This window comes from Bacillus sp. CH_70 (genome assembly GCF_038007045.1).
Lineage (GTDB): Bacteria > Bacillota > Bacilli > Bacillales > Bacillaceae_G > Bacillus_A > Bacillus_A cereus.
This window is the reverse complement of the sequence record NZ_JBBOWL010000001.1, coordinates 1,843,257-1,900,927: the sequence shown is the minus strand read 5'-3', so window position 1 is coordinate 1,900,927 and position 57,671 is coordinate 1,843,257. Positions and strand designations below refer to the sequence as shown.

Here is a 57,671-nt window from a genome sequence, read left to right as displayed (position 1 = left end):
TAAATCCTAACTTTTCAGCCATTTGTAAATCTTCTTTTTCGACCTTTCGAATCCCTCTTACTTGCACATCATCTAATGAAACATTCATCGAAAAACCTAAGTTTGCAAGAATTGCTACCTTTCTCGCCGCATCTAGTCCATCTACATCTGCTGTCGGATCCGATTCTGCAAAACCTAATTTTTGTGCTTCCTGTAAAGCCTCTTCATAAGACCACCCATTTTGACTCATTTTTGTTAACATATAATTTGTTGTACCATTTACAATTCCCATTATTTTTTCAATTTGATCTGATGCTAGCCCGTCAGTTAGTCCTCTTAACACTGGAATACCGCCTGCTACGCTCGCTTCATAACATAAATCACAATCATTATCGTTTGCCAGTTGAAGAAGCTCTGCACCATATACAGCCATTAAATCTTTATTTGCTGTTACGACATGTTTTTTATTTTCTAAAGCCTTAACAATATGCTGTTTTGCTTCTTCAATTCCGCCCATTACCTCTACTACAATATCAATATTTGAATCATTTAGAACTTCATCTGCATGACTTGTGACTGCAATTCCGTCAATACAAACATCGCGTTCTTTTTCCAAATCACGTACAACGACTGTTTTCACTTTCACTTCGTATCCTGTATCAAGAGCGATTTTTTTATAATGTTCTTTCAAAATATGAACAACACCACTTCCGACCGTGCCTAAACCTAATACCCCAACATTTATAACGTTATTCATCTTCTAATCTCCTCCTAAAAGTTTAATTGTTACACCTATAAATCACCTTACTCTGCTTTTTTGTCATGCAGGTGGTGGTTATTTCCGTACTTATAAATAGTTTCATGTTACCGCACCTCCCTTCAAAGTAATAAAAAAAACACACCCCTCCCTAGGAAAGGGACGAATGTGTTTTCGTGGTTCCACCCTTGTTCCAATCTAGACGTATTTCTCCCTAGATTGCTCAAGTTCAGATAACGGCTGATACCGTCAATAATTACTAGATTACTCGTTCACTATTGAAGTTCAAAGGTGGTAAAATCATTTCTCGTGTTAGGAAGCTCACACCCTTGGCTTCCCTCTCTGTAAACCGTAAAAATGATTTCTTGTCCTTATCGTTACTTTTTCGTTCATGTTTATTTGTTAACTCATTATACTCGCATAAAAAACAAAATCAATACTATTTTTTAATTATTTTAAATTTTCAATCTCTAAAACCGTAAAAAAACACACTCATCCCTAGGAAAGGGACGAATGTGTTTTCGTGGTTCCACCCTTGTTCCAACCTAGACGTATTTCTTCCTAGATTGCTCAAGTTCAGATAACGGCTGATACCGTCAATAATTACTAGATTACTCGTTCACTATTGAAGTTCAAAGGTGGTAAAACCATTTCTCGTGTTAGGAAGCTCACACCCTAGACTTCCCTCTCTGTAAACCGTAAAAATGATTTCTTGTCCTTATCGTTACTTTTTCGTTCATGTCTATTTGTTAACTTATTATAGTTATCAACTTTTTAAAAAGCAAGCCTATTTTTACTAACTATTTTCAAGAATTTTTTTATAATATTTTACAATAGCATTATGCAACCGCCACTCAATTTACCTATTTTGTTATTTCTCCAGTTTATAAATCAACGGTTCATATATAAATTCCCCATTCTAAAACCCGTACATATCCGCTCTACAAAACTATATTAATAAAATTTCTAATACAATCTTTTTGTATAACTTTCTTCTAAAGAACGTGCAACATCTTCTTCTGAAGTATTCACTTTCGCATGCTCCAGCAACATTTTTGCTGCTGAAGGTAACTCTTTTTTATTTAACCAAGATTCTGGATCCCACATCTTAGAACGAATAAAAGCTTTTGCACAATGAATATAACACTCTTCTATTTCAACAACAATTCCAAGCAACGGATTGCGTCCATTCGCCTGCATTTCTTTCAAAATTTCTTCGTCGTTTGTAATATACGCTCGGCCATTTATTCTGAGTGTCTCCCCAAGACCTGGAATAAAAAAGATTAGTCCTACACGTGGATTTGAAATAATATTCAAAATGGAGTCTATACGACGATTTCCTGGTCTTTCTGGAATGATAATTTTATTATTATTGAGTACGTATACAAATCCAGGTGCATCTCCTCGCGGCGAGGCGTCACACTCCCCCAACTTATTTCCAGTGGATAATACTAGAAAAGGAGATTTAGAAAGAAAATCTACGCAATGGTGGTCTAATGATGAAATGACTTTTTTCAACGCTCGCTCACTTGGTTGCCCCAATATTTTCCGTAACTCTTCCTCTGTTGAAATAATCGATTTTATTTCCGTACGCTCTATCCCCACTTATAACCACTCCTTTTTCTTTATTTTCCCAAAATTCAATACAAATATTGTATAATAAAATTTGAGGAAAGGGGAATTAAAATGACAGAGTGGTTAACAATATTTGATCCTGAAAGAAATACACTTGGGAAGAAATTACGTGATGAAGTGCATCGTGACGGCGATTGGCACGAAACATTTCATTGCTGGTTTGTAGAAAAAGATAATGAAGATATGTTTTTATATTTCCAATTACGCTCTAAAAATAAAAAAGAAGCTCCATGTATATGGGATATTACTTCAGCTGGACATATTATGCATGATGAAGATGTACAAATTGGTGGTCTTCGTGAAATTGAGGAAGAATTAGGGCTTTCCTTTCAAACTAATGATTTAACATACAAGGGAATCTTTAAAATAGATTATGAAATTTCAAATCTTACTGATCGCGAGTTTTGTCATATGTATTTTCACAACGTCATCAATCCACTTCCATTCGCACCAGGTGAAGAAGTAGACGATGTGATGAAAGTACATGCAACTTCTTTTCTACAACTATTAAAAGGAGAGATTTCATCTTTAACGACTATTTCAGTCTTAAACAATACACCGATTACGATAACATTTGAAGATATTTATCCGTATGATCTTGCATACTATGAATTTGTTATAGAGCAAGGAAAAGAATTATTAAAAAATAATAGTTTATAAATAAAATAGGACTCCTAGCAAAATATTGCGTAGCGTCCTATTTTTTTATTATTGTTCAAGTATATTTAATCTACTCTCTACTTGTATAAATAAACGAATGATTAATAACAGCATAACCACTATAATCGCTATTATTGTATGTGGATATCTAAACAGTATACTAATAACACTTCCAATTAACATCATGATAAATCCGTTTTGCTTCATCACTTCTGCACTATACCTGTTACCCGCATCCCATAATTCCTTATTTTTCATAGATCGTTTCGTACGATAACCATATGCCGCATTAATATCGGTCGGTGAATTTTTTTGAAGAATAATTGCCGCAAGTATAAAAATAATACCAATCAATATGCTTATTCCTATGTTTACTAGTGCATCAATCAATTATATCCCCCCTAACTTACACTTTCATTATACGACACAACCCTTATTTTTCCAATTTATAACACATTCACTTTCTTTCTTTCGATGTCTGGAACATACTTGGAAGTGTTACAAAACGTGCCCCTTTCGTTTTTAACTGCGGAATGATTTTGTCTAGTGCATCAACAGATCCTTGTAAATGCCCACCTGGAGTAGAATGCTGCAGTATGACACTACCTGGAAATGAATTCCCTAACACATTATTTGTAATCGTATCGGCACTTACACCTTTCCAATCAACTGTATCAACACTCCACTGTACAATCATAAAATTTTGCTCAGTTGCCCAATTCAATTGATTTTCAAGTATTTCACCATACGGTGGACGTATAAATTTAGGAGCATAGCCGGCTAAACGTTTTAATATTTCTTCCGTTTTTATAATTTGATTACGGTACTCAGCGTCATTTACTTTCGCTAAATTCGGATGACTGTACGTATGATTACCAATTACATGCCCTTCATTTGCAATACGCTTTACTACGTTCGGAAATTTTTCTGCGTTTTCACCAAGTAAGAAAAAAGTAGCTTTTACATTATGTTGTTTTAACTTATCTAATATTTTTGGCGTGAATTCTGAATCTGGTCCATCATCAAATGTAAGAGCTACTTCCGCTTTATTATACGGTCCTGAAAATGCGTACGCATATTTTTCAACCCATGTAAATGGTGTCCACGATCCACGATCATCTGCTTTCATTTGTACTTCATAGCTTTGAGGGATATATGCGTATGGCAATGCGCTTATATAGTCTCCATAATAAAATGAGTTATATGGCATATAAGCATACGAAACATCTCGTTCTAGTCCCCATTGATATGGAGCAAACATTTCTGGCGAATAAAAATAATACATGATAAAAAACCTCCCTAAATTTTCATATGTGATTCATCTGCACTTTGTTAGAGAAATTGTTATTCATAAACAAAAATAAGACTGTCCTTAATTAGGACAGTCTTACTGCTTACTATTGATGTACTATCTTTTGGCAAAGCTTTCACATGTTTTATATAGTTCGTCACTTTATCATCATCATCTTGCGGATATTGATATTCATATTTGTTAGCGATTTCGTTCGCCACTTCCCTAAATAAATCACCCATGACAAAGAATGACTCCCATATGTTTTCATATTCTGCATTAGAAAATGTTCTTTTAAATTGCACCCACATATCTTTTTCAATATATTGCTCGAAATGCTTTCCAAACTTCCCTGCATTAACTGTAAAATCTGTTTTCATACCAATATACCATTCTAGCATTACGATGAACATATCTCGCACTGGTCCCTCCAGCATTCCTTTTGCATAAGAAAGCTCTTCTCTCCATAGCCCTTTTGCCACATTCGTACTACACCACCAAAATTCATTACAACAATCCAAAAACTCTTTTTCTGTAGGCTTTTTTATTAAGTAATCTTTATCGCTTGCTGGCGGGAATCCTTCCATACAATTATCTTTATCGAGAAGTAATTTACTTAAACTATCTTGTCCAACGAACTTTTTTATTAACTCAACTGGAACTAGCGTTAAATCAATCCGATTCCCATCCATGAACTGCATTAAATACGGAAACTTCCCATCTTCATCTGGTTGAACTAACGACATTTCTTCTGGCATTTGTACTATCATTATTTCTCCAAATCTATGAACCCAATTATGATTAGACGTAAAAGATTGTATATCATTTACAACATACATAATATCATAGTCTTGAAAACAATCTCTTTTCACATTTGGATTTACACGCGATCCATTCAGGATAACTGCTCGAATTCTTCCATCCTCTTTTGCTGTATTAATAATTAAGTCTAGCATTTCTTTTTCAGTTCTCATCTACTTATAGCCTCCAATTTTTTGATATATAATATAGCGTTATGTATGTCGGAGGCCCACGAGCTAATCTCGTTATACAAGATACATGTTATAATTTTTCAAACATCTTTTTCATTCTATCTATCTCCTTACCTCATTCTTTTACGATTGCCATTACAAATCCATCGTATCCCTTACTTCCGACAGTTTGAAGCGCTGTAGCACTAACACGTGGCTCAGCAGCTATTAATTCATAGAAACGACGTATCCCTTGTACACGAGGATCGGTACTAGTATTGTCAATAACTTCTCCTTCACGTACTACGTTATCCCCAATAATTACAGTACCCGGTCGTGATAGTTTTAGTGCCCATTCAAAATAAGCAGGGTTATTTTGTTTATCAGCATCTATAAAAATAAAATCAAACGGTTCATACTTCTCGTTTTCTATTTGTTGTAAAGAATCTAACGCTAATCCTGTTCGTATTTCAATTTTATCAGTCAAATTAGCACGCTCAATATTGCTACGTGCAATTTCAGCATGTTTTTCACTTGCTTCCAATGTAACAACTCGGCCTCCAGATGGCAATGCTCTAGCAAGCCATATCGTGCTATACCCGCCTAGCGTGCCAATTTCTAAAACATTACGAGCCCCTTGAATTTGTACTAATAGTTGTAAAAACTTCCCTTGCATTGGTGATACATCATGTGCTGGCAAATTAGCTGAAACATTAGTTTGAAGAACCCCTTCTAATGTAGAATCTTTCGGTATTAATACATCACTCATATATTGATCAACAGCCGTCCATTTCTCAATTGTACTCATGTAAATACCATCCCTTTCAATTTCCCAATGCTTTCTACCATTCACTTTTAATTATACCGAAAATTCTGTCTCGAATACAAAAAATAAAGAAGGTACATCTACCCCTTACAGAATAGATATCCCTTCTTTTAAAGTTAAATTTACTTCCTATGGATTAGTAGACCAAAGCCCAGCAGATTTAATAAATGTACGTTTATTTAATTTCAGCTGCGCTACGATAAATTCTGCAATATCTTCTGCTTGCATTACTTTATCAGGGTTTCCATCAGTTAATCCTAAATCTACAGCCATATCAGTCGCTACTGTACTTGGAGTTAAAGCTGTTACACGAATGTTATGTTTGCGAACTTCCATCGCTAACGATTCTGTTAGGCCAAGGACACCAAATTTAGAAGCACTATATGCACTTGTTACAGGTGCACCTTTTTGTCCTGCTGTAGATGAAATGTTAATGATATCACCAGATTGTTGTTCAATCATGCTCGGTAAAGCAGCACGAGTTGCATAATATACACCCATTAAGTTTACTTGAATGATTTTTTCCCAATCAGCAACATCTAATTCTAAAAACTTACCGAACTTAGAAATACCAGCGTTATTAATTAAAATATCGATAGATCCTAAACCATTTTTTAACGTTTCAATCGCAGTAGTCACTTCTTCGTATGAAGAAACATCAGCAGTTGCAATAACAGCTTTTACACCTTCTGCTTCTACTTCTTTCGCTACAGCTTTTAAGTTTTCTTCTGAACGAGCTAATAGTCCTACATTTACGCCTTCTTTCGCTAATGCGATTGCGACAGCGCGACCAATCCCTCTACCTGCTCCTGTAATTAAAGCATTTTTGCCTTGTAATAATTCTGCCAAGTATAACACTCCTTAATCATCTCAGTTATGTATTATATTAAAATTGTATCTATGTTTATGTAAAAAGGCAATGATGCACTTTCATGTGCGTAGGTTACTTGTAGGTAACTATAGAAAGTTTTTATTTATAAGTTTCATTTTTTTACCATTATTCATGTAAAATAAAAACAAATCCAGCATAGGGGAGTGTATGTGTATGAAAAGAAAAAAATGGGTCTTGTTACTAGTTGCAGTCGGACTATTTATCATATTGTTTGCCCTGTACTTTATATTTGGTAATCCACTAAATTATAAAGTAATAGAAAAAGATACTAGCCATTATCTCCATACTAAAAAAGGTTATAAGCAAGAAGAAATACAAAACATAACCGGAAAATATACTCCCCTTTATAATATTGGCTATTATGCAACAGTAGTATATAAAGACGAACCATATTTTACATACTCTTATACATACGATGATAATAAAAAAATAATACAAGACAACGGTATTTTAGGAAGACATACTGAGTCATTTGAACATCTTAATTTAAACTGGTCGTTGTTTGACCAGTTAGTAGATGGTATTCATACAAACTTGCAGGGAAGAGGTTTAAAAGAAAAGAAAGATTATTCTATACGAAACGTTCAATTCATTGATATAGATGACGATAAAAACGGTGCAGAAGCATACGTTGACTTTAAGAACGATAAAGAATCTGATTACTCATACCGTATGAATAGCGAAGGAAAAGCTTATCAATATAATTGCAGTAACGGTAAATGCATTTTTAAAGAAAAATAGTGTTAGAAGGCTCTCCTTCTAACACTATTTTTCTTCATAATTAGGAATACACACAATAAATTCTGTTCCATTTCCTTCTTCACTCTCTACTTTTATCTCTCCTTGATGAAGGTCGAGTACTTTTTTTACAATAGCTAAACCTAGGCCACTTCCTCCATAGGCACGATTTCGTGAAGAATCCGCTTTATAAAAACGCTCAAAAATATGTTGTTTCTGTTCTTCTGATATACCGATTCCCGAATCACGGATGCGCACTTCCACTACTGTTTCATGTTCCTTTAACTGAATAGTAATCGTGCCACCGCTTGGAGTAAATTTAATACTATTATGAATTAAATTAATCCACACTTGACTCATACTTTCTTGGTCAGCAATAACATGTACTTTTTCTAAATCTAGTTCTAACTCGATTTCTTTTTCAGCCCAGAGTGGTTCACTATTTAACACAATTTGCTTTAACTGCTGATCTAATCGATAACTCACTCTTTCTGGTATATACTCTTCTGATTCTAAAAGAGTTAGCTTCAATAAGTTTTGACTTAGTTTAGATAATCTCGTTGTTTCAGTTTCAATAATGGTAAGATAATGTTTTCTTTTTTCCTCAGAAAGATTATCGTCTTGTAGTGCTCTAGCAAACCCTTTTATAGAAGTTAATGGTGACTGTATTTCATGAGAAACATTCGATACAAATTCTTGTCTCATTTTCTCCATCGTATTCAGTTCATCTGTCATATCATTTATACTTTTTACGAGCACACCAATTTCTCCATCATACTTTTCTTCATTTCGTATTTTTACGGAGAAGTCTCCTTTTGCAATTTTTTGTATCGGTTCAATAATAGTCCAAATCATTGCCTCTCGTTTTGGCCTCATTAATATTCCAATTAATGTCCAAATAAGAATAATAAATACAAAACCGACCATATCACTAATTAGAAAGGCAACAAATGGCGATACGTTTACGTCAAAAGCATTCAATATACTAGTTGCTACATAAAATGCGATAGACCAAATGATAGTAAGAAAAGAAAAGAGCGCTAATACCGCTCCAAATACTTTCAGCATCTTCAACTTACTCATTCGTTTTCTTTTTCTCATTTACTTACCTCTAAGCGATACCCTAATCCTCTTATTGTTTTAATACTAAATTTCGACTGCTCTTCTTGAAACTTCTCACGTAACCGATTAATATGAACGTCTAGTGTACGTTCATTCCCTTCAAAATCATATCCCCATATTTCTTCAATTAATTGCTCTCTCGAACAAGTTCTTCCCGATTTAGACCCTAAAGTAAAGAGCAGCTCAAATTCTTTTAACGGTAACATAACCGTTTGTTCTCCAGATGTAACTTCGAATGTTTTACGATTTAATAATACATTTCCAACTTGAATCGATTGTGAAACTGTAATTTGGTAACGTTTCAATAATGCCTTTACTCTCACTACTAGTTCTATAGGGTCAAATGGCTTTACAAGATAATCATCTGTCCCAAGGTGAAATCCTTTTACTTTTTGTGATGTTTCCCCTTTGGCAGTTAGCATCAGAACCGGGATATCATAGTATTTTCTTAATTCAAAACATACATCAAATCCATCCATATTTGGCATCATGATATCAAGAATAACCATATCGACTTTTACGTCATCCATTTTCCGAAGTGCATCTACTCCATCAATTGCCTCATATGTTTGAAAACCTTCTCGTTCTAAAAATACAGAAACGAGTTCCCTAATGTGTGGATCGTCGTCTACTATTAAAATTTTAGGTATCAAAGGAACCATTTCCTTTCTACTTAGCATCTAATATATTTTTTTAAAATGCACCCTCTTTAATTTTCAATTGTTGCGTTGCAAACTCACGATACATATCATGCGTCTGTAATAATTCATCATGCGTACCACTACCTGTAAGATTCCCTTTTTCAATAAAGATAATTTTATCTGCATCTACAACAGTAGAAAGTCTATGCGCAATCACTAACGTTGTTCTGCCTTTCATTAAGTTATTTAACGCTTTTTGAACGACAGACTCAGATTTACTATCTAAGCTTGAAGTTGCCTCATCGAGCATAAGAATTTGCGGATTTCGAAGTAACGCTCGGGCAATGGCAATTCGCTGTCTTTGTCCACCAGAAAGCTTCACACCGCGTTCTCCAACTTCTGTTGCATAACCGTTTGGTAAGTCATGAATAAATGCATCAACATATGCCATTGCTGCTACTTTTTCAATTTCTTCATCCGTTACTTCACCTTCAACGCCGTAACAAATATTATCACGAATCGTTCCATCGATTAACGGACTATCTTGTGATACGTAACCGATTTGACGTCGCCATGACTGTAATGAATAACTCGTAATTGATTCTTTTCCTAATTTAATGGCACCACTAGTTGGCTCATAAAAACGTTCCAGTAATGAGAATAACGTTGTTTTCCCACTACCACTTGGTCCTACAATCGCTGTCACTTTTCCAGATTCAATTGTGAAATCAATATTTTTCAAAACTTGCTCTTCTTCGTTATACTCAAAATGTACATTTTCAAGAACGATCGGTTGCTTAGCATTTGTCACTTTCACACCAGTTTCATGATCTTCTACTTTATATTCTAAAATCGTACTAATTCTTTCCGTTGCACCAATTGCCTTTTGGAATTGTGTAAAGAACATAGATAATTGACTCATCGGCATTACAATTTGAACTAAATACAAAATAAACGCTACAAGTTCACCAGTTGTTAATGCACCGCTAGAAACTCTCATCCCGCCATATCCTACGATAATAACAAGTAGTGCCATTAAAACAAACGACATAACTGGCGAAATTAATGCTTGCACTTTTCCTTCTTTCAAACCAAATTGTAATAACTTTTGTATGCCTGTATTACCCGTTTCATATTCTCTTTTTTCTGTATTTGAAGATTTCACTAAACGAATTTCTGATAACACTTGCGTTAACACACTTGTAAAAGATGCCGTTTCATCTTGAAGCGCTTTTGAAATCTTATACATTTTTCGTCCAAGTGGAACTAAAATTAATACAGACAACGGAATAACCGTTAAAAGTAAAGCAGTCATTTTCCAATCTAACACAAATAATACAATTAACGATCCAACAATTGAAATACCACCTGTTAATAAGTTTGACAAATGCTCAGAAATTAACGTTTTCACAACACCTGTATCATTCGTCATACGGCTAATGGTATCACCTGTTCTATTTTGATCGTAATAAGATACCGGCAAGATAAGTACCTTTTTCCACAAACGTTCTCTTAGTCCCGCTACAATCTTCTGCCCAATATAATTTAGTAAATATATAGACAACCCTGCCGCAATAGTTTGCATTACAAAGAAAGCAACTAACCCAACAATTTGTCCTGCACTAATTGAAGAAAGCGAAAAATTATCTACTAATCCTTTTGTTAGCATAGGAATAAATAAACTCGCTCCCGTAGAAAGCAAACTCATTAATAACGCAAAAATTAAAATTCCTTTCGGAGGATTTGTATCTTGAATAAGGCGTAAAAACTGCCTCCAGCTCCCTTTTTTCTTCATTTCATTTCTAACTTCCATTCCTGTTCATCTCCTCATGTTAAACCAAACTATTCTTTCTAAAATTAGAATACGATACAAATGTAAACTGAATGTAAACACACTTTTTCTATTTTTACAAAATATACATAAAAACTCATCTTTACAACAGATATAAACATCTGATATTATTACCTGGTACTTAATATTATTCTATGTGAATTATAGATAAATAATTTAAAACACGATATAAATCTCCAGTTAGTGAAAGGAGTATCCTTTTTGCAAACAAATATACATTCTGAAAAGGAAACAATTATTTTTATTCATGGATTAGTTGGCAATCGTCGCGCCTTCAAAAAGGAGCAAAAACGATTTTCTGCCTCCTACAACATTATAACTTATGACTTATTAGGTCACGGTGATGATAAAGGAGAAGCAATCGACTTTTCATTACAGCGTCTCGTAGATCAATTATTAAACTTATATGAACAAGAAGGTATTAAAAAAGCTCATATTTGTGCGCTAAGTTACGGCTGTTACATCTCTACAATTTTTGCACAAATGCATCCAGAAAAAGTATTAAGTATTTGTCATATTGGAGGACATTACAATAACCCTTCTCGCTTATATAGCGTATTCCAAAATTTTTGGGAGAAGCGAGGGGATGAATACTCTAAATGGCTCTCTCAATACGCAAATACTATTTTTCCAAGTGGTATACTAAAAGCAAATCCGTTTGCAGTCATTTCAAGAAATATTTACTACCGTTTCGGATTACAATTACATTCATCCATTATTGCCCAGTCATTACGACATCGGTTAGAATTCGATTTAAAGTCTAAATTAAAATCACTTCCTCACCCTATACTATGGGTAATGGGAGAGCATGATCATCTCTATAAATCTTGTCTATTTGATTTGAAATCTATTTTACCTAACGTTCTATATAAGGAAATACCTTTAGCAGGACATGCAGCGAACTTATTTCGTCCTAACTATTTCCATGACTTATATGATCGATTTTTAAATGGAAATTTAACATAAAAACTATTAAACTTCCAATTTATACAACTATAAAAAGGCTTCCCAAGTTTCCTTGGAAAGCCTTTTCTCTATACGAAAAGTATATAAAACTACTTTTTCTTAGTATGCTTTTGTGTAACCTAATAGGTGCTTGCTCCAGTAAGAGTTACTTACAGAACTAATACGTACACCAGTTGCATCTGTTTCTGCACTAATGAACTGACCGTTTCCTAAGTAAACACCCATGTGAGAAGGACCTGATTTATAAGTATTTTGGAAGTATACTAAATCACCTGGTTGTGGATTGCTAGTTTTTGTTTTAGAGCTCCAGTATCCAGCAACTGTTTGACGAGCGCCTTTATGACCAGTTTGATTTAATACGTAGTGAATGAATCCACTGCAGTCAAAACCAGCAGGTGTTGTACCAGCAGTTCTGTATGGTGAACCATTTAAAGATCTAGCGAATCCAGCGATTGAAGATGTATCTCCACCTGTTGTTGGTTTTTGTACGTCTTTACCTGGTTGTTGAACGTTATTTGTAACGTTATTGTTATTGTTATTGTTATTTGTAACGTTGTTTACTCCGCCTTTTACAAACTTAACGAAGTCTGCACTTACGTAACCCGTGCGGCCGTTATGGTTAATTTTGTACCAGCCATTTTCAGCGCCAGTAACGTTTAGTACTTTACCATTTGTTACTCCACCGATTACAGCGTTGTATGTAGCTGGGCCTGTACGTACTTTTAAAGCACCAGTGTTAACAACATAAGAACCACCAGTTTGAACTGTTGTAGTATTGTTGTTTGTAGTTGGTTGTTGTGTTTGGTTAGATACAGCAGAACCACCTTTTGTTACGAAGTCTTTGCTTACGTATCCAGTTCCACCATTGAAGTTGATTTTAAACCAATCTTGTACTTCACCTACAACTTGTACTGTTTTACCTTTGTTTACAGAACCTAATACTGTATGAGATGTACTTGGGCCTGTACGTACGTTAAGTGAAGAAACGTTTACTGTGTAAGTACCTGTTCCTTGTTGAACAGTCGTTCCTGTTTTGCCACCAGTCGTTACGAAGTCACCACTTACATAACCTGTTTGACCATTTACGTTTACTTTGAACCAACCGTTTTCTTGTCCAACTACTTGTAGCACTTGACCTGATTTCACTTTAGAAATAACGTTATGTCCTGTACCAGCACCTGAACGAACATTTAATACATCAGCAGTTACTGTGTATTTTAATTCAGAAGTTGTTTCTACAGTTTTTGTTTCAGTTACAGTCGTTTGAGTTTGAGTTTGTCCATTAATTTCTTTTAGCGCTTCATTTGAAACTTGTGCATGAGCAGAATCCATTCCTGGAACTGCAACGCCAGCTACAGAAGCTGCTGCTAAACCTGCAATTACTTTTTTCATAAGTTGTCTTTACTTCCTTTCCCTACTATCCTCTTAAAAAAAAACTTAAAACTTTAATACTTTACAATATTATCAAAGTAAAATATTCATCCAGTTCCATTTTTTAGCAAGAGTTTTATTTTTCACACAGAGTTCATTTTAAATGAACAAAGTGAAATCCGTGTGAACTTCATGTGAACTTTATCATTAATTATAGTGTTTTTGCAATGATTTTTTCAAATTTCTTATATATCGCATAAAAATTCGACATTTCATTTAATATCTCAATATAAAACATCCCTTTTCTATCTTCTATAAAAAATTCTATTAACCTAATACAAACCACATTATGTATTTCCTTATAAAGCTCCTTACATGAAGTATACTTTCATCATGACAAAAATCACTCTATTTATCAATAGTATAATATTTTTAGAAAACTAAATTTCTATACTATCTACAATTTTGAAATAATTTGACGAATTGTAAGATTTATTTCACAAAAACCATTTCTCCTTTAAAGAAAACACACACTATACCAACTGTTTTCTTTTCCGATAATGGAATTTATAGGATAATCATAGTATTATATATCATAATAAAACTTTAATTAGTAAAGGTTTTATCCCCCCGCTAATTATTAACCCTCACTACTCGGGCTACCCATTAATGCGGAATTTTATTGGAATAAAAAGAGGAGGCATATTTGTGAGAAATATAATAGATGATCCAATACAAAAAAATATAGAGCCATACTATGCTTTTATTCAATTCGTTTCAATGATAACATTACAAAAAGTATCAGCTATTGAAATACGTAAAAATGAATTAAAAAATCAGATGAAAAATGCTGGACAAAAAAACCCTTATTACGTATAAAAAAGGTGAACAGGTTATATTCCTGTTCACCTTTTATCAAATTATTTTATTTATAAATTTTCACACGGTTTTCTAACGGTTGGAATTCTTTTTCACCAGCATGTACTACCGGTTTACCAAATGGCATTTGCGCAGTGAGCTTCCAATTTGCTGGAACATCCCACTCTTTTCTCACTTCTTCATCAATTAGCGGATTGTAATGCTGCAACGTAGCACCAAACCCTTCAATTTCTAAAGCTGTCCAAATTGCAAATTGTAACATTCCTGATGATTGCTGAGACCAAGTTGGGAAATTATCTTTATATAATGCAAAGTTTGCTTGAAGGCCTTCCACAACTTCACTGTCTTCAAAATATAAAACCGTTCCATAACCACTTTTAAATGCGTTCATTTTTTCTTCAGTAGGTGCAAAGTTATTTTCAGGTACAATTTTTCTTAATGTTTCTTTCGTAATATCCCATAATTTATCATGTTGTTCTCCTAATAAAACAACAACGCGAGCACTTTGAGAATTAAAAGCTGAAGGTGTATGTTTTACAGCATGATAAATCACTTCTTGAATTTTTTCATCAGAAACTACTTGCTCTTTACTAATTGCATAAATAGATCTTCTGTCTTCAATTGCTGAGTAAAAATCTTTTGCCATCATAATTCCCTCCAATTTTCAATTGAGGCTATTTCATATGTATATGTCATATTACGCCCCTCAAACTTATTATTAATAAGCTTATAACTTTATAATATCACAGCAACAAATAAACTCAAATGATAACACTTGTATTTAGAATCTTTTTCCTTTTTAAAGTTAAAATAAAAAGACCGTTTGTTGTTATCTAAAATTAGTAACAACAAACAGTCTTACTTATGTAGCGATCTAGATTCGTATTTTACTTACTTAATTAACTAATCCAAATGCATACGACATTAACTTATTTGTCTCTGTAAAACGTTTTGTTTTACTTGATGTCCCCATGACCACTGTAATAATTCGATTATCACCTTGCTTTGCAGTCCCCGTAAAACAGTATCCTGCGCTATCTGTAAATCCAGTCTTTAGTCCGTCCATTCCTTCTATATATAAACTTTTATTATTTTTATTTAACATGTCGTTTGTGCTTATAACATTAATATTATTAAATGCTAGCTGACTTTGACGTAAGTGAGTCACTTCTAATATTTCCGGATAATCTTTTATAAGATGATACGCCAATTGTGCTACATCACCAGCCGTCATTTTTGTTTCACTTCCATCTGGCTCTTGTAATCCAGAAGCATTTGCAAATTTAGCATGTTCCGACATTTTTAACTGTTTCGCTTTTGCATCCATAAGCTGAACGAAATCTTTCTCCGATTTTGCCATATGTTCTGCTAAAGCCACAGCTGAATTATTAGCTGACTCAATCATTAATGCATGATATAAATCTTTAACAGTTAATGTGTCATTAACTTGTACTGGGATTCTCGCTCCCTCTGTTTGTGCCGCCTTCGCACTCATTTTAACTGGATCTTCCCAGCGAACTTTCCCGTTATGTATACTCTCTAGTAGGAGATACGCTGTCATCATCTTAGACATACTAGCCGGTGCAAAAGCTTCATTTTCATTATATTGATAAATAATATCTCCATCACTCGCATCGATAATCATAGCCGCTTTTGCGTTAATTTCTGGTGGGATGTACTTTGGCGGGACTACTTTTTCAGTAAATCCTGCTTTAGGTAGTTCTGCCACTTGCAAAAGTTGTCCTTCTACATTCGCTACGCTCTTTTGATTTCCTTGGAATAAGAACCAACATATCCCTAAAATAATGACTAATAGGACTGTCATCCTTCCCCATTTTAACCGATTCATTTCAAAACTCCTTTAGCAAACCTTTTATACACTCACATTTAACCTTAACAACAATTCCTTTATACAGTCAAGGTAAAAAGTATATTTATTCATATACAGTAATTATTATTTTAATTTGTTTATGTTACACTAATAATACTGAAATATAAGAATATTCAACAATAAAATCTTGTAAATAAACTATTTAATAGAAGGGATTCATACAAATGCTACTTCCAAAATCATTAAAATATGGAGACACAATTGGGATCTACTCCCCTTCTTCACCAGTAACCTACACTTCCCCAAATAGATTTGAACGAGCAAAATCTTACTTACAACAGAAAGGGTTTCATATATTAGAAGGTTCATTAACAGGTCGATATGATTTTTATCGTTCTGGTAGTATACAGGAGCGTGCTGATGAACTAAATGCCTTGATAAGAAACCCTAATATTTCTTGTATTATGTCAACAATTGGTGGGATGAATTCAAATTCAATATTACCTTATATTGATTATGATGCTTTTCTAAATAACCCTAAAATAATGATTGGATATTCAGATGCAACTGCTTTATTACTAGGAATTTATGCTAAAACAGGAATCCCTACATTTTATGGGCCAGCTCTCGTCCCTTCCTTTGGCGAATTTGAACCTTTTGTTAATTGTACATACAAATATTTTGCAGAAACTTTACTACATCATCAATCTCTTCCTTATCATATAAAACAACCATTATTTTGGTCAGATGAATTTATTAATTGGGAAGAAAAGACTAAGGAGAAAGAACTTCGACCAAACAATTGGATTTCAGTAATTGACGGAAAAGCTACTGGTCGTATTATTGGCGGGAATTTAAACACGATACAAGGAATTTGGGCTAGCCCCTATATGCCACATATTCAAGAAGGCGATATTCTCTTTATTGAGGACAGTTCAAAAGATGCAGCTACTATCGAAAGAAGCTTTTCATTCCTTAAAATTAACGGTGTATTCGATAAAATTTCAGCTATCATTCTTGGAAAACATGAGCAATTTGATGATTGTGGTACAAATCGAAAACCTTTTGAAATACTGTTAGAAGTACTTCAAAATCAAAAAATTCCTTTTCTAGCTGACTTCGATTGTTGTCATACACATCCAATGATTACTATACCTATCGGTGTTCAAGTAGAGTTGGATGCAACAAATAAAACAATACATATTGTAGAACCTTGGAAAAAATGAATGCATGGCTTCTATTGTTTTACAATAAAATCCATGCAGCTAAGTTTCCCATTGCTTCCATCTCATTTTTTGTTGCTTATTTCGGACTAGTTGTACTTTTATTCGGATATGCAATTTTATGGCAACAAGTAATTAAACATTTCGAAATTTCAAAAGCATATTCACATCGCGGGATTATTATACTATGGTCAATGCTTTGGTCAGTATTTCTATTTGGAGATACGATTTAGTGGAATCATTTACTTGGTGCAGCTATTATTATCGTTGGTGTAATCGTTTATTGTATCCAATAATAAAAAGCTCCGTTTATCACAAACGGAGCTTTTTACTATTGACCTAAATTTTGCACCTTATCTTTCAAATCTCGAACTTGATCTACCGTCTGCATAAGCTCTGAGTTTTTAAATTGCTCTACATCCACTTTTCCTTCTTCTATCTTTGTCATCGCCGTATCAATTAACGTATTTAACTTTTCGTTATATCCGACGATTTGTTGATGAAGATCCTTTGCTACATCAGGTGGCGTTAATTCATTGAATGCGGGTATATCTTGTTTAATTTCACTAAGCTTCGTTTCTAATTCTTTTCGAGCCTCGCTATCATTAACGGCCTTTTCTGCTAATGCTGGTGCATCGTTTGCAAATGCACTTATTTCATTTACATAGTCTGTCGCCTTTTGAGCATAATCTATGGAGTTCTTTCCTTCTTCCACTATTGAACATCCCATTAAACCAATTGAAACTATAAATACTAATAAAATTGATTTTATTTTCATTTTAGACTCCCTTCGTCTTTATCATTGTCTGTAATTTTCTCTATACATAACTTCTAGCTAAATTGTTTATAACCTTTTTCAAATAGCTATTTATCCTCTTACATGCCCTATTATCGTTACAACATCTATTTCTATATGTACGCTTATAATATCTTCAATTATATCCATATATCCTTGTCCTATAGCTGTTCCATAGTGTAATGTAAGCCCCTTCTTTTCATACACTGACTTTGGCACTGAAAAAATAAATCTCCTCAAGTTTCTTTCATCAGCTGGTTCCATAATTAAAACAATCCCATCCTCATCAAACATATACGCTCGCCCTCCAACTTTACATTCACTATGGCTCAGTATTGCCTTGGTCAGCAAAATTTAAAACATAATAAGTTAAGATACACTCCGCTCTATCATAAAGTGAAACTTTAATTAGCCCTCACCAGTCGAATCTTTACCAGCAAATAGCGGGATAAAAATAAAAAGCATTCATTCTTTTTTGTTAAGAATGAATGCTTTTTAAAAAATCAATTTCTAACTCTAGCATCTTTTTTTGACGAGGTTTTACTTTCCTTACGGGAACTCCAGCGTAAATATACCAATCATCTAAACTCTCTTTTACCATACTCATCGCGCCGACTGCCGTTCCTTCTCCTACCGTTACATTTGGAAAAATAATAGAATTAGCACCAATAATCACATGTTTTTTTAAAATAACTTTTTCTGCTTTCACATTCCTATATTGATTCGGGACGGTTGGCCCCATTAATGTATTTCCACTGAAATCATCAAGTACTGCATATACGATTGTTTTAGCTGAGATGTTTGCAAAATCATGCATTTCAATCCCAACTTCCCCTCCATATAACGCTGTATACGCTGATATGTGCGAATAACTTCCAATTGTGATTTTACCACTTAAAATGCAAAAATCATCAATTCTTACATGATTGCCAACTGATATAGCACTCGGATTATATATACTTGCTTTTTTACTAACCAATACATTTTTCCCAACAGATAAAAATCCAATTTTCTTTAGTTCTTCTTGACTATAAAAACTATTCATCTACCGACACCACCTTCTGCTCTAAACAGATTACAATTTGCTCTACTAGTTCTTTCGTCATTCCTTCCCATAAAGGTAAACTTACGATTCGTTTTGCTATTTTATTCGTTTTTGTTAAATCTGCAGACTTATAGTTTTTAAAAAGAACTTGTTGGTGGCAAGATGGTGAAAAGTATAATCTAGCTTCTATTTTCTGTTTTTTCAGTTCTTCTATTACTTGTATGTTGCGAACTTCTTCTGGACAGATGATAGGCATAAATTGGTGAATAACTGCTTCTGTCTTTTGGACTTCCCACCCTTTTTTCATTAACCCAGTATTTTGTAACAACTGTTTATACCATTCAGAAATACGGGTGCGTTCTTTTAATTTTTGATCCCACTTTTTTACAGTCGCAATCCCAATAGCTGCTGCGTATTCAGACATTTTACAATTAAACCCCATCATCGTGCATTCACGATTTTTATCAAATCCGAAATTCCCCATTCTTTTAATACGTTGTATATCTTCTTCGTTTTTACTATATATGAGCCCTCCTTCACCAATTCCGAACGGCTTTGTTGCATGAAAGCTATATACGATCATTCCACTAAAATCTTGACCGTAATGCACCCCTCCATTCATTAATCCAAATCCCGGCGCCGCATCTACGACAACCGGAATCCCCTTCTTCTCTAATTCTTCATATTCTTCTAAGTTCATCCATGATCCAAAGGTGGCGTATGGGACAACAATCGCAACCTCTTCTTTTAATTCTTCTATCTTATCCAAAAGTACCGTTTTATCCATATACCAATCATCTATTGAAATATCAATAAAGTAAGGTTCCAATCCACACCAAATAGCGGCTAAGGCAGTCGCAGGGAATGTAAAGCTAGGCATGAGAGCATACTTTCCCTTTCTTCTTTTCTTTAGTTGAATAGCCGCCATTAACCCTAACGTTGCGTTTGCTACTGTTGTAACAGCTCCCCTGTTTTGAAAAAATGACGACATAATTGTTTCCTCAAAACGTTGATTTATAGGTCCATAATTCGTATATATGTGAGATGTATCAATTTCCTTCAATTCGTCCAAATACTCACTTACAGGTACAGTTGAAGCACGTAAAAAAGGAATATTCTCCATATCTATCTATTCCTTCCTATCATTTTCGGACAATATAGAGCATATCTGTTTCAGATAATCCAAATTTCCTAGCACTTTTCATTCCTTGTTTTTCTGCTATGTTATATAATTCTACCTTAAATCCTGCATTCATTAATCGTTGAATAAATCCCGATTGATTATAAATTCTCACATGATCTTCTTGACCAAAAGCTAGTTTCCTCAATTGTGGTGTTACAATTAATTCATTCTCTACAATAAAATCTACATTCATTACGATTGGTACTTGAATAATTCCCCATCCATTTGGCTTTAACACTCTATATAACTCTCGCATTGCTTTGTCATCATCAGGAACGTGTTCTAACACATGACTACATAATATTACATCAAAAGTATTACTATCATATGTAATCCTTGTAACATCAATTTCCTTCATTAATGGATCCTTTGGTTCTAAGTCACCACATACATACGTAATATTTTTATACTCGTTAAACCAATCTCTTAACTTCGCTTCAGGTGCAATATGAAGCATTGTATAGTTTCTATTTAACAAGTCCGTTTCCGTTTCAATGTACGCACGATACAATCTTTCACGATCCATCGAATTACAAACTGGACATATCCCTGTATCTTTATTCCACATCTCAAATTTGTATTTTGGAAAATCATAATGCGCTGGCCAAGGTGAAAATTTTTCAAATTGTTTATTGCAATATTGACAATAACAAGATTCTTTCTCGAACATATGAGCAACTAACTTGTTTAATCCTTTTTTTATCTTTTCATTATAAATTTGATCTAGTTCGCCATTTCTTACTGCATCCTTAACTATAAATCCCGCATTTTCTAAACAATAAGATAAACTCTCTTTATACTCACTTTCGGAGCTTAAAAATCCACTATTATATGCATCTATAATTAATTCAATCCACTCTTCAATTGTCATTAAAATAAAATGCATTTGTTTTTGATTTTGGCCACTATGTTGTCTAAAATAACTAAGAGGTTCTTGTATATAAACTACTTTTCCTTTCCTCATCATATCTAGCCAAGTTGCAATGTCATTAATAGCAGAATAAGCCTTTCCTTTAAAATACCCAAACTTCCCGTCAAACAAATCACGATTAAATAAAACAGTTGTCGGCTCACCAACTACATTTTTTAAGTTTTTTAACATATAATTCCCTAATTCTTTTCCTTCAAAAAGTGTAGTTTCTTTCGCGATTTTCATATTCAATGTTGAAGGTGGTAATATCTCTCCATTCTCATCAATCAGTTCACGATATGACGTCACAAATGAAATATTTTCTAACGTCAAAAAGTATTGCATCATTCTCTCGATCTTTTCATGATGAAATAAATCATCATCTAATAAAAAGTTTATATAGTCCCCATCCGCAAGTTCTACACACTTATTAAAGTTTTCGGCAACTAACGGCGTTTCATTTTTAACATATGTAATACACTCATATTCACGTAAGTACGGTTGAATCATAGCATTGACTTCATTATTTGTACTGTCGTCAGAAATAATAATTTCTATATTTTCATATGTTTGATTCAGAGCACTGTTGAGTGCTAATTCCAAGTAATAAGGTCTATTGTACGCAGGAATAAGTATACTTACTTTCGGTAAAGAAGAATTATTATTTATATGTTGTTTTTTCTTTTCTATGTTTATTTTCTTCTCTCTAATTTTTTGGTAATAATCTAATGTATATAATATGGATGATGGAACTATCCTTCTTGCATAATCTAGAAAATTAGTTATCGCTTTGTCTAACTCTTTTTCGGTGGATAAGAAACCATATTGTTCTCCTGCTATAATACTGTGTGAAAAATCTTCTAACCCATCCATCATTTTATTAGATTCATTTAACTGTTGATCTGGATGTAATCGAAAGTAACTAAGTGTCTCTGCTATATATACTGCTTTTCCTTTACTTAATAAAGATAACCATGAAGCTATATCTACGTTACATAAATACCGCCTCTTATCAAAAATCCCATACGGTTCTTGCAAATCATTTTTACGAAATAAAACTGTTGTCGGTTCTCCAATATAATTTTTTTGCTCCACAATTACCTTATTTCCTAATTCTGTCCCCTCTATAATCGTATCCTCTTCAAATAAACGGACAGTTGAATAAATATGTCGTAGTTCTTTCCCTTTATCATCAATTACTTGACGATGAGATGTTACTAGCTTAATTTCATTATCTAGATCATTGAAAAAGTACTTCATCATCTTTTCAATTTTATTCACATGAAATATATCATCATCCATTAAAAAATTTATATACTCACCATTCGCTTCATGAAATAACATTAACGCATTTTCAAACTGTCCGAGAGTTGATCTGTTTTTTATATAAATAATATTTGAATGATTACATAAATATTTTTGTAACATCTTTTCTGTTTCGTCATTCGTGCTGTCATCTCCAACTATAATTTCTATATTAGGGTACGTTTGTTCTAACACACTACATAAAGCCTTTTCAAAGTAGTGAGGACGATTATACGTAGGAATTAATACACTTACCAATGGAAGTTGCTCTACCACCTCTTCAGTTCTTTCAATACGAGTTCTCATTTTAACTCTCTCACCTCTTCGCATATTATTTATATACGCGACACAAAAATCACATTACTTTAACTGTATGGAGCCTATATACTTTTATGCAAACATGAAACAAAATATCATACTTTTCGTTCCTGAATAAACATATTTAATAAAGCGGACATTTTATTTGCACCTTTTTTATTCATATGATCACTATCATAAAAATCAGCCTCACAAAATAATGGCGAATCAAATAGGTCTATGATTTGAAAAGAATATTGAGTTTGAAACTCATTTATAACTTTATAAAAATCTTCTTTTAATTTCTTACTACTACAATTGAAATAATGTAAAGTAACAGGGAATACAACAATTAATGGCTTTATATCGTTTTTCAACAGTAATTCTAAATATTTCTTAAAAATCATTTTATTTTCAACTAAAGTATGAGGATACACCAATTTAGTATGTGAAGCTGCTCTTATTTTCCCGTGTTCTTCAAAAGGAATATGAAGAGAAGTAGTATTCCATTCAGCATTTATCCAAGGCAGTATCAATGATTCATCTTTTAGTTCGTCTAATAAAATATATTCAAAATGCAAATTAAAAATAGAAAGAAGTGGTTTCGGAGTATTTAGATGTGAGAATCCATCAGTGGGTAGAGGAGAGTGAACTACAGTATGATGACCATCTTGAAACAATGGATAATATACTTTGTGAATTCTATATGATTCAGATGATAACGACATATCAAAGTAAAACGAGAAATAGGCTATTCCTATTAAACAATATTGAAATGAATGATTGTTTGATAAAAGTTGTGACGCTATTAAATAATCATAGTATAGATCTTGCGATGGAAGTGTTAATTTTATTGACTTTTTTGAGAGAAGCTCCGTACTTATGCCACAATGTGGATAAGACAAACCGGTAGCAAACAATTCATACGTCGGATCACTCTTTGCTTTTTTCATAGAAATGTATAAAGACATAAGATCCGGATTTATTTGATAGATAGAAATTAATTTATCCTTCCATTCATACATGTATTTTGTTAAATTAATAATTTTTGAACTTTGCACGCCCCTATTTATCAAGTCATTTGTAAGTTTTTCTGCGTCCACTCTCCAAATGACTATATATTGAAAAGAACTTTCTATACGAACAACATCTGAAACGTCTACAACATGAACTATTGTTTTACATTTATTTTTGTCTAATGTATTTCGAATCCTATCCCCTGATAATTCATCACTTAAAACAATGATTTTATATTGCTCCTTCATGTACATCCCCTCCATTATATGTATAATATGAAATTCATTTTTAATTCGTAACAATCATATACACCTTCAATCTAACAAAAAAATAGCTCCACCATTAGGCGTAGCTATTTTTACAATTATTGCTTATTCAAATCATATTCCTTTATCTAACTCATAAAGTTTACGATACTTTTCATTTTCTTTCAGAAGTTGTTTATGACTACCTTGCATGACAATTTGGCCACGATCAAGGAATATAACTTCGTCTACATGTTCTATTCCTACAAGATGATGCGTAATCCAAATAACCGTCTTTTCTTCCGTTGCAGAAAACATTGTTTCAATTAAAGACAATTCTGTTTTTGGATCTAAACCGATAGTCGGTTCATCAAGTACAATAATTGGTGTTTCTTGCATAAGAGTTCTAGCAAAAGCAACTCTTTGTCTTTCCCCACCAGAAAACCGCTTTCCCATTTCATGCATTTTTGTTTGTAATCCGTCTGGAAGAGAAGTAACATGTGAAGCTAGTTGTGCTTTCTCTAAAGCTTTCCATATCTCTTCATCCGTCGCCTCTGGTTTGCCAATTCGTACATTATTTCCAATTGTCGTATCAAACAAATGCGGCTTTTGATTTAATACAGAAATATATTTAGATAAAAGATTCGTATGAGCTCGTTCACCATTCAATACAACTTGGCCATTTACTGGGCTTAACGCCCCTGTTAACAATTTTAGTAAAGTAGATTTCCCTGTCCCACTTCTCCCTAAAATAGCAATTTTCTTCCCTGCTTTTATTTGTAATGATACATCTTTTAATACAATCTCATTACTATCTGGATAACTATACGATACGTGATTCAGTTCAATATCTACATGTTTTGGTTCAATATAATCTTTCTCTCCATGCAAATCCGTTTCATCATGTAAAACACTATCACTTTCTACGCCATTAAGACGATGGGTAGATTCTACGTACGACGGTATTCGATCGATGGCATCTGCAATAGGAATAAGCGCGTTCGTTACAGATAAAGTCATTAATACGAAAGCTGCGATAACTGTAGGAGCAATTTGTTCACTTGCCGCTCCATTCCCAGTCCATATGATCATCGAAATAACTACAATACCTACTACTAATTGAATGATACTGTCCCGAATATGATACCAGCGTTTCACTCTCTTTTCGATTTTTAACAACTGATCATTTTGTTTTACATACTCATTAATAAATTCATCTTTACGACCACTTGCTTGCCAATCAGATAATCCAAAAACAGCATCTGTCAGTTGTTGATACAAACGGCTTCTGCCTTGCTTTAAAGTAACATGATGTTTCTTCATCAAAAGTAATGATACAAATGGAAGAAGAAACACGATAATAGCTAACATACAACCTAGAATAAGTGCAAACACAAGGTCAAATGCACCGATAACAAGTACGAAGATACTATAAACAACTAGCGCTAATATACTAGGAAATATTGTACGTAAATATAGGTTTTGCAAATGCTCTATATCTTCGGATAACACTCCTAACATATCACCCGTTTGAAATCGAGAACGGAAAAATAACGCCTGTGGTTCTACTATTCTATATAGCTTCGTTCTCATTTTTTCTAATATACGTAGTACGACATCATGTCCGACTAAGCGCTCTATATAATGAAACACAGCTTGCCCTATACTAAACGCTCTTGTTGCAACAATAGGAACATATACAGCCATTACATTTTCTGGTCTAAGGGCAGATTTTGAGATTAAATAACCTGAAATAAAAAGTAACATCGCTCCTGAACTAACTCCAAGAAGACCAAGGAAAATAGTTAAAGTCATTCTACCTTTATTTTGTTTTATATAAGGTTTAACCCAGTTACTCATTTCTCTCCCCTCTCTTCCCTATGGAAATGTAATGTCTCATTCTCTAAAAGTTCTTCATACGTCCCACTTTCTTTCATTTCCCCTTTATTTAAAATAAGGATATGGTCCATTTGTTTCATCCAATGTAGACGGTGAGTTGCTAAAAATACTAACTTTCCATTAAATAGACGTAACATCGCTTGCTTTATTTCAAATTCGGTTTCAATATCAAGATGTGCCGTAGGCTCATCTAATAAAATGATTGGTTTTTTACTTAAAAGCGCACGCGCCATAGCAACACGCTGTTCTTGTCCGCCACTTAGCATACGTCCACCTTCTCCAATTCTTTCGTGTATCCCATTTGGAAGTGATGTAACGAGTGAACGAAGGCCGACTTCATTAATAACTCTTTCAACTTCTTCATCTGTTGCATTTGTTTCATAAAAACGAATATTATCCTTTAATGAAAGCGGAAATATATAGGGTTGCTGCGGAATATAAGCAATATTTTTTTGCCAATCTTCACGAGTAGATCCATCAACTTCTACACCATTTACTAACATCTTTCCACTCGAAGGAGATAAAAAACCTGCTAATACGTCGATTAACGTCGATTTCCCTGCACCACTTTCACCAATAACACCAATAGCACCGTTACCTTCCCAAGTAAAATTAATCCCTTCTAATATAGCCTTTTCAGATTCAGCATTATTAACTTTGATATCTTGTAATTTCAAGCTACTAGAGGCATTCCATACTATATCTTCATTTAAATCTTTCTTTTGTATTCCTTTTTGTTGTTGCAAAATCTCTTCTATTTGCTCCATCGCAATTTGTCCATCTAATGTCGCATGATAATTTGCTCCCACTTGTTTAATCGGCAGAAAATATTCCGGAGCTAAAATCAAAATTGTAAGGGCTGGTAATAGTATAATCGTTCCATCTATTAAACGTATCCCTAATCCAACTGCCACAAACGCGATTGATAAACTCGTAAAGAAATCTAATGCAAAAGAAGAAAGAAAAGCAACTCGCAAAGTACGCATCGTTGCTTTTCTATATCTTTTACTTACTTTTTCAATCTTTCCTTCGTGCTGTTCACTTTTCCCTAAATACTTTAATGTTTCTAAACCTTTTAACGTATCTACAAAATGGTTCGAAAGTACACGATATATCTCATACTGACTATCTGCCATTTTTTGCGCTGCTAATCCGAGAAGAATCATAAATATAATCACGATAGGAATCGTTACAACTAAAATGATTCCAGACTCAATATCTAGCGTAAAAACATATAGTACAATTAGACCTGGAACGATACTACTTCTAATCATTTTAGGAATCGTTAATTCAATATATGTTTTAAATTTCTCAATCCCCTCAATTGATAAGGTAACCAGATGACCCGTTCCAACAGTTTGAACATACCTTGGACCTAATGTGAAATATGCCTCTATCAATTGTTTTCTTAGTAACGACCCTGTTTTTTCGGCAAAACGTTCCACTAATATTTGTGATGTTCGAACTACTATGTTACGCGCTGCAAACGCGATACCAAAATAAACAATTTCACTTAATATTGTTTGTACTGTCTCTCCATGAAATAAAAACGTAATAGCTCGTGCTAAAAAGATTGTTTGCGCAATAATACTAAAAGCTTCTAAAATACTAATAATAGTTAACGCTACATATAAAATACCGCTACCGGGATAAGACGGAAGTCCTCTTTTTCTTTTCATTAGTACTCCAAATCGTTGTCTGACTTAACAGGTTGTCTAAATACATAATAACTCCATATTTGACTTCCGATAACGAAAGGCAAAATAGCAATCGCAAAGTAAGTCATAAGTTTTAATGCATAAGCTCCTGATGCTGCGTTGTAAATTGTCAAATCATTCATTGCTCCTAAAGAGCTAATCATAACACGTGGGAACATACCGATAAATACACTCGCACTTAGTAAAATGATTGTTAAACTCGTCATAAAGAAAGCCCAACCATCTCTTCTTCTTTTATTTAATAACGTGGACACTAATAGTGCTACAAAAGCTCCGATTGGTACCATAATCCATTCTGTTCCATGAGCAGTGAAAATGTCGGTTTTCCATAACCCCACACCAGCAAAAACAAGAAGTGTAATTAATGAAAATGGTGCAATTTTTATTGCAGCAATTCGTGCACGTTCTCTCAATTTACCAGTTGTACGTATCGTAAGAAATTGTAATCCGTGAACAATACATAGTAGGAGAAACATTACTCCCCCAAGTAACGCAAATGGATGAAGTAATTGCAGGAATCCACCTACAACATTTTTACTCTCATCAATAGGTACACCTATCATAAAGTTTGCAATCGCAACTCCCCAAAGGATAGGAGGTAACATACTTCCAATAAACATCCCCCAATCCCACGCACTCTTCCATTTATGATTATCTATTTTCGCACGAAATTTAAAGGAAACACCTCTTAAAATTAAAGCAAGAAGCATAAATACAAACGGAATATAAAAACCACTAAATAAAGTTGCATACCAGTGCGGAAATGCCGCAAACATGGCTCCACCAGCACAAACAAGCCATACTTCATTCGCGTGCCAGAACGGTCCTATTGTATTTAAGTAAACTCGTTTTTCAAAATCATTCTTTCCTAAAAACCTCGAAACCATTCCTACCCCAAAGTCGAAACCTTCCAGTACAAAGAATCCAACAAATAAGATTGCAATAACTAAAAACCATAACTCATTAAGAGATAACATACTCTTCCTCCTTATCAAATGGATCATGGCTTTGATAATCCTTTTTCGTTTTCTTATTCTTGTGGCCCTTAATGGTACGAACAAATAAGTACACACAAATTCCACCCATAATTAAATACATTGATGTGAATGAAATAAGTGAGAATAATACTTCACCGAATGTTACATTTGGTGATACAGCATCTTCTGTTTTCATTACACCAAATACAACCCAAGGTTGACGACCCATTTCAGTCATAATCCACCCTACTGTATTACCGATGAATGGAAGAGAAATTGCATACACCATTAATTTTAAATACCACGTTTTTTCAGCTAAACGATCTTTTCTTGATAAGAACCATCCGTAAGCTCCTAGAAGAAGCATGAATGTTCCACTCATTACCATCGCTCTAAAACTCCAAAACATTGTATGCACTGGAGGAATATAATCTCCAGGTCCATATTTTTCTTCATATTGTTTTTGAATTTGATTCATCCCTTCAACTTGACCGCTAAACTTATCATACGATAATAGACTTAGCATATAAGGGATTTGAATTTCAAACGAATTTTCTTTCTTCTCTGTATCAATTTTCGAAAATACTGTAAATGGCGCTGGATCCTCACTTGTATTCCATAGCGCTTCAGCTGCCGCCATCTTCATTGGATGTGTCTTAATTAATTGTTGCGCTTGTGCATGACCGAAGAATAATACAAGCGCCGTTGTAATTGTTCCAACAATGATAGAAATGCGGAAAGATTTTTTAAATACTACAGTTTCTTGTCCTTTTGTAATTTTCCATGCACTTACACCCGCAATAAAGAATGCACCTGTTGCAATTGCTGCTGTAATTGTATGCGGGAATTGTACCCATAGTTGTGGGTTTTGAATAATGGCTAAGAAATCATTCATTTGTGCACGACCATCAGCTGCCATTTCATACCCGACAGGTGACTGCATAAATGCACTTGCAGTTAAAATCCAGAATGCTGATAACATCGTTCCAATTGAAAGGAGCCAAATACACATTAAGTGAATTCGCTTCGGTAATTTATCCTCACCGAATACCCATAAACCTAGGAATGTAGACTCAATGAAAAATGCGAGTAATCCTTCAATTGCAAGCGAGGGACCAAATACATCACCTACAAAACGTGAATACGTTGACCAGTTCATACCAAACTGAAATTCTTGTAAAATACCTGTTACTACACCTACTGCAAAGTTAATAAGGAATAATTGCGTCCAAAACTTTGCCATCTTCTTATATACTTCTTGCCCTTTTACCACATACAACGTTTGCATGATCGCAATAATAAAAGCTAAACCAATTGACAGCGGAACAAAAAAGTAATGGAAAATCGTTGTTGATGCGAACTGTATTCGTGCCAATTCGAGCGTTTCCATACTAAAATCACTTCCTTCATAGTTTTTATAATAAAAGTTAATTGAGCAATCTTATCAAACTCAATTATTAAGAAATACGAAAAGACAAAAACATTTTGTATGTATTGTCGAAAAATATGAAGTTTCAGTTTTTCAAACTATTGTAATGCTATTTTTTACCTTTTCACTATTTCTGTAGTGTTTTATTCGTTAATCGAATTGTATAATATACCTGCATAGTAAATTCAGGTTATTTTTGACGTATTATTGACATCATTTTGTCTGAAATATGTCTTTTGTCATTTTTTTGAATCAGATTTTTTTCATTAGCAAAATGTGTTTTTTCAATATACGGCTTACTTTTATATCTATAAAACAATCATTTTTTCTTCATACACTTGACTTTCAACCGAAAAAATGTCCTCGAAACTACCCTCGATAAATGCTTATTTTTTGTCAAGAGAAAAATGTATTTTCAAAATTCAAACTCGAAATAATGTTATTCAAAAATAGAAAATAACTTCCCTCTCCCTCGACTAAAAGTTCATTTTTTTGTCATTTTTTCCATAACAAATAAAAAACTGAGAGTCAATTAGACTCCCAGTTTTTTTATTTATTTTGCTGTATGTTTTCTAACGGCTGGTAATATTTCAGTAGCAATTAATTCAATATTTTTCTCAATTTTATCAAATGGTACACCGCCAAAATCAATTTGTGCCATAAAGCGTTGTTGCCCAAACAATTCATATTGGTAAAGCATTTTCTCAATGATTTGTTGTGGGCTACCAATCATTAAAGCATCGCGGTAATCTATTGCATTTGTAAATTGCGGTTTCGGATACCCACCACCGCGCAGTGTAAGCATACCAGCATTAATGTGAGGGTAATATTCACTAAGTGCATCTTGTGAATTTTTTGCCGTATAAAATAAACTCGTTGTCGCAACTGGTAAACTAGCTGGATCAAATCCACTTTGCTGAGCAGCCTCGCGGTAAGCATCTACTGACACTTTAAAGTTAATTGCTGGACCACCAAGTGTTGTTATCATCATTGGCACACCTGCACGTCCTGCTTTAATTGCACTAGCTGGCGGTCCACCAACCGCACGCCAAATTGGCAGGTTATTATTTTTAGCTCTAGGGATAACTGAAGCATGCTCAAGTGGTGCTCTGAACTGCCCATTCCATGTTACATGTTCCTCTTTATTAATTTTTAATAAAAGATCCATCTTCTCTTCAAATAACTCTTCATAATCATTCACATCATAACCAAGTAAACTATATCCTCCAATACGAGATCCACGACCAGCTACGATTTCAGCACGACCATTAGAAATCAAGTCAATGGTAGCGAAATCCTCATATACTCGAACTGGGTCAGATGTACTTAATATCGTTGCGGAACTTGCAATTTTTATATTTTTCGTAGCTTGCGCGACCGCACCTAAAATAACTGTATGAGCTTGCGTTGTAAAATGCGTTTGATGACTTTCGCCTACAGCAAACACATCAAGCCCTGCCTCATCTGCTAACTTAGCTGTTTCAATTAGTTCGTGAATTCTTTTTTCTGGCGTAATTTTCTCCCCATTATGTGGATTTAAAACATGATCGCCAATTGAATATAACCCAAACTCAATTCCTTTTCTTGTATCTATACGGTATTTTTCCATAGTTACTCTCCCCTTTAATAATGTAGTATTAGTTTTTCTTCTAAAAACGTTGGTAAGTCAAGTATATCTCCGTATTACCTACCTCATCACTTGATTAGTCAATTGATAAGGTAAAAAAAATTACTCTTGCGGTAATTCTTTTTTTTCGCTATGCTTATGAACTTTCGTCATCAGCTCGTATAATATTTTCTGCTCTTCTTCATTTAATACATCATCAAAAAACGAAGATTGAAATGCAAGTTGCTCTGGCAATGCTCTCTCTAAAGCAGCTTCTCCTTGCTCTGTAAGACTAATTGTTTTCGTTTTCCAATCTTGTTTTCGTACAATATATCCTTCTTTTTCAAGACGAGTTAACATTCGAGAAATGCCACCTTGTGTAACAGTTACCTTTTCAGCTAACTCCATTTGTGTGAGTGGTTGATACGTACGTATTTGCAAAAGCACATCAAATTGAGCTGTCGTTAAATCAAAACGTTTTAAAAACTCATTTGACATTTGATTACTTTGGTTCGTAAATCGTATTAAACGTAACCATATTAATGATCCTATCGTATTATCACGCATGTTTCATCACTTCCTAGCGTTCATCTTACTATCACTTTACTACGCAAGTGATAAAAAAGCAAGATAAAATGTAATAAATATAGCGATAGAGTATTGCATAAATAATGATAAGTAAGAATTCATATAAACATGAATTCTTACTTATCATTATTCTTAACTTTTCATTTCATGCATTACTATATTTAAAGCTGCCATAGCTTTTGGTCAACCAACGTAAAAAGCCATATGTGTTATTAATGCAACCAATTCATTCTCCATAACCCCATTTTGTTTAGCTAGCTTCAGATGAAATTGTAATTGTTCTGTATTACCGAGACTGATTAGTGCTGACACAGTACACAAACTTCTTTCTCTTAATGTTAAAGTGGCATCCCGCCACACTTCCTCAAATAATATCTTTTCACTATAATGAGCAAATGCAGGTGCCATTTCTCTCATTTTCTTTTTAATCTGTACTTCAATAAGTTCATTCTTCATTTTTTTCTCCCTTTATTTTCACCATTTGTGCTATTCCTTGACCAAATGACCAGTTTTCAGCAGCTGTCTCATCTAGTGTAATAAAAATATCCGAAACTTTAACGTCGGAATATTGCGGGATTTTTAAGGATACAGATTGATACAAATCTTTTTTCTGTTGCACCGTTCTTCCCGGTCCACATGTAATAGAAACATAAATCATATTCTCTGTTCTCTTTTCTCCTCTTTCCAACAAATAATATGGATTATATAAAAATTTGTTTTGTTGGTAAGGTAAGAACATTTGAAAATAATCATTTTCAGGGATGTTAAAATGTTCAATTAATGAAAGATGGATACATTCACCCATTTTTTCCAACTCTTCTTCATTTAATATGTTTTCAGAATAATAAATCTTCACAAAAGGCATAGACTTTCATTCCTTTTCTTATTTTTTTATATGCAACAAAATTTCATCGTGAAATGTGTAAAATCTCATATACTGTAACACCCTTAGTCACTACAATATCAGGCTTCTCTTCATAAAACTCAAACCTACTATATCCCCATTTATCCGGATTATAAACGATTACATTCCCTAAACACTTTTCGTTGTTTTGTACATCTTCATTCATAGTGCTTAATTGAGTCCCAATCAGTGTTTTACTTTGAGAAATACTTCCTGCATATTCAACAACATATCTACTTTTCTTAAATCCATCACTTAGATTAACCACTAATGGAACACCTATATGTATTTGTTGCCATCCAAAAGATTGTAAAATGTTATCGTAATACCCTTCAAAGATAAATTTATTCATCCCTTCATGACCATTCCAAATATATAAAGGTGCATAGCAGTTATAAAAATTCCCGTCTTTCTCCGTTTCCGTAATTAAATAAGCTTTAAAATTTAGTTCTTGGAAACCATCAGTTTTATAGCCATTATCCTTTACCCTTTTCTTAATAATTTCCATGTCATAATCCTTTGGAAGAATGACCTTATATTGCATTCCAATCATGTTTACCACTCGCTTTCAATCTTATATACATTATGATAAATCGATAAGCGGCTAACGTAAAATAGGTATAAATTATGTTTGGTATCATTTATAATGATAGTGCATAAGGGGCTGAGATACATGGAAATAAATGATCTTATTATATTCAAAACTGTGGCCAGTGAGGGTTCTATTAGTAAAGCTGCTAAAGAGTTAGGATATGTTCAACCGAACGTAACTGAGCGAATCAAAAAATTAGAACAAGAATTAGAAACGCCTTTACTACATAGAGATAACAAAGGTGTTTCCTTGTTACCTGCTGGTGACATTTTATTAGATTACACGAATAAAATATTAACTCTATTAGAAGAAGTAAAAGATGAAATTAAAACGAGTGGTTCTTCTTATATAATAGCGACGTCACAATCTATTTTGACAAATTATTTAAGTAAGCGTATTAAAGTAAATTTCAGAAATTATCAAATATATGTAGAAAGTAGTAGTCATTTGCAAAAATTACTGCAGCAACAAAAAGTTGATATGGTCATAACTTATGAGGATTATCCTGACGCATCGTTTAAAAAAGTGTTCACAACCTCAATTTCTGTAGGCTTATTAAAAGCGAAAGAAAAATGTACCATTGATTATTCAAAAGAAATTTTCTTCGTTAGCAATGACAAAAAGTGCCCTTTTAGGAATAAGACAATACAATTTCTAAAAGAAAACAATCTATCTCAGCGACAACTTCAACAGTTGGATTCTTATTCGCTTATGGAAGAGTTTATTGCTGATGGAAAAGGAATAGCTTTTTTACCGATTAAAAATGATACATTAGTAATAATTGAAGATGTTCCCCTTGAGAATTTAGCTGTTCATTTTTTTACGAATCAAACCTTTATAAAGCATATCCCTGATGAACTATTTGATTAATAAAATGACTTTGATTACAAACTTTTTTCAAAATAAAAATCCCTCTTTAACGAATATAAAAGAGGGATTTTTATTTTGTATACAATTGATTTTTCACACGTTTTGCTCCACTTCTGTACTTTTCTCCTTTTTATTCCTTTTAAAACTCTTCAATTTCTTAACCGTCCCAACCAATCCTTTCGGAAAAACGAGTAGCACGATAATATACAATAAACCTAGAATAATCGTCCATCTTTCAAAAATCGGATATTCCGTCGCTAGTTCTGATAAATAATATTTTAGTGATTCAATAATCCCAGACCCAGCAATAGCTCCAATTAATGTTCCCACTCCTCCAATCATTGTCATTAAGAGTGCATTTAGTGTCATTTCAATTGAAAATACAGTCGTATTGACAAAGCGCAATGTAATAACAAATAAACCACCGCTAATTGCAGCTACTATTCCTGCGACTACACTTGCGATTATTTTATAATGGAGGACTTTATATCCAAGTGCTTCAACACGTTGTTCATTTTGTGAAATTGCCTTTAATACTTTCCCAATAGAAGACTTTGTAAAAAGACGTAATAGAATAAAAATGAAGCATAAACATACAAGTGATACATAATAAAAAGTAAAACGATCACGGAATATTTCTGGTACCCCAAATGTAAAACCATCTCCTCCGTGAGTAAGCCCACGCCATTTTTCAGCAAGTACGAAAAACAACTGTGAAATAGCAAGTGTTAACATTGCATAAAAATGACTTTTCAATCGTAAAGAAAGCAAACCAATTATATAACTAACGATTGCTGAAACGATAATTGCAGCTACTATTCCAATTAAAAAGTTCGTTATTGATACGCCTTGTCGATCAAATAAAAGCGCTACCCCATATGCTCCTATCCCAAAGAACATACAATGACCGAACGATACAATTCCTGTATACCCAAGCAATACATCAAAACTCATTGCAAAAATAGCAAAGATGAAGATTTGAGTGAACAAAATTAACAGGCTCCGTGAATCATTTACGAACGGAAATACACTTAAACAAATGAGCATACATACTCCGAAGTATACTTTAATTCGGTCCGATGTGTTGTTCACCATTTCACCCCTTTTCACCAACAAGTCCAGTTGGCTTCACTATTAAGAAAAATAGTAACATTAACATATTAATTGCAAGTGATAAATCTGGTATAAAATACGCTGTAAAAGCACCAGCTAATCCGACAATTAAAGAAGCAATAGCTGAACCTTGTACGCTTCCTAATCCACCGATAATTACTACTATAAATGCTAAAATTGCATACTGCATGCCCATCTCGGCGAAAATAACGCCCGAATACGGTGCTAATAAGAATCCTCCCAAAGCTGCCATCCCTGCTCCTAATAAAAAGACGAAAGAAAATATCGCTTTTACATTAATACCAAGCGCTGGAACCATTTCTTTATCCATTACACCTGCACGAATCATAAGACCTATCTTCGTCTTTTTGAGTAATAGTAGTAGTGCAATGTAAATAATTATCCCAATCAAAATAACAAATAGACGATATTTAATTAATATAATACCTCCGGATGTAAAACTTCCTTGTAACCATAACGGTAATTTTGCACTAATAGGGTTTGGCCCCCAAAATATTTTAATACACTCACTAAGAACGAGCATTCCTCCAAGCGTAACGAGCAGCTGTCGAACATGATTTCCATATACCGGCCTAATAAGAAACCTTTCTAAAATAAATCCTAGGAACATTCCCATGGCTACTGCTCCAACTAAAGCTAATATATAACTTCCTGTCATATTAAATAACCAAACACCTGTAAATGCTCCCCATGCAAATAAACCACCGTGTGCAAAGTTTAAAACGCTCATTAAACCAAAAATAAGTGAAAGACCTGATGCTAACAAAAAAATGAGCATCCCTGTTGAAATCCCATTTACAAATAAATTGATTAACACATCCATCCTTTTCACCTCGGATTCATGTTAAGAGATTCCTAAATATTTATGACACATTTCCTTATCCTTTTTTAATTCATTCATAAAACCGTTATGAACAATTCGTCCGTTATCCATAATGTAAAAATAATCGCCAATTTGACTGGCCATCATAAAATTTTGCTCAACAAGTAAAACTGTTGTTTTCTCTTTCATCTTCAAAATAGCTACCATTAATTTCTCCACCATTATCGGGGATAGCCCTTTGCTCGGTTCATCAATAAGTAATAATCCATCACTATTAATAAACGCTCTTGAAATAGCCAACATTTGCTTTTGCCCTCCGCTCAAGAGCCCACTTTTCTTATTCCAAAACTGCTTTAAATCCGGAAATAGTTCCAGCATCCACTCTATTTTCCCTTCTACTTCCTCACCTTTTCCCCTAGCAAGAGCGAAAGTTTCTTCTACTGTCAAATCATGAAAAATACCTTGATTTTCTGGTACATACCCTATTCCTTTCCTTGAAATTAAATGTGTAGGTAATCCACTCACTTTTGCACTATCATAATAAATTTCACCATCTGCAATGCGGTGAAACCCCATCACTGAACGTAATGTCGTTGTTTTCCCTGCCCCATTTCTACCAAACAGTACAGTAATCGTCCCTTTCTCAACAGCAAGAGATACTCCTTGCAAAATATGAAACTGATCTAAATACGTTTCTATATTATTCACTTGTAATAGTGCCACTATATAATCCCCCTAAATAAGCACTTTGTACACGCTCATCTTTCATAATTTCTTCTGGCAATCCTTCAGCCAATAACTCTCCATGAAATAAAACGATAAGATGATCTGACAAACCTAGTATCATATCCATTTTGTGTTCGATAAGTACAATTGTGCTCTCGGGATGTTTCTTAATATTTTCAATCACTTGTAATATAGCAGGGACTTCCTCAACCGAAATACCTGCCGTCGGCTCATCAAGTAATAACACATCCGTTTTTAAAGCTAATAACATCGCAAGTTCTAGCTTCCTTTTCTCTCCATGTGCCAAATCTTTCGCTAATACGTTCTCTTTTTCATGAAGTAATACTGTTTTTAAGAAACGTCTCGCCTCTCCAACTTGTTGCTTTAATTTTGCTGAACTCGGGAAAAAACTATAGTAATCTTGTACGAATGATTGAACACTTAAACGGACATTTTCAAGTACCGTTAATTCTGGGAATATGTTTGTAAGCTGAAAAGAGCGACCGATTCCTAAGCGTGTTCGATCTGAAATCGATAGTTTTGTAATATCTTGCCCTTTAAAATACACTTCACCTGTTGTGGGTGAAATCTGTCCACTTAGTAAATTAAATAACGTTGTCTTCCCCGCACCATTTGGCCCAATAATAGAAATGAGTTTTCCTTTTTGGACAGTTAAATTTACATCTTTAATAACTTGATGTTCACCAAAAGATACACTAAGATTTTTCGTCTCTAGCAAATGTGTCACGAAATCCCTCCCTTTAAAGCCGTGAGTATGAAAGAAATATGTATAAAGAGGGTCCCCCCTCTTTATACAAAAACAACAGAAAATTCAGTCTATTTATTTTGAACTGGTGGTTCTGTTTCTTTCATCGTTAATTCTCGCTCTAACACTGGCACCGGATAATCAACACCGTCTTGCTTTTTCAATGTGATAGAATACAGTGTCTGCATCGCTTGGTGGTCCTTCTCTCTAAACTTCATCTTTCCTTTCGGTGTATCAAATTCCATTCCTTCCATTTTCTTAATCAAGGTATCTACATCTGTATCACCTTTTGTTTTCTTTAAGGCTTCTACAATAGAAATTGCTGCTGACATTCCTCCTGCTGTAAACAAATCTGGCACTGCACCATTAAAACGTTTTTTATGCTCTTCAACTAGCCAATCATTCACTTTATTTTTTGGAAGTGTGTGATAATATACAGAAAAACCTTGCATACCTACTAATGCATCCATTGTTTTTAATGCTGGTATATCTGGCGCACCTGTAGAAATTTTAATACCTTGCGCTTCCACATTCATATCTTTCAACTGTTTCCAAGGTGAATTTGCCCCTGCCCAAACGATAAATAAATAATCTGGTTTTGAACTAATGATATTTTGAATATTCGCTGTAAAATCTGTTGAATTTGTATCCGCGTATTGCTCATTCACAATGTTCGCACCTAATTTTTTCGCACCCGCTTTAAATGCAGCAATCCCTTCACGACCAAAAGCGTTATCTGGGGCAAATGTCGCAATCTTTACATCTTTTTTCGCAATTGCTGCTGCTCCTGCAATCGCATCTTGTGAGGAACTTCTTCCAGTTCTAAAAATATATTTATTCCAGTTCTTCCCGGTAATACTATCCGCAACTGCCGGTTCTACAACCATAATCTTTTCATATTCCCCGGCCAGTGGTAAAACCGCTAACGTATCACTTGAACTAGACGATCCAACTAAAAAATCAACTTTCTCTTCTTCTAATAACTTCGTAGCTTTTTTAACTGCTACATCCGCTTTCGTTTCTGTATCTTCTACAACAAACTTAATCTTTTTCCCATCTACTTTCCCAGTTCCACCAGTTGCATAATCTAACCCTAATTCAAATCCGTTCACTGTTTGTTTTCCATACGATTCTAGCGGTCCTGTTAAAGAAGCAAGGACTCCTACCTTAATCGTTTTTTCATCCTCTGTACTTGTTTTCTTTCCTGAACAAGCTGCCGTTATTAATAACGAACCTAAAACACAACCAGTAAACATTGTTTTTAGCCACTTACGTTTTTTCATCGACATTGTGATCCTCCCCATACTTTACTTTCTGATAGAATCAAACACGCCAAAATCCCCTGTCCGTAATCATGACTAACTAATTCGATAGATAATGGAAAACTCTTGTAGTACCCTCTACATTCGGCACAAATATATAATCACCTTCCTATGTAATGGAAACGGACATACAATCAATATATATTCTGCAATCCAATTGAAAATACTGTTTCATTTCAGTAATGACCATACAAAAAGACTAACTTATTTTTAAGTTAGTCTTTTCCCCTTAATTAGAGTTAAGTTCTACTTTCTCTAACCCTTCAGCCAATTGTTTCTTATCTAGTCCTTCTCCTATTACTACTAAGTTTGTCGGGAAACCGAAGTCTTGTTCTAATAAAGTTGGTACTCCGAACGAATATTGGAATAGGTGAGGGTATTTATCTCCATGGAATTTCACAAAACCTTTTACTCGATAAATACTATCTGGTAAATTCGAAAGCCATTCATATAATTTGTCTTGATCAATCGGTTTCGTAAATTGATACGTCATTGTTTGTATATGTAAATGCTGTTTGACATGTAGTGTCTCGTGTTCCTCATCATTTGGAAATTCTGCTTCTTCTATATCTTTTAAAGATATATTACAATACTTTGTCTCATACATTTTCGCATGATCATTTATTGCCTTTACTTCTTCAAATACTGTATTCTTATCTTCATCTGTTAGTAAATCTGCTTTATTAACAAGAATGTGACTACCAAATTTCAGTTGCTCATGCAATAGCTGTTGTACATTTGCACTTAATATACTTCGATTTAACCACCTTACTGCATCTAAAACGACTACAATTGATTTCACTTCCAGAAAAGGAGCTAAAATTGGCGAGACACACGCGTCTAACACTTCAATTGGATGCGCAACACCTGTCGTTTCTATATAAATTACATCTGGTCTTTCTTGTTGGTATAACGAATGTAATTGTATTTCAAGCTCTTCTTTTAATGTACAACAAATACATCCTTTAAGAAGTTCTCTTAAAACATTCTCTTTTCCAATAATATCTGTATCTACCGAGTATTCACCAATTTCATTCATTAATACTGCAACTTTTCTATTCTTCTTTTTCTCTGCTAACAATAAATTTTGTAATAATGTTGATTTTCCACTACCTAAAAAACCACCTAATATATGAATCTCCACTTTATTCATTCAACCGACCATCCATTTCTTTACTTCAAATGTATTCAAAGCGTAATAATTACGATTTATATTTATCATTTTATTAAAAGAATGACCATTTGTAAATATAAGAGATTCACTGTTCATTTACTTCATATGCAACTCTAACTCCAGACTCAATTGCCCCTTGCATCCATCCATGTGTTAATGTCGTATGCTCTCCTGCAAAATGTACTTTTCCAGATGGTGGTGTAATATACGGAAATAACTCGAGCTCTTGGCCTGGTTCGAAAGCTGTAAATGCACCGCAAGAATACGGATTTTTACTCCAGCTAAAAGATGTTCCAGTGACAAACTCACTATAGACGATGTCACCGTATATTTCCGCTAAATTTTTTAATGCGTAACGAATACGATCTCTTTGCGGGAGACTATCCCATGTTAACGCCTCATCTGCCCACGTATAACTTGCTATAACGATAGCTGGTCCTGGAGTATGAATGCCATAACTCGGATAGTATGTAAACCGTATCGGTAAATCAGTAATAGATTTACCGCCACACTGTCCCGCTTTCTCCCAAAATCTACTTTTAAACTCTATTGCAATTTTAGTTGCAGCAATATAATTTAATTCACGAATTGCTCTTTTTTTAAAATAAGAGAATAAATAGTATGGCTGAACTTCTACAAATCTTAACGCTGAAAATGGAATTGTAATAATAGCAAAATCACTTGTTATTGTAAATTGCTCTAACGTTTGTTCATGATTTCCTTGTAACATTACTTTATTATCTTCTTGTATGATTTTATCAACCTTATACGGCATTAAAATATGTTCTCTTAATTGTGGTAAGAATGCATTCGATAACTTATCCATTCCACCAGTTATTTCATAATATTTCGTTGTTGAAGTAAAGAAAATCATTTCACGTAATACTTCAATTAAGGACATTCCCATATAAGCTTCCATATCAAGAAGTACCCCAATCATATCTATTGCACCATCTGAATAATACTCCATTAAAAATGAACCAAGCGAATACGTTTTATACTTTTTTTCAACAATAAGCCAGTTTTTATCAGGATCCTTCTTAATATAATTTAGTATTGGTTCTAATACCTCAATCATTAGCTCTTCTGCCGTTTTTCCTTTTTCTTTATCCAAAACCGGATATTCAAGTACACTTGGATCATTTTCAAACACATTCAATCTCGTTTGAATGTTATTCGTATAAATGATATCTGCAAAAGTTTTATTTATAAAAAGGTTTAAAGGTAGTTTAAATTTATGAATATACGCTAAGGTTAACTTATGGGTATCAGGGATTCTCATCGGTCCCGCATTAAAATATAAACCCACACTAAATGGTTCCCGAATCGTATACACCCTGCCACCTATTCTGTTATTTGCTTCTATAATCGTCACTTCGTGCCCAGCCTCTTTTAATAAAGAACCTGCAACTAATCCAGAAATCCCTGCACCTGCAATCGTAATCCGTTTTGGGTTATTCTTTTTAACAAGCCCTGCATGAATAATATGAAGCATTTCTTCCATTGCTAATGGGTTCCCCATGCCATTTCTCCTTTTACAAAGGATTTTACTGAATTATATTCGGTTCACTGAATTCCTATGTTTTGTTCGCGGATTTGCACGGATACATTTTCAAATACTTGAATATCTTTTATAAAATGTAATAAACTAGATATGACTCTATAGAAGTAAGACGTATTATCTTACATAATAAAATCAATGAAATTGCGAGGAATTTTGAAATGAAAAAAGGTATTAACCGTGTTGTATTAGTAGGAACAGGAGCAGTTGGATGTAGTTATGCTTACTGCATGATTAACCAAGCCGTAGCTGAAGAATTTGTTTTAGTCGATGTAAATGAGGCAAAAGCTGAAGGGGAAGCAATGGATTTAAGTCATGCTGTTCCATTCGCACCAGCTCCAACTAGAGTATGGAAAGGCAGCTACGAAGATTGTAAAGATGCTGACCTTGTAGTTATTACAGCTGGATTACCACAAAAGCCAGGCGAAACACGTTTAGATTTAGTTGAGAAAAACGCTAAAATCTTTAAACAAATCGTTCGCAGTATTATGGATAGCGGATTTGATGGCATCTTCTTAATCGCAACAAACCCTGTAGATATTTTAACTTACGTAACTTGGAAAGAATCTGGTTTACCGAAAGAACGTGTAATCGGTTCTGGTACAACGCTTGATTCTGCTCGTTTCCGCTATATGTTAGGTGAGTACTTCGATATTGGTCCACACAACATTCACGCTTATATTATCGGAGAACACGGCGATACTGAACTTCCTGTTTGGAGTCATGTTTCCGTTGGTATCCAAAAACTACAAACACTGCTTGAAAAAGACAACACGTATAATCAAGAAGATTTAGACAAAATTTTCATAAACGTCCGTGATGCAGCTTACCATATTATTGAGCGTAAAGGCGCAACTTATTATGGTATCGGTATGTCACTTCTACGTGTTACAAAAGCAATTTTAAACGACGAAAATAGTGTATTAACTGTATCAGCTTACTTAGAAGGGCAATATGGTCAAAAAGATGTTTATATCGGGGTACCTGCTGTTTTAAATCGTGGCGGTGTTCGTGAAATTTTAGAGGTTGAATTAAGTGAAGAAGAAGAATTAAAATTCGATCACTCTGTTCAAGTATTAAAAGAAACAATGGCTCCGGTTCTTTAATTAAGATAAAAAAGCAATCCAATTTATTTTGGATTGCTTTTTTATCTTAATTATCCCCTATGACCTTTTAATGATTTTCTATCATTTCTTATTTTTTAGTCGCATCCTCATTATTTATATCAAGTACATCTAATAAAAAGATAAAGATTGGTATCCCGATAATAAGCCCCCATATTCCGAGGAAATGCTCTGAGAAGATGAGAATCATAAATGTATAAAAGATTGGTAAATTTGTTTTTGCAGACATAAACTTCGGATTTAAAAAATAACTTTCAAGAGCGTGGATTACTGTTATGAACACGAGTATGTATACTACGTACATAACTCCGCCTACGTTGTAAGCAATGATACAAAGTGGAAACAAAGAAATAATCACACCTGCAACAGGAATCAACCCTAGTAAGAAAACCATAACAGCTAATACAAGTAGCTGTGGAAATCCTAAAACAATTAATGCAATGACAGTAAGAATACAATTTACAACGGCAATTAAAAACTGAGCTTCAATTACTTTTCCGAACGATCTTGCAAATCTTTCACCAAAATATGCAATTTCCTCATAAAAGATTTTTAACTTACTATCTTTAAACTTAGATGTAAATGTAATAATACGCTCTTTTTCTAATAAGAAAAATAAGCTTAAAATTAGAGATAATAATATTTGTAAACTTACCTTCCCTATATTTGCTATTGATTGATATATAACATCTACACCTTGTTCTATATATTTTGATACTTCCATCCCATTAATTGTCGAAAGTACATATTTAACGATTTCATTATCAGGTGGATTTTGAAAAAATAGTTTAAATTGATAAATTAATTGTGAAATTTGTATCGTCAGCACAGGTAAATATTTATATAACGTTGTGCCTATAAAGGAAACTAGTATTATATACAAACATGCAATAACAATTTTCCGGTTTACTTTCAATTTTCTTGAAATAAAACGTTGAAATCGATCCATTAAAAACGTCAGTATAAACGTAATTAATATTAAATTGATCATACTTTTTAATGCGTATAATACAAGCGCTACTATTATTAAAACGAGAAACCGTTGAAACCCTCTACTTCGAAAAAAACTCTTTACTTCATTCATTAAGAATTAACCTCCCCCTTCAATGGATGAAAATTGAATATATTACATTTTATGAACTCCTATAGACAATCTTTCTTACTAATTGAGAAGAATCCTTTTTTTCTTTTCATATTGTTAGATTCGTTTAACTGGAATCCACCAACATAATTTCGGTGGATTCCAGTTATTTTTCATATAATTTTTTATAAACTAGGTGATTTTCTATTTTTAGACTGCTGTTCATACGCATATCCAATATTGAAAAGCTCTTTTTCACCAAACTGTTTCCCCACAAACACTACACCGATTGGTTCTCCATTTTTATCATATCCAGCAGGAACCGCTAATTCCGGATAACCAGCTACAGCTGATAGAAGGACTTCATCGTTATTAATCATAACTAGAGCATCCAAACCTTTTTCTACTAAATACCTATCTAGCTCTTTTCTTGCGTTTTCTCGACTCGTTTGCACTACGTTTTCGAACTCTTCTTTCGTTATAGCAGATTTTTCAGACCCCTCAATTAATGTTTGTCCGTATTTTATTCGTCTTTTACTATCCTTTTTAGTGAACTACTCACCACTTAACGTCCTTACGGGCTGTTTGAAGTGGGAGCTTCTTGGGAAGTAGATACTTTTATTAGCTATCTATATTTACCAAGCTATAAGGGTAGTACCTACCCCTAAAGAAAATACCAATTACGTGGCTAATTTTAGTAAGTTTATACTTGCGTTTACATCTCTATCATGATGGCTATTGCATTCAGGGCAAGTCCACTCTCTAAGGCTTAGATTCTTGACTTCCTTATTTTTATAACCACAGCAAGAACACAATTGACTACTCGCATAATTCTTAGGTGCGACTATCAAATCGCGACCTTTCCATATTGCTTTATAGTCAAGGAGCTCTCTGAATGTAGCCCAAGATACTTCACTGATTGCTTTTGCTAATTTGTAATTCTTTTGCATGTTCTTCACTTTCAAGTCCTCAATCACAATTACTTGGTTTTCGTTTGTGATTTCATTGCTTATCTTGTGAAGAAAATCATTGCGTTGATTCGCAATCTTCTCATGAAGTCTTGCAACTTGTAACCTGGCCTTGTTTCTATTGTTTGAACCTTTCTTTTTACGCGACAAAGAGCGCTGCAGAAGAGCTAATCTTCTTTCGGCTTTTCTCAACCATTTAGGGTTCTCATATTTCTTGCCATTAGACAATATTGCAAAGTCTTTTAGCCCAACATCAATACCAACTTTTGCATCAACTTTAGGAAACAATTGCTCATTTTCTTCTACTAAAATCGATACAAAGTATTTACCAGTAGGTGTTTGAGACACTGTAGTAGACTTAATTAATCCAAAGAATTGTCTGTGCTGTTTAATCTTTACCAAGGTCTTTAGTTTGGGCAGCTTGATATAACCACTCTCAATGTAAACCGTGCCTTTTTGGTTATTTGTTGTATAACTACGGTGGTTATCTTTCTTACTTTTGAATTTCGGGAATCCAATAGATTTATCCCGGAAAAAGTTAGCGTATGCTTTATTCAAATTCATTTGAGCATTCGCTAACGCAAGACTATCAACTTCCTTTAGGAATGGAAATTCAGCCTTATATTGTGCGGGCGTAGGATATGTAACAGATCTATCAAGTGTATCCTGTGATTCTTGATAAGATTTGATTCTATCTGCAAGCATCTTGTTGTATACAAATCGAACACATCCAAATGTTTTTGAGAAAAACATTTGTTGTTCTTTATTTGGATAGATACGATATTTGTATGATTTTAACATTTCCTACACCTCACTTTTCCCTTGATTTTCAATATATTTCTTTACTACATCTATCGGTGGAGCACCCGTAGTAATCAAGCAAAAGCTTCTTGACCAAAACATTTCTTTCCAAAGTTTCTTTCTCACATGGGGAAAGTCTCTCTTGATGAGTCAAGAACTTGCACTTTTATAAGCATTAATGAACTTTGTCATTTCTGTATTCGGATGTGCCTTGAATAAGATATGCACATGGTCTACATCATGATTCCATTCAACTAATGTGATGTTATAGTTTTCAGATAATCGGACAAACATGTCTTTTGCATAGTCTGACATATCATCATCAAATACATTTCTTCTGTATTTCACGACCAATACAAGGTGATAATACAACAAGAACACTGAATGATTATTGCTATCTAACTTCATTGATATACCAACCTTCCCCTCTATAAGACTGATTATATCGGGGGGGGAAAATAAAAGGCAAAGCCTTTTGGCTGCGCAAAACCGAAATTCATCTCCCACATATCGTTGGGCTATGCCCTTCACACGCCCCAGGAAGGAGAATTCTTTCGGGAAATTCGTTAAACGCCATAATCTCTTCTAACGATTTTACCGGTACGTTTTTTGCTGCGAAAGATAATCGTTAACACTCTATTTTTAGAGTATAAGATACACTCAGGTTCTTTGAAAAATAGTTTTTATATACGTGATATCCGCCGGCACACGCTAATAAGACAATGCCTCCAGTGATAGACAGCGTTACCTTTACCCATTTCTTCATGTTGCTTCCTCCACTCTATAAGATGCTTAGCTATACAAAAAAGAGAGTTACCTTTTACTTAACTCTCTCCAATCAAAATGCTAAATAAAAAAATGAAAGATTTCAATCTAATTACTTCTTTTTTTGCATTTGCTTTGCTAATATTTCTTTCACTTGATTATACGTTAATCCTGAATTTTTATTTAAACGCTTTACTTCCTCAACATCAGTACCTACCACTGTATATTTTTTCTCATCATTCATTTTTCTAATTCCCTTCTCACCGTATTATTTCTTATATTTCTTCCCTAAATGCGCATAAATTAACACCACTACAAAAAAGGAAGCTGTTTTTAAACACAGCTTCCTTCTCGTTACATATTGTATTTCTTAATAAAATTTCACTACATCTTCAGTAGGCAAGAACGTTCTTTCTGCTGGTTGTTCGTTTGGTTCACCAAATGGCATTTGACCTACTAAGCTCCACTCTGCCGGAATGTTCCAAGTTTCTTTCACTTCAGCATCTACGATTGGGTTGTAATGTTGTAATGACGCCCCAATTCCTTCAGCAGATAATAGCATCCACACAGTATGTTGTAACATCGCATTTCCTTGATGAGACCAGAATGGGAACTGATCTTTGTATAATGGGGCATTTTCTTGCATTTTTTCTACAGTTGCTTGATCTTCAAAGAATAGAACTGTTCCTACACCTGCATGGAAGCCTTTTAGTCTTTCTACAGTCGCTTCAAAGTTTTCTGTTGGTACGCGTGCTCTTAGTGTTTCTTTAACGATATCCCAAAACTTTTCATGCTCTCCATCCATTAATACAACCATACGACCACTTTGCATATTGAAAGATGTTGGTGCGTGTAAAGCTGTTTTTAACACTTCTTCAATTCTTTCTTTCGTAATTGCATCGTTTTTTGTTACTTTACGAATTGAACGGCGGTTCACGATTGCTTCTTTTAAGTTTGTTGTAGTTGCTGACATTTTAATTCCTCCAAATGTTTGTTTTATAATTTATTTTGTTATTTCATAACAAGCGAATTAGCAATATCCATCGGTATTACATTGCATACCTTCAAATGAATTTGTTTTATCCTTTTCAATTTCTTTATCAATGACCCTTTCTAGTGTTTCTTTACTAGCAAGCCCTTGAATGACTTCATCTCCAATCATGACAGTTGGAACAGCCATAATATTCGCTTCATCATATGCGTGTTGAATTGCTTCTTGATGCTTTTCTTTATATTTACGAGTTACTAAAGCATCTTTAAATTCCGCCTCAGGAAGTCCTACTTCTACCGCTAATTTTGTTAACACATCAATATCTTCAATGTTTTGCTCTTCTTGGAAAAATGCTGTGAATACGCGATGATGATACTCATTACCTAGTCCACGTTCTTTCGCAAATTGACATCCTTCGAAAGCTAAATGTGTATATGGATGTGGTGAAACACGTGGCAAGCGCATATCAATTCCTAACTTCTTCGCTGTCGGAAGAATGAAAGCATCCCATGAACCTAATTTTTCTGGTTCATTCCATGGATCTATTTTTGAATATGGACTTGGACGTAATTCAAATGGCATCCATTCAATCTCTACATCTTTCTCTTTCGCTACCTCATCTAATGGACCTTTTGCTAAAAAACAAAACGGACATATAAAATCTGAGTATACTTTCATTTTTACAGTCATAACTTTTACACCTTACCTTATCGTTGTAATCAAATTAGTTACATTAATGATAAAAAAATATAAATATTATTTAAGCATTCATTTTTTCTTGCAAAGTTTTAAACAACTGCCCCATCGTAATATTTCTCAAAACTTCTTCCATCGCGGATTGTGCTTGAATTAAAATAATTTCTAACACCGCTTGAATATTCGCCCCAATTGGACAATCTGGATTCGGTTGCTCGTGAATATGAAATAGCTTGTCTTCTTCGACTACGTTCACTGCATGATACACATCTAACAATGTGATTTCATGTAAATCCTTTAGTAATCCCGCGCCACCCGGTCCACGATTTACGTAAACAAAGCCAGCTTGTTTCAAGTACGACATGATTTTACGAATGACTACTGGATTTGTATTGACACTCTCAGCCATATAGTCTGAAGTACAAAGTGAAGATGGATTGTTTTTCAAAATAGATAAAATATGAACAGCTATGGAAAAGCGGCTACTAATTTTCATCGTAATCACCACCTCGATGTAATCATTATAGTTACAACCAAAAAATATGTCAATCCTTTTCATAGATTTTTTATAAGTAAATGAAAAAGTGTCCCATTATGATATATGAGACACCTCTTTTTATTCTGCAAATAGCGATTGAAATTCTTCAATAAATAGCTGCACAGCGATTGAAGAATCCTTTAATGAAGGAACAGCTAAAGCAATTTCTCTCCATACTTGTGGTTCCAATTCTCTCGTTTGCACATTTTTTGGTAAATTCGTTAAAGATAATTCAGCTAATATTGCAATGCCTAATCCTTCTTGAATCATATTTAAAGCTGTAGTAACTGTCGAAATTACATACTCAGCCCGAAGTGGTACATTTGCTTGTTTAAACATATCAATAATAGGTGGTTCGTATCCGCCCTTACATAATATGATTGGTTCATTCTCTAAATCACTAATTGTAATAGAGTCCTTCTTACAGAGAGAATGATCCTCTCTTAAGATAGCAACCATTTTCCCCTTCGTTAATGGAACAATCTCCATATCTTTATTAGGCAAAATAACAATTCCTATATCAATAACCCTCGATACTAACCAATCTTCAACTTCTTTAATCGTTCCTTCACAAAGAACTACTTCTAAGTTTGGATACTTCTCCTTAAAAAGGTTTATCATTTTGGGTAAGAAATGTGCAGAAGCACTCGGAAAACTACCAATTCGAATCGTCCCAACTTCGTGTCCTTTCTCCATCGCAACTTCTTGTTCAATCTTCTCTACACCGTTCAAAATCTCTCTAATATGTACAAGAATCCTGTTTCCTACATCCGTAACGAGGAGCCCTTTTCGTTTATCACGTATAAGAATAGTAACGCCTAACTCTGACTCAATACTTGAAATCGCATGACTAACAGCTGGCTGCGTCATATTTAATACCCTGGCGGCCTTCGTAAAACTACCTAACTCAACAGTTTTTATTAATACTTGCAGTTGTGTAATGGTCATAACTAATCACTTATACTCCTTATAAAAAAGATTCATTTTATTTATTACAGTCGATATCATATCATAGTGAAATGAATAACAACAAGGAGGTCTTTCAGTGACACAGCTTTCTCGAACTAAGACGGCCATAATCCTTACCTTTCTCGTTTTCATGTGGGGAATCAATTGGCCTTTATCAAAGTTTGCCCTGCATTATACACCACCTGTTTTATTTGCAGGCGTTCGAACTTTAATTGGAGGATTCATTTTACTCCTGTTCGCATTACCGAAATACAAAGAGTTACATTTAAAAGAAACGTGGCATTTATACGTTATTTCTTCTTTACTTAACATCATTATATTTTACGGATTACAAACTGTCGGCCTTCAATATATGCCTGCTGGGTTATTTTCCGCCATTGTATTTCTACAACCAGTTTTACTCGGTATTTTCTCGTGGATATGGCTTGAAGAATCAATGTACGGCTTGAAAATTTTCGGGCTTGTTCTCGGATTTATTGGTGTAGGCGTTATTAGCTCTAGCAGTTTAACAGGACATATTTCTGTTATTGGAATCCTTCTCGCGTTAGGATGCGCTATTGGCTGGGCACTTGGCACAGTATTCATTAAGAAGACTGGTCACCGTGTTAATGCCATTTGGATGGTAACACTTCAGCTTATTATTGGTGGCCTTTGCTTAATTGGATTTGGTTCAGAGTTTGAAAGCTGGTCTAGTATCGCTTGGAGTATGCCATTTGTTAGCGTACTTCTCTTTATTTCATTCTTTGTTATTGCAATGGGGTGGCTTGCATACTTCACACTTGTTGGAGCTGGTGAAGCAAGTAAAGTTGGGGCTTATACATTCCTCATTCCACTAATAGCTATTATTGTAAGTTCAATTTTCTTACATGAGGCTATTACCATTAGCTTATTCATCGGACTATTATTTATTGTTGTGAGTATTTGTTTTGTAAATATGAAACCGAAAACACTTGCTGTAAGGCAGCAAGTTGAAATGAAATAAACGTAAGAAAGAGCCTACTGTTTGTAGGCTCTTTCTTACGTCTTACTTTTTACGACGTACTACAAGAACACACGCACTTACCGACGATACTATCGCCAAAATAGATAAGACAATTGCTATCAATTGCATATTACTAGTACCTTCATTCTTTTCTACACTAGACACTTCACCATGTTCTCCTGTTAATGACGTACCTTTTGCAATTGTAGTAAGTGAATGCGGTTTTTCAGCTTTTTCATCACCTGTCCATTCAACAATTTCTCCGTCTTTATATTGTTGATATGCGTCCCAAGCTATTTTTTGCTCTTTATCCGGATTTTTAGCGACGAAAGTAAATCGCTGGAACTGGCCGGTTAAAATCCCTTCTCCTGTCGCTTCCCATACTACAGTTTTAACTTTTCCGGCTGTATCTTTTTGCTCCTCAACTTTCCATCCTGGGACTGGTTCATACTGTTGGAACTCTACTCCAGACGGTATTTTCAGTGTAACTTTCGTCGTTGCTTCATTTTTTTCAACTGGTACTTTTATCGTATAAGTCTCCCAAGAACCAATATCAGAAGTTGCTGGTTTTACAGTGACGTGCGCACTAACAGGTAACGAAAAAATTCCCATTGCAATAATTGTTGCGATCATTGTTGTTCCTAATTTTTTTATACGTTTCATTTTCTATTAGCTCCTTTTCATACATAGCTTCTTTTTATCTGCCACCAACAATAAATTTAAAATCTGTATCGAAACTATCAAGAGATTTTGTTAATCCATGAACATGTATATTCCAGTTTCCTGTCATGTTAATATACATACCTTCTGCTTCATATTCTCCCGGTGAAACTACTGAAACTTTAAATGAACCTTTTCCCATGTTCATATCTAATGATTGAGTCGTCAATATCATTTGTTCCATATCAGTAATAGGCTGTCCCTTTTCATCCTTTAGTGTAATATGGAATTTATTTTGTCCTACCTTATTCGGACTTACATTTAGCGTAAGTTCATATCCATTATCTAATTGCTTACTCTCTGTAAAAGGTCCAGTAGGAGGCATCGGTGGTGTTTGTACGTTTGTCATAAAAGCTACGATTACGAAAATGATAATTCCAATGACAAACTCTACTTTCACCGTAGCTCCTAATCCTTGCTGTGCTCGCATTCTCCCTTTCACATAATGAATAATTCCCAATATCCCCATGAAAATGAATAAAAGTATCTTTGTTAATAAAGCCAATCCATACTTCGTATCAAATAACGAGTGGATTGTTGGAATAAAAAATGTACTGTTAAAAAGGCCTGTTATTAAAATCACGATGACAGCACCTGTTGCCCACGGTGAAAAACGCTTAATCATATCCCAATACATATGCCACTTGTTATCCTCATTACGTAAAAGAAGAATAATAGATGATAAACCACCCACCCATAATGAAGCTGCGAATAAATGTAGAAAATCCATAACGACAGCAATGTCTTTAAACTTTAAACCGTATGCGTGACTATTAAAGGCCTTCATAACAAGTAACCCTATAAACAATAGTATTGGAATACTCCATACTTTAAACGACGAAAACTTCTCATGCTTCACCGCAAAATACGTAACAATTATAAGCGTACTAATGAGAACCATTTGAGTAATCCATACATAACCAAAAACAGAAAGCTGTAATGTTTCTTTTAATAGTAAAGGGTTGAATGCTTCTAGCCATGAAACATCAGCATTTATTTTCGCTTGCAGTGGTAGATTGAATAACAAGCTAATCAATATCCCAAATAAAGAGATCCATATTATGTTCTTACTCCTTAATCGAACCGAGGTTGCATTCCCTTTATACATAATAAGATTAAAGAAGAGAACTCCTAAAAATAGCGAGAAACTCGTATATAGAATCCCACGTTCCATAATCATATCGATTTGCGGGACATACCCCATCTCTTCCACTTGTACATCGTCTGTTCCCGCTTCCGCTAATCCAATACGGAATGGAATAACCCCTTGAATTGGATGCCCATCAGCTGAAATAGCTTTCCACTGAATAGAGTAGAGACCATTTTTGAGATTTTCTTTTAATCCGGCTTCTAATAGTTTTTTATTTTTTTTATCAATATGAGCATCTTTTAAATCGACTCTTTTACCTGATGTATCTCTCACATACAATGTATTAAAACGTGAAACTTGTATGTCCTCATCGAATTCAATTTTCACAACAGATGGTGCTCTCTTCAACGTTTCATTTTCCGTAGGGTTTGATTTCACAACATACGCATGAGCAGATGCACTTTTCGGTATCAATATGATAAGCACACACGCAAGTAATAGCCATATCCCTAATCTTCTCATTACTTTCACACTCATTTCACTTCTTTCTTCCTCATCGCTCTATTTTCATTACTTTAACTTCCGAAGTTTGATTCTCCGGCGAAATATTAACCTGATTAAATATAAACTTCTAGAAAGTATAACTCTTTATTTCTCTTCCATCTTTAAACTTCTAATATGATAGTAACTATCACGATAGATACAACTTACATTTTTAAAGTCGATTGTTATTATATCATAAAATATATTTATGTAAGTTATCAAAGAAGAAAAGTTATCGTGAATCATTTGTGAAGAAAATGTGAAATACATAAATAAAAAGGTATTACGTTATTACGTAACACCTTTAAAAAAATATCCCTCTTCTATTTCTCTTCCGGATAATCACAATACTCGATAATCGTTCCTTCAGTATCCGCTGGGTTAAGATAAATTAACCTTCTACCGTGCTTATTAATCCGAAGTGTATGCTCTAATGTCCGAATACCTTGTTCTTTTAACTCTTCTAGAGCCACATCTAAATCATCGACACGATACGCAACGTGATGAACACCTTTACCTTTTTGTTTAATAAAACGGGCAATTGGAGATGTCGTATTATTCGTCGGTGCAAGTAATTCAATTCTATCTCCATCCACTTCAAGAATGGCTACTTCGCTTTCCACACCAGGAGCTTCACTTACGTAACGATCTATTAAAGTTCCTAGTAACACATTTTCATAAAAACGTATCGTACTATCTATATCTCGAACTGCGATGCCGATATGATCAATTGTTTTTTTCATTTTATTTCCCCTACTACTTTATTTTTTCTATCCTTATCAATAGTAACAAAAAAAGTTATAGAAACAAGTTCTATAACTTTTTTATTTAACCTATTTTCTTATTCGCACTAGCTGGTTGAACTTGATTTTTTGCTTTTACAACGCTAATGCCATATCCGATAAATCCACCGATAATCGCTGGGAAGATCCAGCCTAATCCTACTTCCTGCATCGGAAGGAATTTAGTGAACACTTGGCTTACTACTTCAATGTTAACACCAGCTGCACTTAATCCATCGAATAAGCTGATGATAAATGTTACGATTAAGCTCACTTGATAAACTTCAGCTCTTCCTTTGAATAATGAATGGAAGAATGTTAAGAAAATCAATACAATTGCTAGTGGATAAATTGCTGTTAATACTGGAACAGAAACTGCGATTAACTGTGTTAATCCTACGTTTGCAACAATTGCACTAAATACACATAGTGTGATTGCAATTGCTTTGTAAGGAACATTTGGGAATAACTTATGGAAGAATGAAGAACATGCTGATACAAGTCCCACACTAGTTGTTAAACAAGCTACTGTAATCATTAATCCTAATAATACTCCGCCATATGATCCGAAATAGTAGTTAGAAACTTTTGCTAATACTTCTCCGCCGTTCTCTAAATGTCCAAGCTTTGCAACACTTGAAGCACCCATATAAGAAAGAGCTGTATAGATAATTGCTAAAATAGATGCTGCAATTATTGTCGCTTTTGCACAAACGACCATAATTTGTGTTTTCGTTTTCGCACCTTTTTCTTTAATAGCATTGATGATGATAATCCCGAATACGAATGATGCGAGCGTATCCATCGTTAAGTATCCTTCTTGGAATCCTTTAAAGAATGCATGTGATGTATAAGCTTCCACTGGTGCTTGCATATCTCCAATCGGATGTATAAAAGCAACGATTACTAAAATACCGATGAAAGTCAACTTAATTGGCGTTAAAATTTTTCCAACAATATCGACAATTTTCGCGGGATTTAGCGAAAAAAAACAAGTGATGCTAAAGAATATAATTGTGAAAAGAATTAAAGGTGTAGAACCTACTCCCTCTGGCATAAACGGCTTAAGACCAATTTCATAAGATACATTTCCTGTTCTCGGTATTGCAAATAACAGATGATCGCTAAGTATAAAACTGTTGTAAATACAATCCCGAACACTGGGTGAGCACGACTTGCTAATGACTGTAAATCATCTTTACCTGAAAAACCAAATGCTAGTACACCTAGTAATGGTAATCCAACACCAGTTACTAAAAATCCAGCGTTAGCAATCCATACATTCTCTCCTGCTGATTGACCAAGCATCGCTGGGAAAATTAAATTTCCTGCTCCAAAAAATAGTGCAAATAACATTAATCCAATAACTACTATGAACGAAAACGGTAGTTTATTCGCCATAATATAACCCCCATTCAAATTTCCTTATCTCATTTTCCAATTTTAACTAATTGAATTTTCTGAATATTTAATTTAAGTATCAACTATTCTTGAACTCATTATAGTTTGCTATATAATATTTTGCAATACTATTTTCGAACTTTTTTTTATTTTATAAATATACATTTTTTAACATGAAAAATAGACTAAAAAACCAACACGGTCATCCATGTTGGTTTTTCCATTTACTATCATAAATTAAAATTTCGCTGCTACTTTTTTAACGTTTTCTAGACCTTCTTCAACAATTTGTTGTGAACGATCTGGATATTGATTGTGTCCTTCAATTACAACTGTCTCTGGATTTGTAATTCCCCAGAATCCAAGTACAGTTGTTACGTAATTAACTGCCATTTCCATAGGAGCCATTTGCTCTGAAGAGTAATCTGAACCACGAGCACCTAACACAACTACTTTCTTACCACCAACTAAACCTTCTGGGCCATTTGCTGTATATTTAAACGTTTTTCCAGCTTGAGATAAGTATGAAATATATGTGATTAATGGTGCTGGTACTGTAAAGTTCCATAATGGGAATGCAAATACAACCTTATCAGCTTCTAAAAACTGATTTAAATATTGATCTACTGTAGCAACTGCCTTCTCTTCTTCAGCTGTTAACTCCATGCCTTGGCTACGTTTATATCCACCTGAAATCGCGATATTTCCGTAATAAGGAAGATCTAATGCAAATAAATCTAATTCCGTAATTTCTGTATTTGGATTTGCTTCTTTATAAGTACTTACAAATGTTTCATACATTTTTGAACTAACTGCTTGCTCCGCTGGACGATCGTTTGCTTTTACAAATAATACTTTTGACATTTTTTTATTCCCCTCTACATTCGTATTTTCTTCTTTTTTACCAAATAATGAGCTAAATAGTCCCATTTTCTTCACCTAATCTTTCTTTTCATATTCATTATTCATCATCATAAAAATTCTTATTCTAAGAAAAAGTTCCAATAGATACCTTAAGTTAAGCCGCCGAAACTTTTTGTTATTTAATTACCTTATGTAAGTGATTGTAATATAGTCACTTACTTTAGTCAAGTAACTTTTAATAAAAAAATAAAATCTCAATTTAAAAATATTAACTAAAATACAATTGAACACCAAATACATCTTTATTACTTGTATAATAAACTTAGAGAGGAAAATTCATATATAGAAAGGATTTATTCATGAGCACTATAGAAAAGATTCAAACTTTTATTATTCTTTTTGCTGTTACATGCGGCATCGTACTCGGACAATTTAATATGATACATACGTATTCAGACCAGTTTATTGTCCCCTTCTTATTTTTCATGCTATATGGATTATTCCTCAGCATCCCATTAAAAGAAATAAAAAACGGATTTCGTAATTTAAAATTTGCTGGAACAAGTCTTACTATTAACTTCTTATGGACACCTTTACTCGCTTGGGGATTAGGAGCACTATTTCTTTCAGATCATCCAGCACTTTGGGTTGGATTTATAATGTTAATGGTTACTCCATGCACAGATTGGTACTTAATCTTTACTGAAATAGCGAAAGGAAATGTAGCACTTTCTACTGCAATTTTACCTGTAAATTTAATTTTGCAAGTACTACTCCTTCCAATTTATTTATTTTTATTTGCTGGTGTCATGAAAACTGTAGCGGTTTCTGTTTT

Annotated in this window: 55 protein-coding genes, 4 pseudogenes and 2 other annotated features (2 of these 61 cut by a window edge); of the genes and pseudogenes, 10 read left to right on the top strand and 49 right to left on the bottom strand. The window is 34.0% G+C overall.

Going from position 1 to position 57,671, the window contains the following annotated elements; all coding sequences use genetic code 11:
- Nucleotides 1-736, bottom strand: the 5' portion of a protein-coding gene (locus N2V79_RS09770) for a homoserine dehydrogenase (RefSeq protein ID WP_069355438.1). The gene continues 560 nt to the left of window position 1, outside the view; only the first 736 of its 1,296 coding nucleotides appear in the window; it begins with the start codon at nt 734-736; its stop codon lies off the left edge, out of view.
- 155 nt (nt 737-891) lie between these two features.
- Nucleotides 892-1,123 (bottom strand) — a binding site (T-box leader).
- A gap of 115 nt (nt 1,124-1,238) precedes the next feature.
- Nucleotides 1,239-1,470, bottom strand: a binding site (T-box leader).
- 232 nt (nt 1,471-1,702) lie between these two features.
- Complete coding sequence (locus tag N2V79_RS09765; RefSeq protein WP_000510728.1) at nt 1,703-2,341, bottom strand: pyridoxamine 5'-phosphate oxidase family protein; 639 nt, start codon at nt 2,339-2,341, stop codon at nt 1,703-1,705.
- Between the two features lie 81 nt (nt 2,342-2,422).
- On the opposite strand from N2V79_RS09765, the gene N2V79_RS09760 reads away from it, so the two are divergent.
- Nucleotides 2,423-3,031, top strand: coding sequence for an NUDIX hydrolase (locus N2V79_RS09760; protein ID WP_000141352.1), 609 nt, complete (start codon nt 2,423-2,425; stop codon nt 3,029-3,031).
- Between the two features lie 48 nt (nt 3,032-3,079).
- Here N2V79_RS09760 and N2V79_RS09755 read toward each other — a convergent pair whose 3' ends face one another.
- The 5 genes from N2V79_RS09755 to N2V79_RS09735 all read right to left on the bottom strand — a co-directional run bounded on the left by N2V79_RS09755 (nt 3,080) and on the right by N2V79_RS09735 (nt 6,968).
- Nucleotides 3,080-3,418: an SdpI family protein gene (locus N2V79_RS09755; protein WP_340720339.1), complete on the bottom strand. Its 339-nt coding sequence runs from the start codon at nt 3,416-3,418 to the stop codon at nt 3,080-3,082.
- Between the two features lie 70 nt (nt 3,419-3,488).
- Nucleotides 3,489-4,316, bottom strand: a complete 828-nt coding sequence (locus tag N2V79_RS09750; protein WP_000291203.1) for a peptidoglycan-N-acetylglucosamine deacetylase — start codon at nt 4,314-4,316, stop codon at nt 3,489-3,491.
- Nucleotides 4,317-4,375: 59 nt separating this feature from the next.
- On the bottom strand, nt 4,376-5,296 hold the full coding sequence (locus N2V79_RS09745; RefSeq protein ID WP_340719805.1) for an aminoglycoside 6-adenylyltransferase: 921 nt from the start codon (nt 5,294-5,296) through the stop codon (nt 4,376-4,378).
- Nucleotides 5,297-5,429: 133 nt separating this feature from the next.
- Nucleotides 5,430-6,101: an O-methyltransferase gene (locus tag N2V79_RS09740; RefSeq protein ID WP_069355435.1), complete on the bottom strand. Its 672-nt coding sequence runs from the start codon at nt 6,099-6,101 to the stop codon at nt 5,430-5,432.
- A gap of 147 nt (nt 6,102-6,248) precedes the next feature.
- Nucleotides 6,249-6,968, bottom strand: coding sequence for a 3-ketoacyl-ACP reductase (locus N2V79_RS09735; protein WP_000818985.1), 720 nt, complete (start codon nt 6,966-6,968; stop codon nt 6,249-6,251).
- Between the two features lie 196 nt (nt 6,969-7,164).
- On the opposite strand from N2V79_RS09735, the gene N2V79_RS09730 reads away from it, so the two are divergent.
- Nucleotides 7,165-7,752 (top strand): DUF3139 domain-containing protein, encoded by a 588-nt coding sequence (locus tag N2V79_RS09730; protein ID WP_053564723.1) that lies wholly within the window; start codon nt 7,165-7,167, stop codon nt 7,750-7,752.
- Between the two features lie 24 nt (nt 7,753-7,776).
- Here the strand turns inward: N2V79_RS09730 and hitS are convergent, their stop codons facing one another.
- Genes hitS through N2V79_RS09715 form a run of 3 tightly spaced genes read right to left on the bottom strand, consistent with a single transcriptional unit; the run spans nt 7,777 to nt 11,325 of the window.
- The gene (gene hitS, locus N2V79_RS09725; RefSeq protein ID WP_053564724.1) at nt 7,777-8,850 is read right to left on the bottom strand and encodes an envelope stress sensor histidine kinase HitS; all 1,074 of its coding nucleotides are present in this window, start codon (nt 8,848-8,850) and stop codon (nt 7,777-7,779) included.
- Nucleotides 8,847-9,524, bottom strand: a complete 678-nt coding sequence (hitR, locus tag N2V79_RS09720; RefSeq protein ID WP_015055113.1) for an envelope stress response regulator transcription factor HitR — start codon at nt 9,522-9,524, stop codon at nt 8,847-8,849. The genes hitS and hitR overlap by 4 nt, the downstream gene beginning before the upstream one ends.
- A 40-nt stretch (nt 9,525-9,564) precedes the next feature.
- A complete protein-coding gene (locus N2V79_RS09715) occupies nt 9,565-11,325 on the bottom strand; it encodes an ABC transporter ATP-binding protein (RefSeq protein ID WP_053564725.1) in 1,761 nt (586 codons plus the stop codon).
- A 240-nt stretch (nt 11,326-11,565) separates the two neighbouring features.
- Here N2V79_RS09715 and N2V79_RS09710 point away from each other — a divergent pair, with 240 nt between their 5' ends.
- The gene (locus tag N2V79_RS09710) at nt 11,566-12,330 is read left to right on the top strand and encodes an alpha/beta fold hydrolase (RefSeq protein ID WP_340719804.1); all 765 of its coding nucleotides are present in this window, start codon (nt 11,566-11,568) and stop codon (nt 12,328-12,330) included.
- Between the two features lie 99 nt (nt 12,331-12,429).
- Here N2V79_RS09710 and entFM read toward each other — a convergent pair whose 3' ends face one another.
- Nucleotides 12,430-13,722: an enterotoxin EntFM gene (gene entFM, locus N2V79_RS09705; RefSeq protein ID WP_053564727.1), complete on the bottom strand. Its 1,293-nt coding sequence runs from the start codon at nt 13,720-13,722 to the stop codon at nt 12,430-12,432.
- A 687-nt stretch (nt 13,723-14,409) separates the two neighbouring features.
- On the opposite strand from entFM, the gene N2V79_RS09700 reads away from it, so the two are divergent.
- The gene (locus tag N2V79_RS09700) at nt 14,410-14,580 is read left to right on the top strand and encodes a hypothetical protein (protein ID WP_001244281.1); all 171 of its coding nucleotides are present in this window, start codon (nt 14,410-14,412) and stop codon (nt 14,578-14,580) included.
- 46 nt (nt 14,581-14,626) lie between these two features.
- Here N2V79_RS09700 and N2V79_RS09695 read toward each other — a convergent pair whose 3' ends face one another.
- Nucleotides 14,627-15,229 carry a nitroreductase family protein gene (locus N2V79_RS09695; protein ID WP_002093949.1) on the bottom strand — a complete coding sequence of 201 codons (603 nt, stop codon included), beginning with the start codon at nt 15,227-15,229 and terminating at the stop codon, nt 14,627-14,629.
- Nucleotides 15,230-15,475: 246 nt separating this feature from the next.
- Nucleotides 15,476-16,429, bottom strand: coding sequence for a D-alanyl-D-alanine carboxypeptidase family protein (locus N2V79_RS09690; RefSeq protein WP_053564729.1), 954 nt, complete (start codon nt 16,427-16,429; stop codon nt 15,476-15,478).
- Nucleotides 16,430-16,635: 206 nt separating this feature from the next.
- On the opposite strand from N2V79_RS09690, the gene N2V79_RS09685 reads away from it, so the two are divergent.
- Entirely contained in the window at nt 16,636-17,637 is a 1,002-nt protein-coding gene (locus N2V79_RS09685) for a S66 family peptidase (protein WP_069355431.1), read from the top strand.
- Nucleotides 17,634-17,864: pseudogene (locus tag N2V79_RS09680) on the top strand (hypothetical protein); the annotation flags it as partial. The gene N2V79_RS09685 and the pseudogene N2V79_RS09680, both read left to right, overlap by 4 nt.
- 101 nt (nt 17,865-17,965) lie before the next feature.
- Here N2V79_RS09680 and N2V79_RS09675 read toward each other — a convergent pair.
- From N2V79_RS09675 to N2V79_RS09605, 15 genes are all read right to left on the bottom strand, one after another.
- Nucleotides 17,966-18,412 (bottom strand): DUF6376 family protein, encoded by a 447-nt coding sequence (locus N2V79_RS09675; RefSeq protein WP_000695203.1) that lies wholly within the window; start codon nt 18,410-18,412, stop codon nt 17,966-17,968.
- 90 nt (nt 18,413-18,502) lie between these two features.
- A complete protein-coding gene (locus tag N2V79_RS09670; RefSeq protein ID WP_000459099.1) occupies nt 18,503-18,724 on the bottom strand; it encodes a hypothetical protein in 222 nt (73 codons plus the stop codon).
- A gap of 184 nt (nt 18,725-18,908) precedes the next feature.
- The gene (locus N2V79_RS09665) at nt 18,909-19,475 is read right to left on the bottom strand and encodes an acyltransferase (protein WP_001084185.1); all 567 of its coding nucleotides are present in this window, start codon (nt 19,473-19,475) and stop codon (nt 18,909-18,911) included.
- Nucleotides 19,468-20,598 carry an aminotransferase class I/II-fold pyridoxal phosphate-dependent enzyme gene (locus N2V79_RS09660; protein ID WP_340719803.1) on the bottom strand — a complete coding sequence of 377 codons (1,131 nt, stop codon included), beginning with the start codon at nt 20,596-20,598 and terminating at the stop codon, nt 19,468-19,470. The genes N2V79_RS09665 and N2V79_RS09660 overlap by 8 nt, the downstream gene beginning before the upstream one ends.
- 19 nt (nt 20,599-20,617) lie before the next feature.
- Nucleotides 20,618-23,179, bottom strand: a complete 2,562-nt coding sequence (locus N2V79_RS09655; RefSeq protein ID WP_106822323.1) for a glycosyltransferase — start codon at nt 23,177-23,179, stop codon at nt 20,618-20,620.
- 107 nt (nt 23,180-23,286) lie between these two features.
- The gene (locus tag N2V79_RS09650; RefSeq protein ID WP_069355428.1) at nt 23,287-24,435 is read right to left on the bottom strand and encodes a hypothetical protein; all 1,149 of its coding nucleotides are present in this window, start codon (nt 24,433-24,435) and stop codon (nt 23,287-23,289) included.
- A 132-nt stretch (nt 24,436-24,567) separates the two neighbouring features.
- The gene (gene cydC / locus N2V79_RS09645) at nt 24,568-26,292 is read right to left on the bottom strand and encodes a thiol reductant ABC exporter subunit CydC (RefSeq protein WP_340719802.1); all 1,725 of its coding nucleotides are present in this window, start codon (nt 26,290-26,292) and stop codon (nt 24,568-24,570) included.
- Nucleotides 26,289-28,010 carry a thiol reductant ABC exporter subunit CydD gene (gene cydD, locus N2V79_RS09640; protein WP_069355426.1) on the bottom strand — a complete coding sequence of 574 codons (1,722 nt, stop codon included), beginning with the start codon at nt 28,008-28,010 and terminating at the stop codon, nt 26,289-26,291. The genes cydC and cydD overlap by 4 nt, the downstream gene beginning before the upstream one ends.
- On the bottom strand, nt 28,010-29,026 hold the full coding sequence (gene cydB / locus N2V79_RS09635) for a cytochrome d ubiquinol oxidase subunit II (RefSeq protein WP_069355425.1): 1,017 nt from the start codon (nt 29,024-29,026) through the stop codon (nt 28,010-28,012). The genes cydD and cydB overlap by 1 nt, the downstream gene beginning before the upstream one ends.
- On the bottom strand, nt 29,013-30,416 hold the full coding sequence (gene cydA, locus N2V79_RS09630) for a cytochrome ubiquinol oxidase subunit I (protein WP_000448869.1): 1,404 nt from the start codon (nt 30,414-30,416) through the stop codon (nt 29,013-29,015). Before cydA ends, cydB begins: the two co-directional genes overlap by 14 nt.
- A 592-nt stretch (nt 30,417-31,008) precedes the next feature.
- Nucleotides 31,009-32,064, bottom strand: coding sequence for an LLM class flavin-dependent oxidoreductase (locus tag N2V79_RS09625; RefSeq protein WP_069355423.1), 1,056 nt, complete (start codon nt 32,062-32,064; stop codon nt 31,009-31,011).
- A 120-nt stretch (nt 32,065-32,184) separates the two neighbouring features.
- Nucleotides 32,185-32,628 carry a MarR family winged helix-turn-helix transcriptional regulator gene (locus N2V79_RS09620; RefSeq protein ID WP_001205523.1) on the bottom strand — a complete coding sequence of 148 codons (444 nt, stop codon included), beginning with the start codon at nt 32,626-32,628 and terminating at the stop codon, nt 32,185-32,187.
- A 204-nt stretch (nt 32,629-32,832) separates the two neighbouring features.
- Nucleotides 32,833-33,105 (bottom strand): carboxymuconolactone decarboxylase family protein, encoded by a 273-nt coding sequence (locus N2V79_RS09615; RefSeq protein WP_069355422.1) that lies wholly within the window; start codon nt 33,103-33,105, stop codon nt 32,833-32,835.
- Nucleotides 33,095-33,514: a tautomerase family protein gene (locus N2V79_RS09610; RefSeq protein WP_053564739.1), complete on the bottom strand. Its 420-nt coding sequence runs from the start codon at nt 33,512-33,514 to the stop codon at nt 33,095-33,097. Before N2V79_RS09610 ends, N2V79_RS09615 begins: the two co-directional genes overlap by 11 nt.
- 43 nt (nt 33,515-33,557) lie before the next feature.
- Nucleotides 33,558-34,106 carry a DUF4865 family protein gene (locus N2V79_RS09605; RefSeq protein WP_053564740.1) on the bottom strand — a complete coding sequence of 183 codons (549 nt, stop codon included), beginning with the start codon at nt 34,104-34,106 and terminating at the stop codon, nt 33,558-33,560.
- A gap of 120 nt (nt 34,107-34,226) precedes the next feature.
- On the opposite strand from N2V79_RS09605, the gene N2V79_RS09600 reads away from it, so the two are divergent.
- The gene (locus N2V79_RS09600; RefSeq protein ID WP_000404994.1) at nt 34,227-35,015 is read left to right on the top strand and encodes a LysR family transcriptional regulator; all 789 of its coding nucleotides are present in this window, start codon (nt 34,227-34,229) and stop codon (nt 35,013-35,015) included.
- A gap of 93 nt (nt 35,016-35,108) precedes the next feature.
- Here N2V79_RS09600 and N2V79_RS09595 read toward each other — a convergent pair whose 3' ends face one another.
- The 7 genes from N2V79_RS09595 to N2V79_RS09565 form a co-directional block, all read right to left on the bottom strand.
- Nucleotides 35,109-36,062, bottom strand: coding sequence for a branched-chain amino acid ABC transporter permease (locus N2V79_RS09595; RefSeq protein WP_002083259.1), 954 nt, complete (start codon nt 36,060-36,062; stop codon nt 35,109-35,111).
- A 49-nt stretch (nt 36,063-36,111) separates the two neighbouring features.
- Entirely contained in the window at nt 36,112-36,972 is an 861-nt protein-coding gene (locus N2V79_RS09590; RefSeq protein WP_340719801.1) for a branched-chain amino acid ABC transporter permease, read from the bottom strand.
- A 21-nt stretch (nt 36,973-36,993) separates the two neighbouring features.
- Nucleotides 36,994-37,695 carry an ABC transporter ATP-binding protein gene (locus N2V79_RS09585; protein WP_001196696.1) on the bottom strand — a complete coding sequence of 234 codons (702 nt, stop codon included), beginning with the start codon at nt 37,693-37,695 and terminating at the stop codon, nt 36,994-36,996.
- Nucleotides 37,673-38,446 carry an ABC transporter ATP-binding protein gene (locus N2V79_RS09580; protein ID WP_000149338.1) on the bottom strand — a complete coding sequence of 258 codons (774 nt, stop codon included), beginning with the start codon at nt 38,444-38,446 and terminating at the stop codon, nt 37,673-37,675. Before N2V79_RS09580 ends, N2V79_RS09585 begins: the two co-directional genes overlap by 23 nt.
- A gap of 89 nt (nt 38,447-38,535) precedes the next feature.
- Nucleotides 38,536-39,753: a substrate-binding domain-containing protein gene (locus tag N2V79_RS09575; protein WP_000062000.1), complete on the bottom strand. Its 1,218-nt coding sequence runs from the start codon at nt 39,751-39,753 to the stop codon at nt 38,536-38,538.
- A 262-nt stretch (nt 39,754-40,015) separates the two neighbouring features.
- Nucleotides 40,016-40,939: a CobW family GTP-binding protein gene (locus N2V79_RS09570; protein WP_001044939.1), complete on the bottom strand. Its 924-nt coding sequence runs from the start codon at nt 40,937-40,939 to the stop codon at nt 40,016-40,018.
- Nucleotides 40,940-41,045: 106 nt separating this feature from the next.
- Entirely contained in the window at nt 41,046-42,482 is a 1,437-nt protein-coding gene (locus N2V79_RS09565) for a flavin monoamine oxidase family protein (protein WP_069355421.1), read from the bottom strand.
- A 200-nt stretch (nt 42,483-42,682) separates the two neighbouring features.
- Here N2V79_RS09565 and N2V79_RS09560 point away from each other — a divergent pair, with 200 nt between their 5' ends.
- On the top strand, nt 42,683-43,627 hold the full coding sequence (locus tag N2V79_RS09560; protein ID WP_000715322.1) for an L-lactate dehydrogenase: 945 nt from the start codon (nt 42,683-42,685) through the stop codon (nt 43,625-43,627).
- An 88-nt stretch (nt 43,628-43,715) separates the two neighbouring features.
- Here the strand turns inward: N2V79_RS09560 and N2V79_RS09555 are convergent, their stop codons facing one another.
- The 9 genes and pseudogenes from N2V79_RS09555 to N2V79_RS09515 form a co-directional block, all read right to left on the bottom strand.
- A complete protein-coding gene (locus N2V79_RS09555; protein WP_001006602.1) occupies nt 43,716-44,729 on the bottom strand; it encodes an AI-2E family transporter in 1,014 nt (337 codons plus the stop codon).
- Between the two features lie 182 nt (nt 44,730-44,911).
- Nucleotides 44,912-45,280 (bottom strand): annotated as a pseudogene (locus N2V79_RS09550) (amidase family protein); the annotation flags it as partial.
- Between the two features lie 126 nt (nt 45,281-45,406).
- Complete coding sequence (tnpB, locus tag N2V79_RS09545) at nt 45,407-46,495, bottom strand: IS200/IS605 family element RNA-guided endonuclease TnpB (RefSeq protein ID WP_069355419.1); 1,089 nt, start codon at nt 46,493-46,495, stop codon at nt 45,407-45,409.
- 3 nt (nt 46,496-46,498) lie between these two features.
- A pseudogene (tnpA, locus tag N2V79_RS09540) lies at nt 46,499-46,903 on the bottom strand (IS200/IS605 family transposase).
- 469 nt (nt 46,904-47,372) lie between these two features.
- Complete coding sequence (locus tag N2V79_RS09535; RefSeq protein ID WP_069355418.1) at nt 47,373-47,504, bottom strand: hypothetical protein; 132 nt, start codon at nt 47,502-47,504, stop codon at nt 47,373-47,375.
- Between the two features lie 126 nt (nt 47,505-47,630).
- On the bottom strand, nt 47,631-48,233 hold the full coding sequence (locus tag N2V79_RS09530) for a nitroreductase family protein (protein ID WP_340719800.1): 603 nt from the start codon (nt 48,231-48,233) through the stop codon (nt 47,631-47,633).
- Nucleotides 48,234-48,290: 57 nt separating this feature from the next.
- Nucleotides 48,291-48,941 (bottom strand): DsbA family oxidoreductase, encoded by a 651-nt coding sequence (locus N2V79_RS09525; RefSeq protein WP_000216673.1) that lies wholly within the window; start codon nt 48,939-48,941, stop codon nt 48,291-48,293.
- Nucleotides 48,942-49,011: 70 nt separating this feature from the next.
- Complete coding sequence (locus N2V79_RS09520) at nt 49,012-49,443, bottom strand: Rrf2 family transcriptional regulator (protein ID WP_327887220.1); 432 nt, start codon at nt 49,441-49,443, stop codon at nt 49,012-49,014.
- A 120-nt stretch (nt 49,444-49,563) separates the two neighbouring features.
- Nucleotides 49,564-50,433, bottom strand: coding sequence for a LysR family transcriptional regulator (locus tag N2V79_RS09515; protein ID WP_000156774.1), 870 nt, complete (start codon nt 50,431-50,433; stop codon nt 49,564-49,566).
- Between the two features lie 97 nt (nt 50,434-50,530).
- Between N2V79_RS09515 and N2V79_RS09510 the strand changes: the two genes are divergently transcribed.
- Nucleotides 50,531-51,436: a DMT family transporter gene (locus N2V79_RS09510; RefSeq protein ID WP_023521703.1), complete on the top strand. Its 906-nt coding sequence runs from the start codon at nt 50,531-50,533 to the stop codon at nt 51,434-51,436.
- Nucleotides 51,437-51,478: 42 nt separating this feature from the next.
- Here the strand turns inward: N2V79_RS09510 and N2V79_RS09505 are convergent, their stop codons facing one another.
- The 5 genes and pseudogenes from N2V79_RS09505 to N2V79_RS09485 all read right to left on the bottom strand — a co-directional run bounded on the left by N2V79_RS09505 (nt 51,479) and on the right by N2V79_RS09485 (nt 56,902).
- Nucleotides 51,479-52,099 carry a YcnI family copper-binding membrane protein gene (locus N2V79_RS09505; protein WP_065228652.1) on the bottom strand — a complete coding sequence of 207 codons (621 nt, stop codon included), beginning with the start codon at nt 52,097-52,099 and terminating at the stop codon, nt 51,479-51,481.
- A 34-nt stretch (nt 52,100-52,133) separates the two neighbouring features.
- Entirely contained in the window at nt 52,134-53,783 is a 1,650-nt protein-coding gene (locus tag N2V79_RS09500; RefSeq protein ID WP_141544858.1) for a copper resistance CopC/CopD family protein, read from the bottom strand.
- 329 nt (nt 53,784-54,112) lie between these two features.
- Entirely contained in the window at nt 54,113-54,532 is a 420-nt protein-coding gene (locus N2V79_RS09495) for a VOC family protein (protein WP_000750850.1), read from the bottom strand.
- An 85-nt stretch (nt 54,533-54,617) separates the two neighbouring features.
- Nucleotides 54,618-55,972, bottom strand: a pseudogene (gene brnQ, locus N2V79_RS09490) (branched-chain amino acid transport system II carrier protein).
- 237 nt (nt 55,973-56,209) lie between these two features.
- A complete protein-coding gene (locus N2V79_RS09485) occupies nt 56,210-56,902 on the bottom strand; it encodes an FMN-dependent NADH-azoreductase (RefSeq protein WP_000522528.1) in 693 nt (230 codons plus the stop codon).
- Between the two features lie 293 nt (nt 56,903-57,195).
- Here N2V79_RS09485 and N2V79_RS09480 point away from each other — a divergent pair, with 293 nt between their 5' ends.
- Nucleotides 57,196-57,671: the 5' end (the start) of an arsenic resistance protein gene (locus N2V79_RS09480; protein WP_069355415.1), read on the top strand. The gene runs 490 nt beyond the window's last position; the window shows 476 of its 966 coding nt (coding positions 1-476); it begins with the start codon at nt 57,196-57,198; the stop codon falls past the right edge of the window.

What these genes read in the sequence shown, in the direction of transcription:
- N2V79_RS09760 (WP_000141352.1), top strand. Translation starts at nt 2,423, where the DNA reads ATGACAGAGTGGTTAACAATATTTGATCCTGAAAGAAATACACTTGGG.
- N2V79_RS09750 (WP_000291203.1), bottom strand. Translation starts at nt 4,316, where the DNA reads ATGTATTATTTTTATTCGCCAGAAATGTTTGCTCCATATCAATGGGGA.
- N2V79_RS09745 (WP_340719805.1), bottom strand. Translation starts at nt 5,296, where the DNA reads ATGAGAACTGAAAAAGAAATGCTAGACTTAATTATTAATACAGCAAAA.
- N2V79_RS09740 (WP_069355435.1), bottom strand. Translation starts at nt 6,101, where the DNA reads ATGAGTACAATTGAGAAATGGACGGCTGTTGATCAATATATGAGTGAT.
- N2V79_RS09730 (WP_053564723.1), top strand. Translation starts at nt 7,165, where the DNA reads ATGAAAAGAAAAAAATGGGTCTTGTTACTAGTTGCAGTCGGACTATTT.
- hitS (WP_053564724.1), bottom strand. Translation starts at nt 8,850, where the DNA reads ATGAGAAAAAGAAAACGAATGAGTAAGTTGAAGATGCTGAAAGTATTT.
- N2V79_RS09715 (WP_053564725.1), bottom strand. Translation starts at nt 11,325, where the DNA reads ATGGAAGTTAGAAATGAAATGAAGAAAAAAGGGAGCTGGAGGCAGTTT.
- entFM (WP_053564727.1), bottom strand. Translation starts at nt 13,722, where the DNA reads ATGAAAAAAGTAATTGCAGGTTTAGCAGCAGCTTCTGTAGCTGGCGTT.
- N2V79_RS09695 (WP_002093949.1), bottom strand. Translation starts at nt 15,229, where the DNA reads ATGATGGCAAAAGATTTTTACTCAGCAATTGAAGACAGAAGATCTATT.
- N2V79_RS09690 (WP_053564729.1), bottom strand. Translation starts at nt 16,429, where the DNA reads ATGAATCGGTTAAAATGGGGAAGGATGACAGTCCTATTAGTCATTATT.
- N2V79_RS09685 (WP_069355431.1), top strand. Translation starts at nt 16,636, where the DNA reads ATGCTACTTCCAAAATCATTAAAATATGGAGACACAATTGGGATCTAC.
- N2V79_RS09675 (WP_000695203.1), bottom strand. Translation starts at nt 18,412, where the DNA reads ATGAAAATAAAATCAATTTTATTAGTATTTATAGTTTCAATTGGTTTA.
- N2V79_RS09670 (WP_000459099.1), bottom strand. Translation starts at nt 18,724, where the DNA reads ATGTTTGATGAGGATGGGATTGTTTTAATTATGGAACCAGCTGATGAA.
- N2V79_RS09665 (WP_001084185.1), bottom strand. Translation starts at nt 19,475, where the DNA reads ATGAATAGTTTTTATAGTCAAGAAGAACTAAAGAAAATTGGATTTTTA.
- N2V79_RS09660 (WP_340719803.1), bottom strand. Translation starts at nt 20,598, where the DNA reads ATGGAGAATATTCCTTTTTTACGTGCTTCAACTGTACCTGTAAGTGAG.
- N2V79_RS09655 (WP_106822323.1), bottom strand. Translation starts at nt 23,179, where the DNA reads ATGAGAACTCGTATTGAAAGAACTGAAGAGGTGGTAGAGCAACTTCCA.
- N2V79_RS09650 (WP_069355428.1), bottom strand. Translation starts at nt 24,435, where the DNA reads ATGAAGGAGCAATATAAAATCATTGTTTTAAGTGATGAATTATCAGGG.
- cydC (WP_340719802.1), bottom strand. Translation starts at nt 26,292, where the DNA reads ATGAGTAACTGGGTTAAACCTTATATAAAACAAAATAAAGGTAGAATG.
- cydD (WP_069355426.1), bottom strand. Translation starts at nt 28,010, where the DNA reads ATGAAAAGAAAAAGAGGACTTCCGTCTTATCCCGGTAGCGGTATTTTA.
- cydB (WP_069355425.1), bottom strand. Translation starts at nt 29,026, where the DNA reads ATGTTATCTCTTAATGAGTTATGGTTTTTAGTTATTGCAATCTTATTT.
- cydA (WP_000448869.1), bottom strand. Translation starts at nt 30,416, where the DNA reads ATGGAAACGCTCGAATTGGCACGAATACAGTTCGCATCAACAACGATT.
- N2V79_RS09625 (WP_069355423.1), bottom strand. Translation starts at nt 32,064, where the DNA reads ATGGAAAAATACCGTATAGATACAAGAAAAGGAATTGAGTTTGGGTTA.
- N2V79_RS09620 (WP_001205523.1), bottom strand. Translation starts at nt 32,628, where the DNA reads ATGCGTGATAATACGATAGGATCATTAATATGGTTACGTTTAATACGA.
- N2V79_RS09615 (WP_069355422.1), bottom strand. Translation starts at nt 33,105, where the DNA reads ATGAAGAATGAACTTATTGAAGTACAGATTAAAAAGAAAATGAGAGAA.
- N2V79_RS09610 (WP_053564739.1), bottom strand. Translation starts at nt 33,514, where the DNA reads ATGCCTTTTGTGAAGATTTATTATTCTGAAAACATATTAAATGAAGAA.
- N2V79_RS09605 (WP_053564740.1), bottom strand. Translation starts at nt 34,106, where the DNA reads ATGATTGGAATGCAATATAAGGTCATTCTTCCAAAGGATTATGACATG.
- N2V79_RS09600 (WP_000404994.1), top strand. Translation starts at nt 34,227, where the DNA reads ATGGAAATAAATGATCTTATTATATTCAAAACTGTGGCCAGTGAGGGT.
- N2V79_RS09595 (WP_002083259.1), bottom strand. Translation starts at nt 36,062, where the DNA reads ATGCTCATTTGTTTAAGTGTATTTCCGTTCGTAAATGATTCACGGAGC.
- N2V79_RS09590 (WP_340719801.1), bottom strand. Translation starts at nt 36,972, where the DNA reads ATGGATGTGTTAATCAATTTATTTGTAAATGGGATTTCAACAGGGATG.
- N2V79_RS09575 (WP_000062000.1), bottom strand. Translation starts at nt 39,753, where the DNA reads ATGTCGATGAAAAAACGTAAGTGGCTAAAAACAATGTTTACTGGTTGT.
- N2V79_RS09570 (WP_001044939.1), bottom strand. Translation starts at nt 40,939, where the DNA reads ATGAATAAAGTGGAGATTCATATATTAGGTGGTTTTTTAGGTAGTGGA.
- N2V79_RS09565 (WP_069355421.1), bottom strand. Translation starts at nt 42,482, where the DNA reads ATGGGGAACCCATTAGCAATGGAAGAAATGCTTCATATTATTCATGCA.
- N2V79_RS09560 (WP_000715322.1), top strand. Translation starts at nt 42,683, where the DNA reads ATGAAAAAAGGTATTAACCGTGTTGTATTAGTAGGAACAGGAGCAGTT.
- N2V79_RS09555 (WP_001006602.1), bottom strand. Translation starts at nt 44,729, where the DNA reads ATGAATGAAGTAAAGAGTTTTTTTCGAAGTAGAGGGTTTCAACGGTTT.
- tnpB (WP_069355419.1), bottom strand. Translation starts at nt 46,495, where the DNA reads ATGTTAAAATCATACAAATATCGTATCTATCCAAATAAAGAACAACAA.
- N2V79_RS09535 (WP_069355418.1), bottom strand. Translation starts at nt 47,504, where the DNA reads ATGAATGATGAGAAAAAATATACAGTGGTAGGTACTGATGTTGAGGAA.
- N2V79_RS09530 (WP_340719800.1), bottom strand. Translation starts at nt 48,233, where the DNA reads ATGTCAGCAACTACAACAAACTTAAAAGAAGCAATCGTGAACCGCCGT.
- N2V79_RS09525 (WP_000216673.1), bottom strand. Translation starts at nt 48,941, where the DNA reads ATGACTGTAAAAATGAAAGTATACTCAGATTTTATATGTCCGTTTTGT.
- N2V79_RS09520 (WP_327887220.1), bottom strand. Translation starts at nt 49,443, where the DNA reads ATGAAAATTAGTAGCCGCTTTTCCATAGCTGTTCATATTTTATCTATT.
- N2V79_RS09515 (WP_000156774.1), bottom strand. Translation starts at nt 50,433, where the DNA reads ATGACCATTACACAACTGCAAGTATTAATAAAAACTGTTGAGTTAGGT.
- N2V79_RS09505 (WP_065228652.1), bottom strand. Translation starts at nt 52,099, where the DNA reads ATGAAACGTATAAAAAAATTAGGAACAACAATGATCGCAACAATTATT.
- N2V79_RS09500 (WP_141544858.1), bottom strand. Translation starts at nt 53,783, where the DNA reads ATGAGTGTGAAAGTAATGAGAAGATTAGGGATATGGCTATTACTTGCG.
- N2V79_RS09495 (WP_000750850.1), bottom strand. Translation starts at nt 54,532, where the DNA reads ATGAAAAAAACAATTGATCATATCGGCATCGCAGTTCGAGATATAGAT.
- N2V79_RS09485 (WP_000522528.1), bottom strand. Translation starts at nt 56,902, where the DNA reads ATGGGACTATTTAGCTCATTATTTGGTAAAAAAGAAGAAAATACGAAT.